The 57,538-nt window shown below is 62.5% G+C and carries 53 protein-coding genes (1 of these 53 cut by a window edge); 17 read left to right on the top strand and 36 right to left on the bottom strand.

Annotated elements, in window-relative coordinates; all coding sequences use genetic code 11:
- The 5 genes from HYH07_RS07075 to HYH07_RS07055 all read left to right on the top strand — a co-directional run.
- Positions 1 to 54, top strand: partial view of an NAD(P)-dependent oxidoreductase gene (locus HYH07_RS07075; protein WP_312016653.1) — the 3' end only. 879 nt of this gene lie to the left of the window's left edge; only the last 54 of its 933 coding nucleotides appear in the window; the start codon falls outside the window, past its left edge; it ends in the stop codon at positions 52 to 54.
- A 12-nt stretch (positions 55 to 66) separates the two neighbouring features.
- Positions 67 to 1,344, top strand: coding sequence for a sodium:proton antiporter NhaD (nhaD, locus tag HYH07_RS07070; protein WP_220001823.1), 1,278 nt, complete (start codon positions 67 to 69; stop codon positions 1,342 to 1,344).
- 129 nt (positions 1,345 to 1,473) lie between these two features.
- On the top strand, positions 1,474 to 3,069 hold the full coding sequence (locus tag HYH07_RS07065) for a HAMP domain-containing sensor histidine kinase (protein ID WP_220001822.1): 1,596 nt from the start codon (positions 1,474 to 1,476) through the stop codon (positions 3,067 to 3,069).
- Between the two features lie 45 nt (positions 3,070 to 3,114).
- Complete coding sequence (locus HYH07_RS07060; protein ID WP_220001821.1) at positions 3,115 to 3,318, top strand: DUF1289 domain-containing protein; 204 nt, start codon at positions 3,115 to 3,117, stop codon at positions 3,316 to 3,318.
- 28 nt (positions 3,319 to 3,346) lie between these two features.
- Positions 3,347 to 3,901: a TIGR02281 family clan AA aspartic protease gene (locus HYH07_RS07055; protein WP_220001820.1), complete on the top strand. Its 555-nt coding sequence runs from the start codon at positions 3,347 to 3,349 to the stop codon at positions 3,899 to 3,901.
- Between the two features lie 4 nt (positions 3,902 to 3,905).
- Here the strand turns inward: HYH07_RS07055 and dusA are convergent, their stop codons facing one another.
- The 9 genes from dusA to HYH07_RS07010 form a co-directional block, all read right to left on the bottom strand.
- Positions 3,906 to 4,901: a tRNA dihydrouridine(20/20a) synthase DusA gene (gene dusA / locus HYH07_RS07050; protein WP_220001819.1), complete on the bottom strand. Its 996-nt coding sequence runs from the start codon at positions 4,899 to 4,901 to the stop codon at positions 3,906 to 3,908.
- Between the two features lie 145 nt (positions 4,902 to 5,046).
- Positions 5,047 to 6,369 (bottom strand): FAD-binding oxidoreductase, encoded by a 1,323-nt coding sequence (locus HYH07_RS07045; protein ID WP_220001818.1) that lies wholly within the window; start codon positions 6,367 to 6,369, stop codon positions 5,047 to 5,049.
- 228 nt (positions 6,370 to 6,597) lie between these two features.
- The gene (locus HYH07_RS07040) at positions 6,598 to 8,055 is read right to left on the bottom strand and encodes an aldehyde dehydrogenase family protein (RefSeq protein ID WP_220001817.1); all 1,458 of its coding nucleotides are present in this window, start codon (positions 8,053 to 8,055) and stop codon (positions 6,598 to 6,600) included.
- Between the two features lie 22 nt (positions 8,056 to 8,077).
- Positions 8,078 to 9,256, bottom strand: coding sequence for an alanine racemase (locus HYH07_RS07035; protein WP_228749301.1), 1,179 nt, complete (start codon positions 9,254 to 9,256; stop codon positions 8,078 to 8,080).
- A 27-nt stretch (positions 9,257 to 9,283) separates the two neighbouring features.
- Positions 9,284 to 10,156 carry a GNAT family N-acetyltransferase gene (locus HYH07_RS07030; RefSeq protein ID WP_220001815.1) on the bottom strand — a complete coding sequence of 291 codons (873 nt, stop codon included), beginning with the start codon at positions 10,154 to 10,156 and terminating at the stop codon, positions 9,284 to 9,286.
- Positions 10,157 to 10,447: 291 nt separating this feature from the next.
- Positions 10,448 to 11,326 carry an ABC transporter permease gene (locus HYH07_RS07025; protein ID WP_220001814.1) on the bottom strand — a complete coding sequence of 293 codons (879 nt, stop codon included), beginning with the start codon at positions 11,324 to 11,326 and terminating at the stop codon, positions 10,448 to 10,450.
- Between the two features lie 38 nt (positions 11,327 to 11,364).
- Positions 11,365 to 12,315: an ABC transporter permease gene (locus tag HYH07_RS07020; protein WP_220001813.1), complete on the bottom strand. Its 951-nt coding sequence runs from the start codon at positions 12,313 to 12,315 to the stop codon at positions 11,365 to 11,367.
- A 73-nt stretch (positions 12,316 to 12,388) separates the two neighbouring features.
- On the bottom strand, positions 12,389 to 14,059 hold the full coding sequence (locus HYH07_RS07015; RefSeq protein ID WP_220001812.1) for a peptide ABC transporter substrate-binding protein: 1,671 nt from the start codon (positions 14,057 to 14,059) through the stop codon (positions 12,389 to 12,391).
- The gene (locus tag HYH07_RS07010; protein WP_220001811.1) at positions 14,056 to 15,747 is read right to left on the bottom strand and encodes an ABC transporter ATP-binding protein; all 1,692 of its coding nucleotides are present in this window, start codon (positions 15,745 to 15,747) and stop codon (positions 14,056 to 14,058) included. Before HYH07_RS07010 ends, HYH07_RS07015 begins: the two co-directional genes overlap by 4 nt.
- Before the next feature lie 655 nt (positions 15,748 to 16,402).
- Between HYH07_RS07010 and HYH07_RS07005 the strand changes: the two genes are divergently transcribed.
- Positions 16,403 to 17,728: an FAD-binding oxidoreductase gene (locus HYH07_RS07005; protein ID WP_220001810.1), complete on the top strand. Its 1,326-nt coding sequence runs from the start codon at positions 16,403 to 16,405 to the stop codon at positions 17,726 to 17,728.
- A 114-nt stretch (positions 17,729 to 17,842) separates the two neighbouring features.
- Positions 17,843 to 18,319 carry an Lrp/AsnC family transcriptional regulator gene (locus tag HYH07_RS07000; RefSeq protein ID WP_220001809.1) on the top strand — a complete coding sequence of 159 codons (477 nt, stop codon included), beginning with the start codon at positions 17,843 to 17,845 and terminating at the stop codon, positions 18,317 to 18,319.
- Positions 18,320 to 18,335: 16 nt separating this feature from the next.
- Here the strand turns inward: HYH07_RS07000 and HYH07_RS06995 are convergent, their stop codons facing one another.
- Positions 18,336 to 19,712, bottom strand: a complete 1,377-nt coding sequence (locus tag HYH07_RS06995; protein WP_220001808.1) for an aspartate aminotransferase family protein — start codon at positions 19,710 to 19,712, stop codon at positions 18,336 to 18,338.
- 344 nt (positions 19,713 to 20,056) lie between these two features.
- Here HYH07_RS06995 and HYH07_RS06990 point away from each other — a divergent pair, with 344 nt between their 5' ends.
- A complete protein-coding gene (locus HYH07_RS06990) occupies positions 20,057 to 20,746 on the top strand; it encodes a haloacid dehalogenase type II (RefSeq protein ID WP_220002020.1) in 690 nt (229 codons plus the stop codon).
- 134 nt (positions 20,747 to 20,880) lie between these two features.
- Here HYH07_RS06990 and HYH07_RS06985 read toward each other — a convergent pair whose 3' ends face one another.
- From HYH07_RS06985 to HYH07_RS06975, 3 genes are all read right to left on the bottom strand, one after another.
- Positions 20,881 to 22,338 carry an NAD-dependent succinate-semialdehyde dehydrogenase gene (locus HYH07_RS06985; RefSeq protein ID WP_220001807.1) on the bottom strand — a complete coding sequence of 486 codons (1,458 nt, stop codon included), beginning with the start codon at positions 22,336 to 22,338 and terminating at the stop codon, positions 20,881 to 20,883.
- A 205-nt stretch (positions 22,339 to 22,543) separates the two neighbouring features.
- On the bottom strand, positions 22,544 to 22,900 hold the full coding sequence (locus HYH07_RS06980) for a cupin domain-containing protein (protein WP_220001806.1): 357 nt from the start codon (positions 22,898 to 22,900) through the stop codon (positions 22,544 to 22,546).
- Positions 22,901 to 22,913: 13 nt separating this feature from the next.
- Positions 22,914 to 23,837, bottom strand: coding sequence for a glyoxylate/hydroxypyruvate reductase A (locus tag HYH07_RS06975; RefSeq protein ID WP_220001805.1), 924 nt, complete (start codon positions 23,835 to 23,837; stop codon positions 22,914 to 22,916).
- A gap of 327 nt (positions 23,838 to 24,164) precedes the next feature.
- On the opposite strand from HYH07_RS06975, the gene HYH07_RS06970 reads away from it, so the two are divergent.
- Positions 24,165 to 25,043 (top strand): GNAT family N-acetyltransferase, encoded by an 879-nt coding sequence (locus HYH07_RS06970; protein WP_220001804.1) that lies wholly within the window; start codon positions 24,165 to 24,167, stop codon positions 25,041 to 25,043.
- A 52-nt stretch (positions 25,044 to 25,095) separates the two neighbouring features.
- Here the strand turns inward: HYH07_RS06970 and HYH07_RS06965 are convergent, their stop codons facing one another.
- The 11 genes from HYH07_RS06965 to dapA form a co-directional block, all read right to left on the bottom strand.
- Positions 25,096 to 26,049, bottom strand: a complete 954-nt coding sequence (locus HYH07_RS06965; RefSeq protein WP_220001803.1) for a dihydrodipicolinate synthase family protein — start codon at positions 26,047 to 26,049, stop codon at positions 25,096 to 25,098.
- The gene (locus HYH07_RS06960) at positions 26,050 to 26,838 is read right to left on the bottom strand and encodes an amino acid ABC transporter ATP-binding protein (RefSeq protein ID WP_409363885.1); all 789 of its coding nucleotides are present in this window, start codon (positions 26,836 to 26,838) and stop codon (positions 26,050 to 26,052) included.
- A complete protein-coding gene (locus HYH07_RS06955) occupies positions 26,835 to 27,566 on the bottom strand; it encodes an amino acid ABC transporter permease (RefSeq protein ID WP_220001802.1) in 732 nt (243 codons plus the stop codon). Before HYH07_RS06955 ends, HYH07_RS06960 begins: the two co-directional genes overlap by 4 nt.
- A gap of 19 nt (positions 27,567 to 27,585) precedes the next feature.
- Positions 27,586 to 28,422, bottom strand: a complete 837-nt coding sequence (locus HYH07_RS06950; RefSeq protein WP_220001801.1) for an ABC transporter substrate-binding protein — start codon at positions 28,420 to 28,422, stop codon at positions 27,586 to 27,588.
- A 120-nt stretch (positions 28,423 to 28,542) separates the two neighbouring features.
- A complete protein-coding gene (locus HYH07_RS06945) occupies positions 28,543 to 28,845 on the bottom strand; it encodes a DUF4286 family protein (protein ID WP_228749300.1) in 303 nt (100 codons plus the stop codon).
- An 11-nt stretch (positions 28,846 to 28,856) separates the two neighbouring features.
- Complete coding sequence (locus HYH07_RS06940; RefSeq protein WP_228749299.1) at positions 28,857 to 29,798, bottom strand: dihydrodipicolinate synthase family protein; 942 nt, start codon at positions 29,796 to 29,798, stop codon at positions 28,857 to 28,859.
- Positions 29,799 to 29,806: 8 nt separating this feature from the next.
- On the bottom strand, positions 29,807 to 30,238 hold the full coding sequence (locus HYH07_RS06935; RefSeq protein WP_220001798.1) for a MaoC/PaaZ C-terminal domain-containing protein: 432 nt from the start codon (positions 30,236 to 30,238) through the stop codon (positions 29,807 to 29,809).
- Between the two features lie 3 nt (positions 30,239 to 30,241).
- Entirely contained in the window at positions 30,242 to 30,649 is a 408-nt protein-coding gene (locus HYH07_RS06930; RefSeq protein WP_220001797.1) for a MaoC/PaaZ C-terminal domain-containing protein, read from the bottom strand.
- Between the two features lie 10 nt (positions 30,650 to 30,659).
- A complete protein-coding gene (locus tag HYH07_RS06925) occupies positions 30,660 to 31,823 on the bottom strand; it encodes an acyl-CoA dehydrogenase family protein (protein ID WP_220001796.1) in 1,164 nt (387 codons plus the stop codon).
- Positions 31,820 to 33,010: a CaiB/BaiF CoA-transferase family protein gene (locus HYH07_RS06920; RefSeq protein ID WP_220001795.1), complete on the bottom strand. Its 1,191-nt coding sequence runs from the start codon at positions 33,008 to 33,010 to the stop codon at positions 31,820 to 31,822. Before HYH07_RS06920 ends, HYH07_RS06925 begins: the two co-directional genes overlap by 4 nt.
- Positions 33,011 to 33,023: 13 nt before the next feature.
- The gene (gene dapA / locus HYH07_RS06915; protein ID WP_220002018.1) at positions 33,024 to 33,932 is read right to left on the bottom strand and encodes a 4-hydroxy-tetrahydrodipicolinate synthase; all 909 of its coding nucleotides are present in this window, start codon (positions 33,930 to 33,932) and stop codon (positions 33,024 to 33,026) included.
- Positions 33,933 to 34,113: 181 nt separating this feature from the next.
- Here dapA and HYH07_RS06910 point away from each other — a divergent pair, with 181 nt between their 5' ends.
- The 6 genes from HYH07_RS06910 (at position 34,114) to HYH07_RS06885 (ending at position 39,710) form a co-directional block, all read left to right on the top strand.
- Positions 34,114 to 35,199, top strand: coding sequence for a LacI family DNA-binding transcriptional regulator (locus HYH07_RS06910; RefSeq protein WP_220001794.1), 1,086 nt, complete (start codon positions 34,114 to 34,116; stop codon positions 35,197 to 35,199).
- A gap of 3 nt (positions 35,200 to 35,202) precedes the next feature.
- Positions 35,203 to 35,571, top strand: coding sequence for a hypothetical protein (locus HYH07_RS06905; protein WP_220001793.1), 369 nt, complete (start codon positions 35,203 to 35,205; stop codon positions 35,569 to 35,571).
- An 11-nt stretch (positions 35,572 to 35,582) separates the two neighbouring features.
- On the top strand, positions 35,583 to 36,725 hold the full coding sequence (locus tag HYH07_RS06900; RefSeq protein WP_220001792.1) for an acyl-CoA dehydrogenase family protein: 1,143 nt from the start codon (positions 35,583 to 35,585) through the stop codon (positions 36,723 to 36,725).
- Positions 36,726 to 36,729: 4 nt separating this feature from the next.
- Entirely contained in the window at positions 36,730 to 38,313 is a 1,584-nt protein-coding gene (locus HYH07_RS06895; RefSeq protein ID WP_220001791.1) for an acyl CoA:acetate/3-ketoacid CoA transferase, read from the top strand.
- An 8-nt stretch (positions 38,314 to 38,321) separates the two neighbouring features.
- Positions 38,322 to 38,810, top strand: coding sequence for a MaoC family dehydratase (locus HYH07_RS06890; RefSeq protein ID WP_220001790.1), 489 nt, complete (start codon positions 38,322 to 38,324; stop codon positions 38,808 to 38,810).
- A 63-nt stretch (positions 38,811 to 38,873) separates the two neighbouring features.
- Entirely contained in the window at positions 38,874 to 39,710 is an 837-nt protein-coding gene (locus HYH07_RS06885; RefSeq protein WP_220001789.1) for a transporter substrate-binding domain-containing protein, read from the top strand.
- Between the two features lie 215 nt (positions 39,711 to 39,925).
- Here HYH07_RS06885 and HYH07_RS06880 read toward each other — a convergent pair whose 3' ends face one another.
- The 10 genes from HYH07_RS06880 to HYH07_RS06835 all read right to left on the bottom strand — a co-directional run bounded on the left by HYH07_RS06880 (position 39,926) and on the right by HYH07_RS06835 (position 51,928).
- Entirely contained in the window at positions 39,926 to 40,555 is a 630-nt protein-coding gene (locus HYH07_RS06880; RefSeq protein WP_220001788.1) for a 2-hydroxychromene-2-carboxylate isomerase, read from the bottom strand.
- Between the two features lie 88 nt (positions 40,556 to 40,643).
- Positions 40,644 to 41,330, bottom strand: coding sequence for a glutathione binding-like protein (locus tag HYH07_RS06875; protein WP_220001787.1), 687 nt, complete (start codon positions 41,328 to 41,330; stop codon positions 40,644 to 40,646).
- A gap of 11 nt (positions 41,331 to 41,341) precedes the next feature.
- Positions 41,342 to 43,678, bottom strand: a complete 2,337-nt coding sequence (locus tag HYH07_RS06870) for a LamG domain-containing protein (protein WP_220001786.1) — start codon at positions 43,676 to 43,678, stop codon at positions 41,342 to 41,344.
- A gap of 59 nt (positions 43,679 to 43,737) precedes the next feature.
- Entirely contained in the window at positions 43,738 to 44,103 is a 366-nt protein-coding gene (locus tag HYH07_RS06865; RefSeq protein WP_220001785.1) for a hypothetical protein, read from the bottom strand.
- A 79-nt stretch (positions 44,104 to 44,182) separates the two neighbouring features.
- A complete protein-coding gene (locus HYH07_RS06860) occupies positions 44,183 to 46,504 on the bottom strand; it encodes a LamG domain-containing protein (RefSeq protein WP_220001784.1) in 2,322 nt (773 codons plus the stop codon).
- A 62-nt stretch (positions 46,505 to 46,566) separates the two neighbouring features.
- A complete protein-coding gene (locus HYH07_RS06855; RefSeq protein ID WP_220001783.1) occupies positions 46,567 to 48,216 on the bottom strand; it encodes a branched-chain amino acid ABC transporter permease in 1,650 nt (549 codons plus the stop codon).
- 3 nt (positions 48,217 to 48,219) lie between these two features.
- Positions 48,220 to 49,101: a branched-chain amino acid ABC transporter permease gene (locus tag HYH07_RS06850; RefSeq protein WP_220001782.1), complete on the bottom strand. Its 882-nt coding sequence runs from the start codon at positions 49,099 to 49,101 to the stop codon at positions 48,220 to 48,222.
- Between the two features lie 3 nt (positions 49,102 to 49,104).
- Complete coding sequence (locus HYH07_RS06845) at positions 49,105 to 49,872, bottom strand: ABC transporter ATP-binding protein (protein WP_220001781.1); 768 nt, start codon at positions 49,870 to 49,872, stop codon at positions 49,105 to 49,107.
- On the bottom strand, positions 49,869 to 50,645 hold the full coding sequence (locus HYH07_RS06840) for an ABC transporter ATP-binding protein (RefSeq protein WP_220001780.1): 777 nt from the start codon (positions 50,643 to 50,645) through the stop codon (positions 49,869 to 49,871). Before HYH07_RS06840 ends, HYH07_RS06845 begins: the two co-directional genes overlap by 4 nt.
- Entirely contained in the window at positions 50,645 to 51,928 is a 1,284-nt protein-coding gene (locus HYH07_RS06835) for an ABC transporter substrate-binding protein (protein ID WP_220001779.1), read from the bottom strand. Before HYH07_RS06835 ends, HYH07_RS06840 begins: the two co-directional genes overlap by 1 nt.
- 650 nt (positions 51,929 to 52,578) lie before the next feature.
- Here HYH07_RS06835 and HYH07_RS36725 point away from each other — a divergent pair.
- A complete protein-coding gene (locus HYH07_RS36725; protein WP_220001778.1) occupies positions 52,579 to 53,616 on the top strand; it encodes a LuxR C-terminal-related transcriptional regulator in 1,038 nt (345 codons plus the stop codon).
- 15 nt (positions 53,617 to 53,631) lie between these two features.
- Here HYH07_RS36725 and HYH07_RS06825 read toward each other — a convergent pair whose 3' ends face one another.
- Together HYH07_RS06825 and HYH07_RS06820 are read right to left on the bottom strand one after the other, a co-directional pair.
- The gene (locus HYH07_RS06825) at positions 53,632 to 54,780 is read right to left on the bottom strand and encodes an MFS transporter (protein ID WP_220001777.1); all 1,149 of its coding nucleotides are present in this window, start codon (positions 54,778 to 54,780) and stop codon (positions 53,632 to 53,634) included.
- A 124-nt stretch (positions 54,781 to 54,904) separates the two neighbouring features.
- The gene (locus tag HYH07_RS06820; protein WP_220001776.1) at positions 54,905 to 56,863 is read right to left on the bottom strand and encodes a primary-amine oxidase; all 1,959 of its coding nucleotides are present in this window, start codon (positions 56,861 to 56,863) and stop codon (positions 54,905 to 54,907) included.
- Between the two features lie 305 nt (positions 56,864 to 57,168).
- On the opposite strand from HYH07_RS06820, the gene HYH07_RS06815 reads away from it, so the two are divergent.
- Positions 57,169 to 57,538 (top strand): AMP-binding protein (locus HYH07_RS06815; RefSeq protein WP_312016651.1); only part of this gene is annotated, 370 nt, incomplete at its 3' end.

The following is a 57,538-nucleotide window of genomic DNA, read 5'->3' as shown; positions in this document are numbered from 1 at the left end:
ATGGGCGGCAAGCGCTGGGATACGTCGAGCCTGCTCGCGCGCCTCAATCGCTGACCTGATACTGCCTTGCTGACCGCGATCGCCGCAATCTTCGTCGTGACCTATGCGGCGATCGCGCTCGAGCATCCCCTCGGGATCAGCAAGACCGCGACCGCGCTTCTCGGCGCGGGTCTGCTCTGGACCATCTACGCGGTCACCATCAGGGATCACGCGCTGGTCAGTCATCAGCTCGACGAGTCCGTCGCGGCTACCGCGCAGATCGTGTTCTTCCTGATCGGAGCGATGACGATCGTCGAGGTAGTCGACGCCCATGACGGCTTCGAGGTCATCACCTCCCGCATCAACACGACGAGCCAGGTCACGCTGCTATGGGTGGTCGGCTTCGTGTCCTTTGTCCTGAGCGCGATCCTGGACAATCTGACGACCACCATCGTCATGATCTCGCTCATCCAGCGCCTGATCGCCCGGCGCGACGACCGCTTGCTATTCGCCTCCCTCATCGTCATCGCGGCGAATGCCGGCGGCGCATGGACCGTGATCGGCGACGTCACCACCACAATGCTGTGGATCGGCGGCCAGATCACGCCGTTGAAGATCATGCGCGCGCTGTTCCTGCCCGCGCTGGTTAATCTGCTCGTGCCGCTCACCTTCATCAGCCTATCGCTCAGGGGCAAGACCATCGCGGCGCCGCAATCGGAGGACGGATTGCTCGCCGTTGACCGGTTCGAACGTAACCTGATGTTCTGTCTCGGGCTCGGCGTGCTGATTGCGGTGCCGGCCTTCAAGACGCTCACGCATCTGCCGCCCTTCATGGGCGTGCTAATCGGCCTCGGTATCGTCTGGCTGGTCGGCGAGGTCCTTCACCGCAACAAGGATGAGCACGTGCGCCAGCCTCTCTCGCTCGGGCATGCGCTGACCCGGATCGACATGGGCTCGATTGTGTTCTTCACCGGCATTCTGCTCGCGGTCGCCTGCCTCGAACATGCCGGCCTCCTGACGATGCTGGCCAGATGGCTGGAGACGACGATAGGCCGCCAGGACGTCATCGTCGTCGTGCTTGGCCTGGTCAGCGCCATCATCGACAACGTGCCGCTGGTCGCGGCGACCATGGGCATGTACGACCTCGGCCACTACCCGACGGACAGCTTCCTCTGGGAGTTCATCGCCTATTGCGCCGGCACCGGTGGCTCGATCCTGATCATCGGCTCGGCGGCGGGCGTTGCCGCGATGGGGCTGGAGCGGATCGAGTTCCTCTGGTACGCCCGACGCATCGCGGGCGCGGCGCTTGCGGGCTATCTGGCTGGCGCCGTGGTCTACGTCGCGCAACATGCGTGGCTGCACTGACCCGATCCAAATTTAACGCCTCGTTAACGTAATTCTTTAGCTCCTTAAGTCACCTCTTAAGGATTTCTTGCCAGAGATAGACAATGCAGAAGGCGCGCGTCCGACGCGGGCAGGAACCGTTGTTGCTTGATGAGTAACCCCGCTGAAAAGCCTGAGGTAGTGCAGCTTCCGGCCGCGCCGGTCAGCGCTCCATCAGTGAGCAGCCGAAGGGCTGCGTCGCAGCGGGTCCGCGAGGCACGCGACAAGTTAACGTCGACCAGCGGAACCCGGCCGGCCTTCGACGCCGAGCTGTTGCGCCAATATGCCCAGACGCGGCTATCGGCATCCTATGTCGTGATGCTGCTGGTGGTCGCGACCGGTGTGCTGTTCGGACTGTGGATGCAGCCGATCCCCGCCGCCGCCTGGACCGCCGGCATGATCTGCCTTCACGCGGCGATGATCCGCAGCTGCCGCCGCTTCCTGGCAGAGCCCGCCTCGCCGGCGGCAACGCGCGCCTGGCGGACACGTTTCGTCGTGCTCGACCTGCTCTATGGCCTGTGCTGGATGGCGATCCTGATCCATCCCGTGCTCGACATGGTCACGGAAACGCTGATGATGTTCCTGATGCTGCTGGTGATCGCAGTGTCGAGCATGCTTGCCGCCAATCTGCCGATCGCAGCCCTCGCCGCCACCGCGCCTGTTGCGGTCGCCATGGCGCTGAGCTTTGCGATGACCGGCTCGCTGGACAATTACATCCTGGCCGCGCTCGCGCTCGCGGCCGAAGGCTATTTCGCGTTGCTGGCGCATCGTCTTCACTCATCGACCTTCGCGACGCTGGAGGCGCGGGCCGAGAAGGACGCGTTGATCGGCGAGCTCGAACAGGCCAAGGCGATCTCGGACGAGGCGCGGCACCGCGCCGAATCCGCCAACGTGGCGAAATCGCGCTTCCTGGCACAGATGAGCCATGAGCTGCGCACGCCGCTCAACGCCATCCTCGGCTTCTCCGAGGTGATGAAAAGCGAGATCTTTGGTGCGCATGCGGTGCCGGTCTACAAGGAATATTCCGCCGACATCCATAATTCGGGCGTGCATCTGCTCAACCTCATCAACGAGATCCTCGATCTGTCGCGGATCGAGGCCGGCCGCTACGAATTGAACGAGGAAGCGGTGTCGCTGGTCGGCATCGTCGCCGACTGCCATCATCTCATGAAACTGCGCGCCTCGAGCCGAGGCATCACCATCCACGAAGTGTTCGAGCAGGCGATGCCGCGGCTCTGGGCCGACGAGCGCGCGATCCGCCAGGTCGTGCTCAATCTGCTTTCGAACTCGATCAAGTTCACCCCGCAGGGCGGCGAGATCTGGCTGAAGGCCGGCTGGACCGCCTCGGGAGGCCAGTACCTCTCGGTCAGGGATTCCGGCTCGGGCATCCCCGAGGACGAGATCCCGATCGTGCTCGCCTCGTTCGGCCAGGGCTCCAACTCGATCAAGTCGGCCGAACAGGGCGCGGGCCTCGGCCTGCCCATCGCCAAAAACCTGATCGACCTGCATGGCGGCACCTTCACGCTGAAATCGAAGCTGCGCATCGGCACCGAAGTGATCGTCACCTTCCCGCCGGAGCGCGTGATGAGCGCGCTGGCGCCGCTATCGGAGGATTCGCCACCACTGCAGCCAGAGAGTTCTATGCTTCTCGATGAAAAGCGCCGGCCGCGCCACAAGCCCATCATGAGTGCAGGCACGGGCTCGTAAAACACATGCTTGCCGACATGCCCGATATTCCTTCAATATCCACGTATGAGCAAAGAAACGCCGTGCGTCGCCGTCTGCATGATCGATCCCAAAACCAAGCTGTGCTTCGGCTGCGGCCGGACCTTGCCGGAGATCGCGCGCTGGCACGCCATGGAGAGCGTCGAACGGCTCGCCGTCATGGCGCTGTTGCCGGCGCGCATGGCGGACGCTGGCCTTTTGCCGATCGCGGGATCGCCGAAACGCGCCTGACCGGCGTCCGGGCCATCGGAGGCGTGCGATGATCCGCCTCCTGCTCGTTCTCATCTTGCTGGCAGGAACCGGGGGCGCCGTCGTCGCCTATGGCGATCCCGGCCAGATCGCGCGCGCAAGCCACACGGTCTCACATATTTTCCGCGCGCAGACCGCGGTGCCGGCCCCCGCCGTGCAGATCCAGCGCGGTCAGGGCGGAGAATTTGCGCTGCGCGCCAAGATCAACGGCGTCGCCGCGCCGATGGTGATTGACACCGGCGCCACCTCCGTGGTGCTGACCTGGGAGACCGCAAAGGCGATCGGCCTGCCACTCGAGATGCTCGAATACGACGTCGACCTCGAAACCGCCGGCGGCCACACCAAGGCAGCCCGGCTGACGCTCGATCGTCTCGCCGTCGGCCATCTCGTCGAGAAATCGGTGCCGGCCCTCGTCGTGCAGCGCGGGCAGATGAAGACCAATTTGCTCGGCATGAGCTTCCTCGATCGCCTCGAGAGCTGGGGTGTGCGCTCCGACACGCTGATGCTCACGGGCTATCCGGAGCTGCAAAGTAGCCATCGCCGCGCCCGCACGGCAGTGGATTGAGGACCTAGGCTGCCGCCTCGGCCGGCGCGCGTGTCCCAACACGCGCGATCGCATCGCGCAGCACATCAACCCCAGCTCCCGGCCTAACGCCCTGTTCGGCAAGATGGCGACGGAAGGCCCGCGCGCCGGGCACTGCGTGGAAGGCGCCGACGAAATGCCGCGTTATGGCGTGCAGGCGCGTACCGCGCGCGAGCTGCGCCTCGATATAAGGCATCATCGCCTCGAACGCGTCCTGCATCGTCGCATGCGGAGGAGCTTCGCCGAAGATGTCGCTATCAAGGGCGAGCAGCCGCCACGGCTCCTGATAGGCGGCCCGGCCGAGCATGACGCCATCGACATGCGCAAGATGCGCTTTCGCCTCCTCGATACCGAGAACGCCGCCATTGATGATGACAGGCACATCCGGCATCGCGCGCTTGAGCCGATAGACACGATCATAATCGAGCGGCGGAATGTCGCGGTTTTCCTTCGGCGAAAGACCGTTCAGCCACGCTTTTCGCGCATGCACGATCAGCGCGTCGCAGCCTGCAGCCACGACGGCGCGCGCCAGCGTATCCAGCGCGACTTCGGGATCCTGGTCATCGATGCCGATGCGGCATTTCACCGTAACGGGAACGGACACCGCGCCCTTCATCGCGTCGACACATCTTGCGACGAGCTCCGGCTCCGCCATCAGGCAGGCACCGAAGCGACCGTCCTTTACCCGGTCGGACGGACAGCCGACATTGAGATTGATCTCGTCATAGCCGAACTGTTCGCCGATCCGCGCAGCTTTCGCGAGCTCACCAGGATTCGATCCGCCAAGCTGAAGCGCTACCGGGTGCTCCACCGCGTCAAAGCCGAGCAGCCGCTCCCGATCGCCATGAATGATCGCGCCGGTGGTCAGCATCTCCGTGTACAGCAGCGCCCGCCGAGTCAGATGGCGGTGGAACACCCGGCAATGCCGGTCGGTCCAATCCATCATCGGCGCGACGGAAAAGCGATAGCTTTGCGATTTCAATAATTTACACCCTACTCCAATCGGCTATGCCAGGAAAAACCGGCATTCGCCGCTGACCATTTGAAGCGCGCATATCCTTTGCCTGAACGCACTTCCGGTTCAACTGGAATAAAGAGGCCGATCTGTTCCATCGACGGCCCTATCGTCAGATGGCGGCGATGTCCAGCTTCGAGCCGTCGACCAAACGCGAGAGCCGGAACGGTGTGGGATCGACACAAGGCGTGTCGTTAACGACAAGCTCTGCGGCCAGATAGCCGAGCCCCGGGCCCAAACCGAAGCCGTGACCCGAGCAGCCCGCCGCGAGGACGAGGCCTTGCACCCCGTCCACCCGCGACACCACAGGAACTGCATCCGGGGTGCAATCGACGAAGCCGCCCCAGGCGCTATTGATCTTGATTTCGCCGAGTTGGGGGAAGGTTTTCCGGACACTCTCCACCACTTGGCTCACCAGCCATTTCAAGGGCGGAGGATCCAGCACGCGATTCTGCTCGAAGATCCGATCGTCGTTGGTCAGCAGCGCCGCCATTGAATCCGGTCCCGAAACGAACGATTGGCCGACGCCGAGCCTGACGTTCTTCAGGCGACGCATGAACTGCGGCATGAATTCCCGGCTATACCGGATAGCCTGAGGCGTGATTTCGAGGTTCGCCTTGCCGCTGATCGCAAGCGTATAGCTGCCGTCCAGTCGGCGCGTGATCGTGCAGTAAGGAGTGGAGACCGCCTCGCCTATGTTGATTGTCGGGGTAGAGCGCAGCGCGGTCTGACGGATGCTCGCTTGAGGGAAACTGATCCCGAGCGGCCGAAGGAGGCGCGAGGACCAGGCGCCGGCCGCGCACAGCACCGCGCTGGTTCTGATATAGCCCTTCTCCGTCTGCACGCCCGCGATCCTGCCATTGGCCAAGTCGAGCGCCCGCGCGGCGCATCCCTGGTGGATTGTGGCGCCCAGAGTTCTGGCCCCCTCGGCGATACCAGGCGCGGCAAGCGCAGGTTCGGCCTTGCCGTCCCGAGCCGAATAGGTCCCGCCGACCCATTTGTCGCGCGCTTCGGGGACGCGCTCGGCCACCTCCGCCCGGCTCAGCACGCGGGTGTCGACGTCGTACTCCCTGGCGACCTCGCGCCACCTTTCCCAGCCGGCGAGCACGGCCTCGTCGTGGGTCGCATAGACGAGACCGCAGCGTCGAAATCCGAGGTCCCGATTGATATCGCGCGTGAGCTCGTCCCACAGCCGCATGGAGATCACCGAGAGCGGCAATTCGCGGCGATCGCGGTTCTGCTGGCGGCACCAACCCCAGTTTCGGCTCGATTGTTCACAGGCGACGTGGCCCTTCTCGAGGAGCGCCACAGAGAGGCCGCGCTTCGCCAGGTAATAGGCGGCCGTAGAGCCGAGGATGCCGCCGCCGACGATGACGACGTCGGCCTCGGCTGGGAGACGCTCATCGCTGTGAATGCGCTCGACGTGGGGCGACATGTTTCAACGAACCTCGGCTGCCGGGGATGCGAAAAGGAAAGTCCCGATCAGCGCCTTCATCGCATCATGCGCGCGATAGAATGTGCTGAAATCATCTCGGACTTCGCAAGATGTAGGGGTGTTTGACCGCCTGATCGGACGATGCTGCTCAAGCCCCAGCCGCGTCCCAATTCGGCGGAGGGCGGCGCGACCTGCTCGTCCGTTGGATTGCTCCGGTATCGCTGGCCTTCATCGATAAAATCCGAGGACGGCCTTGGTCTCCAGATACTCCTCCATGCCCTCAAGACCGTATTCCCGACCGTTGCCGGAGCGCTTGTAGCCGCCGAAAGGTGCGTTGGGGTCCCAGTCGGGATGGTTGAGATGCACTTGCCCCGACTGGATTTGGCGGGCGACTGCGCGCACCGTCTCCATGTCCGTGCCTTGTACATGAGCGCCGAGGCCGTAGACGGTGTCGTTGGCGATCGCGATGGCTTCGTCCACCGAGTCGTAGGGAATGATCGCCAACACCGGGCCGAAGATCTCCTCCTGCGCGATCCTCATGTCTCGATGGACGTTGGAGAAGATCGTTGGCCGCGCATAGAGGCCAATCTGAAGGTCCTCAGGCCGCCCCGGCCCGCCGATGACGAGCTTGGCGCCTTCCTTCAGACCGACATCGATCATGGTCTGCACGCGCTCGAACTGCGGCCGGTTAGCAATCGGACCATGAGTCGTGCTTTCCGCAAGGGGATCGCCGACAACCAGTTCTGAAGCAGCCGCGGCCGCCAAGGTCTCGACCCCTTCCATGTGTGAGCGAGGCACGAGCATGCGGGTCGGTGCGCTGCAGGATTGACCGAGATTGCGGAAGGCGGCGCCGACGCCGAGCGGAACAGCGCGGCTGAGATCGGCGTCCGGCAAGATGATATTCGGCGACTTGCCGCCGAGCTCCTGGGCAACGCGCTTGACGGTGGGCGCTGCCGCTTGCGCAACGAGAACGCCAGCGCGCGTCGAGCCGGTAATCGAGATCATGTCCACCTGCGGATGCGACGCCAGACGAGCGCCCACGATCGGACCTGTTCCATTGACGAGGTTGAAGACGCCGGGCGGACAACCGGCATCGTCCATCACCTCGGCGAATAGCAAGGCGCTCAGGGGCGACAATTCGCTCGGCTTCAACACCACCGTGCAACCGGCCGCGAGCGCGGGGCCGACCTTGGCTGTGATCTGGTAGAGAGGCCAATTCCAGGGGGTGATGAGGCCGCAGACGCCAATCGCCTCTCGCATGATCGCGGTGCTGCCGCGTGGGGTGACGAACGGATAGTTCGCGAGATTGTCGCGTGCGACACGGATATGTTCGGCGGCAAGCGGCACCTGGGCCCGACGCGCATAGGTGATGGCGGCTCCCATCTCGCACGTCAGCGCCTGCGCGAACAACTCCAGCCGCTCGAGCAGCAAACCATGAACCCGGTTGAGCAGCGCCGCTCTGTCAGCAGGCGGTGTCATGGACCAGCTGGCGGAGGCGCTTCTCGCAGCTGCAGCCGCACAGTCCACATCCTCATCATTGCCGAGAGCAATGTCGGCGATCGGCTGCTCGGTCGCCGGATTGACGACGCTCACCGCGGCCGATCCAGCCGGCTTCCGCCATTCTCCATCGATGTAGAATTTGCTGAGGAAGCCGGCTTCCGCCAGGTATCGAACGGGCGAGGTCATTGGAAGCGATCCTTTCGACGGCCTACCAGCCGCGCACCCGGGGCCATCGCGCTTCGATCGCGTCGCTGCCGGCGGAGACGACGTTATACAATTCGTGTTGCGACGCCGTTGCACAGGCGTGATTGGGCAGGATGCGGACCTTCGCGCCGACCGGAAGATTGGGCAAAGCGTGCGCCGACCCGGGCCTGATGGCGAGGATGCCGTGCTCCTGGCTCGCTTGCGAAACGATCAGGTCGGGATAGATCTTGCCGGCGACATCGCAGACCAGACCGTATCCCTGGTCGACCCGCTGCGCCGCGGTGCCGCGGTCGCGCGACAGTGCCATCCACCCCGCATCAACCAAAATCCAGCCCTTCTCGGGCTTCGTGCCGATCACGGTGGCGAGCACCGAGATGGCGATGTCGTCGGTGGTGCAGACGCCGACACCGTGCATGACCAGATCGAAGAACATGTAGACGCCGCAGCGCATTTCCGTGACGCCGGTCAGGTCTTCGGCGAAATGGGCGGTGGGCGTCGAGCCGACGCTCACGACAGGGCATTCATGCCCCGCCGCGCGCAATGTCGTTGCGGCGGCGACGGCCACGGCCCTTTCGTTCTCCGCAGCCGCGACAAGGGCCGCGGGCGTGCTGAGGCCGTAGGATTCGCCGGCATGCGTGAGAATGCCGGCGATCTTGACGCCTGCCTCGGCGAGCGCCGCCGCGACGGCGATGAGCTTGGAATCGGTCGCCGTCAGCCCGCCGCGGTGACCGTCGCAATCGATCTCGATGAAGGCGGATGGTGTCACACCGGCTGCGCGACCGGTCGCGCCAAGCATGGCCGCCTGCTCAGGCGAATCCAGCAGCACCTTGAGGTCGACGCCTGCTTTCCGCAGGCGCATTGCTCTGTCGGCGGTGTGAGGAGAAAGTCCCACGGCATAGGTGATATCCCGGAATCCATGCTGCGCGAAATACTCCGCTTCCGCCAAGGTGGAGACGGTGATCGGTCCCGCTCCCGATGGATAGACGCGTTGGGCGACGTCAATGGATTTCGCCGTCTTCATATGGGGACGCAGCACGACGCGTTGCCCTGCCATACGAGAGGACAGGCGCACGAGATTGCGGTCCAGGCGGTCCTTGTCGAGCAGGAGAGCCGGTGTTGCCAACGCACCGACCGTTGCGACCGTCTCGCCCGGACCGGCATCTGGGATATCAGTTCTGTCCATCTCCCCGCGCAGCATCCCGATGTCCCCTTATCCGAATGACTGGTTGGCGAGGCCGAACATGCGGGCCGGTCCAGTCCATGGAGCCGGTGTCCCCAGCACCATGGTGGTGGCATCACTGACCCGTTGCAGCCCGATGCTTTCGAGCCATTCCCCGAGTTGCGAGGAGGCCGGAGTATCGATCCGGACGAAGACAGGGCCGAGCCGCGCGATCGCGAATTCGATCAGCGCGCGTGCATCGGTCGGGCTTTCGGCCACCACGGGGCCGATGACGTGCCCGCGGCCGAAAAGACGAGAGATGGCGTAGCCGCAAAGCATGCCGTCACGCAGCAGGACATAACAGTCACCGCTATCGAACAGCCGATTCAGCAACTGCCGCCGCTCCAACCCCGTAGCAATGCGGTCGAGCCGCGCGATCGCTCCGAACTCCGATGCGGCCATCGGCCTGAGGAGGCCAGGTCGCGGCGTCTCGTGGCTTGGGCGTGGAATTCCCTGATGCTGATGGATGATCCCGGTCGGCACAAAGCCGCGGCGGCGATAAAGCGTGACGCCTTCGGCGGTCGAGTTCAGCGAGATGATCCGCGGGCGCGCGGACGTCAGCAACGCATCCATCAGCCGCGCCCCATAGCCGCGGCCCTGAGCGGCCTTCGCGACGATGATCATGCCGGCGGACGCATGCGTCTCGCCGTACGGCCACCACGCCGCGGTGCCGATCACCGTCCCACCGCGCTGCAGAACAAAGCCATAGCCCAACTGCAGCGCAACGTCCCAATCCTCGATCCGGTAGGGCCAGGACATCTCCTGCGAGAGCTTCAGGGCGCCTTCCAGATGCGATCTGGAGAAAGGAAGCAGGGCCACGTCTGCATTGTCACGATCTTCGGCCTGGTAAGCTGCGGTTGTCATATTGAGTAGACGTCTCTTGCGGGGTTTGCCGGCCTGATCGCCAATGCCTGATAGCGTGAGGCCACCTCATGATCCCCGCGCAGTTCGCAGCGTAACTTGGGTGCGACGGCATTACGCCGCCGGGCTGGCGCAAAGTTCGGCATAGAATTTCATTGATGATGCGGCAACAGGATCAATCTGCTGCCATCGGCGGTGAGGCGTCCCATCAATAGGGCGTCGCCTTCTCGTCAACTCTCGGGGCGTGCATGGCGTTTGCGTCTCGTATGATCAGCCGTGGCTCGGCTCGACGTATCAAATGTGGTCGTCTCGAACGTCGAGGGCATCTCGCAGACCGTCGCCGATGAAGTTGAAGCTCGTCACCGCAATCGTAATTGCGGCACCGGGAATGATCGCGAGCCATGGAGCGCTCGCCAGATATTGCTGGGCGCCGTTGAGCATATTGCCCCAGCTCGGCAGCGGCGGCTGGATGCCGTAGCCGAGGAAGCTGATATAGGCTTCCAGCAGAATCGCGCGGGCGACCGCCAGGCTTGCGGCCACGATGATCGGACCCATGGCATTGGGCAAGATCTCGCGGAACATGATATGCTTCCCGCTGAGCCCCACCATGCGTGCAGCCTGGACAAACTCGCGCTCGCGCAGCGAACGGACTTCGGCCTCGACGATCCTGGCAGTTTCCATCCAGCTCGTGACGGCAATGATGACGGTGATCATGACGGGACTCGGCCGCAGCGTCGCGGCCAGCGCCAGGACGAGGAAGATCGAGGGATAGGACAGGAAGCCGTCCACGGTACGCATCAGCGCCACCCCGACCCAGCCACCGCGATAGCCGGCCGTCACGCCGACCAAGGTGCCGATCAGCGTTGACAGCAACATCGCGGAGAAACCCACCAGCAGCGAGATGCGCCCGGCCATCAAGAGCCGTGCGGCCAGGTCACGTCCCAAGGGGTCGGTGCCCAAATAGTGCTGACCGCTGAGAGGTGGAGCAAAGCGCGCGCGCAGGTCGATCTGGAGGGTATCGTAAGGCAAGGCATAGGGACCGAGGACGCACGCCAGCACGAGCAGGCTGATCATCGCGATCCCAACGAGCGCCAGATGATGACGCGTGAAGCGGGACACCGCACGGCTGTGCCACCAGCGAGTCGGAGTAGCGGGCGCGGCGATGACGGTCATATCTGCTGCCTCCTGTTATCAGGCGTTACTCCGCGGGCTCAGCCCAGGCGAATGCGCGGGTCGACGGTGGCGATGATGATGTCTGCGATCAGGTTGCCCAACACGACCAGGATCGCCGAGAATATCAACAGCCCCATCACGACGGGATAGTCGCTGTAACCGAGACTATCGAGAAACAGCCGACCCATTCCCGGCCACGTAAAGACCGTCTCGGTGACCAACGCGCCGGTCAGGATGCTGGGCAGCTGCATCCCTGCCAGCGTGATCATCGGCAGCAACGCATTGCCGACGACATGCTTCAGCAGGATGCGGCGCTCGCTGACGCCCTTGGCGCGCGCCGTCTTGACGAAATCCTGACTCAGCGCATCGAGTGTCGCCGTGCGCATGTAGCGGCTCCAGATCGCGACATGAACGAGCGACAGCACAAGGCTCGGCAAGATCAGGTGATGCAGATAGTCCAGCACGGAGCCGTCGCCGATCGTGTACATGTTACCTGCAGGAACCCACCCGAGCTTCAGGGTGAAGATGTAGATGCCGATGAGGCCGAACCAGAAAGTCGGGACCGACAGCGCGACCATGGCGCCGACGGTCGCGCAGTAGTCAAACAGGGAATAGCGGTGGGTCGCCCCGCGGATTCCGATCCAGGCACCGACGGCGATCGCAAATGCGGTGGACGTGCCCATGAGCAGCAGCGTCGCCAGCAGGTGCCGACCAATCACCGCCAGCACCGAAGAGCCGTCGCGGAATGAGTGTCCCCAATCGCCCTGGAGCAGCCGCCAGGCCCAATCGAGATACTGAATCCATAGCGGCCGGTTTAGCCCGAGCTGCGCCGCGAGCCGCTCCACATCCTTCTGCGTCATGCCCGGATCGAGCCCGAACTGCGCGAGAGGACCGCCGGGCATGAGGTTGAGAACCGTGAAGCCGATGATCGAGACGATCACCAGCAGCACGATGCTCTGCGAGAGACGATTGAGCAGGAACCCGGACATTCGAGTCACCATGTTGGCGTTGCAGCATCACTCCAGCGCCGATCTCGGCCACAGGGCCTCGGCCGGCAGCACATCAGCTCGCCCAATACCAAGCCAGCGCGTTCCACGATTCCGTGCGCGTATTGCCGTTCGGCACGAAACCGTTGATCCCTTTCTTGAGGCCTTCGACCGCATTGCTCTGGTACAACGGAAGGAAGGGCAGGTCGCGACGGACCAGTTCCTGGACGCGAGCGTAGATCGCGCGCCGGGCTTCCGGATCGAAGGTGCGCGCGCCCTTGTCGAGCAGCGCATCGACCTCCGGATTCGCATACTGCGCATTATTCGAGCCGCGGCCGCCCTTCGCGGCGATCGACCGCGAGTGCAAGCGATTGGTTACGTCTGGGTCTGCGCCGATCAAGTAGGTGCTGCCGACGATGACGGAATCGAATTTTGATTGCCCCCAGAACTCGCCCCACATCACGGCGGCGGGCAGGTTCGATATCTTCATCTCGACCCCCAGCTGAGCAAACGTCTGCTGCAGGTACTGCTGCACCTGTTCGCGCAAGGGATCGCCGGACGTGGTCGAATTGGTAAAGGACAGACGAACGCCGTTCTTGGTGCGAATGCCGTCGCCTCCCGGCGCCCAGCCGGCTTGATCGAGGATCTTGCGCGCGCGATTGAGATCGAACTGGTGCAGCGGCAGATTGGCGTTGAAGAAGAAGGACTGCCGCGGCATGAAGGTCTCTGTCGGAGCCGGCACTCCATAATAGAGCCCCTGGATGATCGCCTCCTTGTCGATCGCCGCGTAAAGCGCCTCGCGAACCGCAAGCTCCTTGAACTGCGGCCGCTCGAGGTTCAGGTAGAAGGACTCGAATGAGGTCCTCGGGACGAGGGTCACGACGCGGTTCGGCAGCGTTTTGGCTTCCCCGTAGTGATCAGGGGTGATGTAGGGCTGCCCCACCAGATCGATGTCGCCGCTCTTGAATTGGGTGTAGAGGACGGTGAGATCGGGAATGTATTTGAAGACCAGCCTCTCGATGTGAGGGCCTTCACCGAAATAGTCGGGGTTAGCCACAAGCTCGAGATGATCGCCGGCGACGCGCTGTCCCCACTTGAACGGACCGGTGCCGACCGGCGCCTGGTTAAAGGCGGCGTTGTTCGGATTGGCCTCCGTCCCCAGAATGTGCTTGGGGACGATGAAGGTTTCGGTCAGGAACGACAAATACGGCGCAAAGGCCTCTTCCATTCGCCACGAGATCTCCGTCGGTGAGATCACGGTGATGTCGCGCACGAGAGCATGTCCGGCGGTGCGCCAAGCCCGGAAGTCGGGATTCGTGATCAGCTCGAGCGTGAACTTCACGTCCTCGGCACCGAAGGGCCTGCCATCGTGCCAGCGAACGTCGTCACGCAGACGAATGCGCCACTGGAGACCGTCCTGCGAGATCCCCCCATTCTTCTGGTCCGGCACTTCCACCGCAAGGTTGGGCTGAATGGCGCCTTGAGGATCGATGCGGAAGAGCGCGTCGAAAACCGAGAAATGCACGCCGTCATCGACTTCGATGTGGGCCATCAGCGGATTGAATACGGTCGGCTCTTGTCCGAGCCCGACGATCACGCGGCCGCTCGGCTTAGCCGCAGAGCTACGAGCGAAGGCGGGCTCGCCAAGCAGGTTCGGCGTTATGAAGGCAGCAGCTCCGCCGAACGCCACCATTCGCAGGGCATCGCGCCGCGAGTAGTTCGATGTATCCGCAGACCGCTTGATCATAACGACTCTCCTTGCTTGGGGTTCTCGACGTAGCCTTCATGTTGAGGCATGCTTCCGGGCTGCTCGCCCGGGATCGCCGCCACCAGCTCTCGCGTGTAACTGGATTTCGGGGCGAGAAAGATCTGGGACGGCGGACCGCGTTCCACGATTTGTCCTCGATGCATGACGGCGATTTCGTCGCAGATCTGGCTGGCGACGCGCAGATCATGCGTGATGAAGATCATCGAGACGCCCGTCTCGCGCTGAATCTGGTCCAGCAGTTTCAGGATCTGGGCCTGGATCGATACGTCGAGCGCAGAGACCGCTTCGTCGGCAATCAGCAGCTTTGGCTTGAACATCAGCGCCCGGGCGATGCCGATGCGTTGGCGCTGCCCGCCGGAGAACTCGTGTGGATAGCGGTCGAAGGCTCCTGAATCGAGGCCGACATGGGCCAGAAGCTCCCGCGCCCGCTCGTCGGCTTCACTGTAGCGCATCCCATGCGCGACGGGACCAACTGTCAAAATTTGCCCGACCGTCGATCGCGGATTGAGCGAAGCAAAAGGATCCTGGAAGATCATCTGGATTTTTGGCCGCAACGGCCGAAACTTGGCTTCAGAAAGCCCAGCCAGGTCGCGGCCCTCGAACAGAATCGAGCCGCTGTCGCTCTCCATAAGCTTGATCAGCAGCCGGCCGAGCGACGATTTCCCCGAGCCGCTTTCGCCGACGACGCCCAGCGTGCGCCCCGACGAGAGATCGAAGGTGACGCCATTGACCGCGGGCACGATGCGCTGCGTACGGAAAAGTGCGCTGCCGCTACGATAGGTCTTTACGAGGCTTTCAACCTTCAGGATGGGTTCCCTGTCGGCGGCGTCCAAGGCAACACGGTCCTTACCGGTCAGGTGCGGCACGGCCGCGATCAGCCGCCGCGTATAGAGGTGGCTGGGCGACTTCAGGACTTGCGCGGCACCGCCCTGCTCCACGCAATGGCCTTTCTCCATCACCACAACGTAATCGGCGATCTCGGCCACGACGCCGAAATCGTGGGTGATGAACATGACGCTCATCCCCTTGCGGCGCTGTATGTCGCGGATCAATTGCAGGATCTGCGCCTGGGTCGTGACATCAAGTGCGGTGGTCGGCTCGTCCGCAATCAGGATCGCAGGCTCGAGGGCCAGAGCCATGGCGATCATGACCCGTTGCCGCTGTCCGCCCGAAAGCCGGAAGGGATATTGGTGATACATGAGTTGCGGGTCGGGCAAACCCACTTCAATCAACAGGTCGATGGCCCGGCTGCGACGGGAGGCCGGCGTGCCGACATCGTGCGCGGCCATCACCTCCTCGATCTGCGCGCCCACGGTCATCAGCGGGTTGAGCGCCGAGAGAGGGTCTTGAAAGATCATCGACACGACGCGGCCGCGCAGGCTGCGAAGCTTGTCGGCCGAGAGGCCTACGATATTCGTCCCATCCAGGTGGATCTCACCCGAGGAGACCCGGATCGCCTTCGGCAGAAGACCCATGATCGCGTTGGCGGTGACCGACTTGCCCGATCCGGATTCCCCGATGATACAGAGAATCTGTCCGCGCTTCAGATCGAAGCAGATGTTCTCGACGGCGTAGGCCCGCTCCATTCCTTCCGGCAGACTCACGGTCAGCTCGCGCACCGACAGTGCAACATCGACGGGGCTTGCCGCCTGGATGCCAGAGGCCATGCGAGCATCCTCCTCTTTCAAGCCAGCGCCGTCATCTTGCTGCGGCCGGCGCCTTCGGCTCCTTGCGCCTCCACGCTCCTGGGACAAGTCAATAATTCGCCGCTCAACTTGCCATTCCTTCGTTGGAGGCTGCGACATGATTCAGGCCTCTTCGTGCAAGACGCAAGAGCTGTTGCTCGGAGCACAGTGCCTACCTGACCGGCCACCTCGATCGAAGTGAACCTCAGATGGCATCCACGTCATGGCTTGATCGCTCCCGCGAAGGCCTGCTCCTGGACACGGCTCATGCAAGTTGCCTTTATGGACTTCGGTCGATTGATCGGTTGGTTCTGCCGATCTTGACGATTTCGATCGCCCCGGAGTCGCCGAAAGCCGGCGACGAAGCAGCAGGAACTTCTGAAAACGAAGTCTGATTTGGCATTTCAGTCTGCGAGGCCAGGTCCGCTGTGGCGCCCTGCCAAGAGAGCGCGCGACGGATTGCAGGGCACCTGCATCGGCCTCGCCCTGCAAACTGCGGCGCATGCAAAGAATTGTCGCAATAATTGCCTGTGTCAAAGGCAGCAAACCGCAGGATATTCGGTCCCATGACCAAAGTCCGCCGGGCCTGCCGCAACTCCTCGGTTACGCTACGGCAACCACCGGAGATCACCGTCCGATGAGCGCACCGCTCCTGCATATCGAATCCAGTCCGTCCTTGCCTCGTGAGGCAGACGTCGTGGTCATCGGCGGCGGGGTGGTGGGCGTGTTCACGAGCTACTATCTCGCCCGTCGCGGCCTCAAGGTCGCACTGCTTGAAAAAGGCCGCGTCGCCGCCGAACAGTCAAGCCGCAACTGGGGATGGTGCCGCCAGCAGAACCGCGACGCCCGCGAGCTGCCGCTTGCGACCAAGAGCCTCGCGCTCTGGGAGCGAGTTGCCGAGGAGACGGGTGAGGATACCGGTTTTCGCCGTTGCGGTCTGCTGTACTTGTCGAACGACGAAAATGAGCTGGCCGGCTGGGCCAAGTGGCGCGACTTCGCCAGGACCGTCGGCGTTACGACGCACATGTTGAGCGCCGAGGAGGCGAACGCGAGAGGCAAGATGACCGATCGCAAGTGGAAAGGCGGCGTCTTCTCGCCAACCGATGGGACGGCTGATACCTCAAAGGCCGTGCCCATCGCGGCGCGTGCGATCATGGCGGCGGGCGGCACCGTGCACCAGCATTGCGCGGCGCGCGGCATAGAGCTCACTGCCGGCCGGGTCAGCGGAGTGGTGACCGAAGCCGGCACGATCCGGTCGAAAACGGTGGTCATGGCAGGAGGCGCGTGGGCGTCTTCGTTTTGCAACCAGCTTGGTATTCGCTTTCCGCAGGCATCCGTGCGCTCTTCCATTCTCGCCCTGGCTCCCGGCGCGGCCGGGCTGCCTGATGCCCTGTACGCCGGGCTCGTATCGGCCACGCGACGCGGCAACGGCGGATACACGCTGGCAATCAGCGGGCGTGCGCGGGTCGATCCGACGCCGCAGCAGTTCAGGTTCGGCCGCGAATTCCTGCCCATGTTCGCGCGCCGGTGGCGAAGTCTCAGCCCTGGGGCTTTCGAGGGCCTGAGGCAGGGCCATGAATCCTTGGCGAAATGGCGTCTCGACGCGGTGACCCCGATGGAGCTGAACCGGACGCTCGATCCGCGCCCTGACATGAGGCAGATTCGGCTGACGCACCGAAGAGCCTGCAAGCTCGTGCCGGAACTCCGGCACGTCGCGATCTCGAACGTCTGGGCCGGCTACATCGACAGCACGCCGGACGGCATTCCCGCAATCGGTGAAGTTGAATCGATTCCAGGTTTCATTCTTGCGGCGGGATTCAGCGGCCACGGTTTTGGAATTGGCCCAGGCGCGGGGCATATGATCGCCGACATCATCACGGGCAGTCCGCCCATTGTCGATCCGCGGCCTTACAGGCCGGAGCGGCTGAAAATGAGCGCCTGGGGCAAGGTCAGCGAGTTCTAAAGGCAATTTCCACGGTCCGGTGGGAAAACATGCTGGTTGATGTTATGACGATGTGTATGACGCAGAAGTCTCAGATCCTTGACGCCGTTGTCGCCCCCATCTCATGGCATTGCGATGAAGCTTGATAAGATCGACATCAGGATTTTATGCGAACTACAGAAGAACGGGCGGATTTCCAACGTCGAGCTCGCAGAGCTGATCAACCTTTCTCCGAGCCCGTGCCTGATGCGGGTGAAGAGGCTCCAGACGGAAGGTTTCATCACCGGCTATTCCGCCCGGATTGACGTTTCCAAGCTCGGCCAAACTCTCACTGTCTTCGCCGAAATCACCCTCAAGAATCATCGTCAGATCGATTTCGCGCGCTTTCTCACGACGATCGAAAAGATCGATTCCGTCGTCGAGTGCCATCTCGTTTCGGGCGGATACGACTATCTCGTCAAATTCATCACGGCCGGGATCAGCGAGTACCAGGCGGTCATGGAACGCCTGGTCGAGATGGATATCGGCATCGACAAATATTTCAGTTTCGTCGTGCTAAAATCGCCGATCGTGAAGTCCCATTTGCCGCTCGAAAGCATCTTCAATAGCTGACAAGCAGGCGCAGCGATCAACCGTTCATCGCTGCGCGGACGTCCTTGTCTTCGAGCGTCTGGTCGAGCGTGACCCTTGTCCGCTCGATGATGCCGTCGATATCCGCATCCGTGCAGCAAAGCGGCGGCGCATAGCCCAGCACGCCCTGAGCGAAGGCGCGGATGACGAGGCCGTTATCCCATGCGCGATCGAAGATACGGCGCGCCGCGTCGGCTTCGGCCGGCAGCGGCGTCTTGCGCTGCTTGTCGGTGACAAGCTCGATTGCGCCCAGCATACCACGCCCCCTGACATCGCCGACGAGCGGATGATCGGCAAGCCCGCGAAGCCCTTCCATCAGACGATGCCCGGCCTTACGGCCGTTCTCCAGCAGGCCGTTTTCGTAAAGATCCAGGCACGCGAGCCCGACGGCTGCGCTGACGGGGTGTGCGGAATAGGTGTAGCCGTGGCCGACGGCCGTCTTGCCGGCGCCGTCTGCAATGGTGTTGTAGACGCGGTCGGACATCAGAACGGCCCCCATCGGCACATAGCCCGACGTCAGGCCCTTGGCCATGGTCATGAGATCCGGCACGACATCGTCCTCTTCACAAGCGAACAGCGGACCGACACGGCCGAAGCCGGTGATGACCTCATCGGCAACGAACAGAACATCGTGCTCCCTGCAAACAGCATGCATCGCCTTCAGCCAAGACGGCGGCGGAACGAGGACGCCTCCTGACCCCTGTATCGGCTCGACATAGAAGGCGGCAACGCGTTCGGCGCCGAGTTCGGCGATCTTGGCTCGCAACGCCGCGACCGAGGCCGCAATGATGGCCTGTGGATGGGGACCGACAGGATTGCGATAGGCGTAGTGCGACGGAATCTTGTGCTGCCAGTTGTATGGCACTCCAAATCCCGCATGAAAGGCCGGCAGAGCAGTCAGGCCGGATCCGGCGGTCGACGATCCATGGTAGCCCTGCTCGAGCGAAATGAACTGGTCCTTCTGCGGCCTACCCTTGGCGTGATAATAGTACCGGATGAACCGGATCGTGCTGTCGACGGCATCTGAGCCGCCCAAGGTGAAATAGACATGATTCAGATCGCCAGGCGCCAATTCGGCCAGCCTGGCGGCCAGCCGGATCGCCGGGTCGGAGCCCAACCCGAAATAGCCCGTCGCATAAGGCAGCTCGCGGAGCTGCCTCAAGGCCGCCTCGACGATGCTGTCCTGTCCGTAGCCGGCATTGACGCACCACAGGCCCGCAAAACCGTCCAGCAATTGACGTCCCGAGACGTCTGTCAGCGTCGCGCCCTTCCCCGACTTCAGCACACGGACGCCTGTCGCCTCGTGGCTGCGATAGGATGAGACCGGGTGAATCAGATGCGCGCGATCGAGCTCAATCAGCGAGTTGCTCAACATGTCGTCCTCCAGATCAGCCGCAATGCTCGTGCGGCCCGCTCCGATGTCTTCGGAGCTCAACGTAAGACGCCCAGGACAGCACTTGCTCCCAGGCTGGACATCGACGAAGGGCATTCTGACTGTCATTGACGATCTGCGCCGCATCTTATGCCGGCATCGGCCTGCGCCAGGTATTGGTGCTCAAGTCGAAATCACCTGTTCGCACAACTCTCTGCCATGCCTGCGATCCGATACGACACAATCTGCTTCCGGCCGCCGCGACAGCGGTGCTTTATCCGTTCGGCTGCCCGCTATGATCCCTGTCGTACCGGAGCGCGGTGCGTGAGGACGAAAAGGATCGAGCCATGGCAACGTTTAGACCCAAGTACATCACCTTCGACTGTTACGGCACGCTGACCAATTTCGACATGGCCGGCGCAGCAAGGAGAGTCTATGGCTCTCAACTTTCTGCCACGACGATGGCAAGTTTCATCAAGGATTTCGCTGCCTATCGCCTGGACGAGGTTCTTGGCGCATGGAAGCCGTACTTCGAAGTCGTGCACAATGCGCTGGAGCGCGCGTGCAAGCGCAACGGCATCGCATTTCGTCCGGAGCATGCCCAGCGCATCAATGAAGAGATCCACACATGGGGTCCACATCCCGACGTCCCAGCGGGTCTGGCCAAAGTTGCCAGGGAGATTCCGCTGGTCATCCTGTCGAACTCCATGAAGAACCTCATCATGTCGAACGTGGAGAAGCTCGGTGCCCCCTTCCACATGGTCATCACGGCCGAGGAAACCGGCGCCTACAAGCCGCACATGAAGGGCTTTGAGTACATGTTTGACAAGCTGGGCTGCGGGCCGGAAGACATTACCCACGTCTCCTCCTCCTTCCGCTACGACCTGATGACGGCCTACGATCTCGGAATCAAGAGCAAGGTCTGGGTGAACCGCGGTCACGAGCCCGCGAACCCCTACTATGAATACACCGAGGTCGCTGACATCGGAGGGCTTGCTGCGGCAGTCGGCCTGGAGCCCCTGCGCAAAAGCGCCTGAGCGCAGTTCCCTCGGGTTCTCTCGTTGCGCTTCAGTTCTTCAAAAGCTTCAATCGAGATCGGTACGCAGTGAAGGAAAAAGGGGGCGGTTCGACCGCCCCCTTTTCTTGTTTCAGCTGCTCATTCGATGGCCGCTCAGTCCAAACCGCCGACATGGAGCGCCTTGGTCTCGAGATATTCTTCCATCCCAAGCTGGGATCCCTCGCGTCCGAGGCCCGACTGCTTGACGCCGCCGAACGGCGCCACCTCGGTCGAGATCAGGCCGGTGTTCAGGCCGACCATGCCGAACTCGAGCGCCTCGGCAACACGCCATGAGCGCTTGAGGTTTTCAGTATAGAAATAGGCGGCAAGGCCGAATGGCGTGCCATTTGCGATCGCAATCGCCTCGTCCTCGGTCTCGAAGCGGAAAAGTGGTGCGACCGGCCCGAACGTCTCCTCTGAAGCCAGCAGCATCTCGGTGGTTGCGCCGCCGAGCACGACGGGGCGGGCATATTGCCGACCTTCCGGCACCGCCCCACTCTCCGCGATGATCTTTGCGCCCTTGTTCAGGGCGTCCGTGATGTGCCGCTTGATCTTCTCGATCGCCGCGCCATTGATCATCGGCCCAATCGCAACGTCGTCTTCCGTGCCGGGACCGACCTTCATTTTTGCGACCTGACTGGCAAGCTTCCGGGCGAAGGCGTCGTAAATGCCGGATTGAACGAGAATGCGATTGCAGCAGACGCACGTTTGCCCGCCATTGCGGAATTTTGACGCAATCGCCCCCTCGACCGCCCGGTCGATATCGGCATCGTCAAAAACGATGAACGGCGCGTTGCCACCGAGCTCAAGGCTCAGTCTCTTGATGTTGTCAGCGGCGCCTTTCATCAGCAAAGCGCCGACGCGGGTCGATCCGGTGAACGAGATCTTGCGGACGGTTTCGTTGGCCATCAGCTCCGCGCCAATGTCTGCCGGCATGCCCGTCACGATGTTGATCACGCCCGCCGGGATTCCGGCCCGTTCAGCCAGAACAGCAATGGCGAGAGCGGAAAAAGGCGTAAACTCGGAAGGTTTGATGACGACTGTGCAGCCCGCGGCAAGCGCTGGTGCCACCTTCCGCGTTATCATCGCGTTGGGGAAATTCCAGGGCGTGATGATCCCGCAGACGCCGACGGGCTCTTTCAGCACCAGAATGCGGCGATCGGCTGTGGGCGCCGGGATAGTCGATCCGTTGATGCGGCGGGCCTCTTCGGCAAACCATTTGACGAAGGATGCGCCATAACGGATTTCTCCGAGCGATTCCGCAAGCGGCTTGCCCTGTTCCAGCGTGAGCAGAAGCGCCAAATCCTGCTCATGGCCTCGCATGAGCTCATACCAACGCTCCAGTAGTGCGGCACGCTCTGCATGAGCCTTTGCCTTCCAGTGCTTGAACGCAGCGGCCGCAGCCTCGATTGCTGCCCTGGTCTCGTCTCGGCCCATGTCGGGGATGGTGCCAAGGACTTTCTGGCTGGCAGGATCGATGACATCAACGGTGGCTTTCGTGCTCGCATCCCGCCAAATGCCGCCGATCAGCGCTTGCTGGCGAAACAGATTCTTGTCCTTCAACGCAATCATGGGCTTGCTCCTTGGCTTCAGGCCCGGCCTCACCATCACCTTCTGATTTGCGCGTGGCGAGACGAAGCCGTCTCATGCGAGCAGTACAGGACGGCACGCCGCATTTTTCATCAAGAATGAAGTGTCTTGCCGCGTTGAATTTGGCTAGGCGCGGTCCGGGAGGTCGAACATTCCGAGGGCTGCTAGTGCCGCCCTCAACGTTGTCTCAATCATAATGGCAGACGTAGATCTTTCGCACGGTCTCGATCGTCCGCCAGACCCCGACGAAGCCGGGCTTCATCACAAAGCTGTCGCCGGCGCGGTACCTCCTGGTCTCACCCCCTTTTTCCTCGATTTCGATGACGCCCGAGAGAATGTGGCAGAACTCGAAGGTGGTGCCCTTGATGGAATGGGTCTCGCCCGGCGTTGCTTCCCAGACGCCGGTCAGCACCTTCTCGCCTTTCGAGGCGTCCTGAGCCCAGGTCTTGAACGACGGATTGCCGGAAATGAGCCGTTCCGGGGCAGGCGATGCGTTCTTCGGTGCGAAGTCCGGATTGGTGTCGATGGTGACCAGAAGTGACATGGCGCTTTTCCTGTTAGTAGCCGAGTGCTCGATCGACAAGGCCGATCGGATTTTGTCCAGCACGGTGCCGCCGGATATTCTCTATGACGGCTTGTGCTGCCGAATGCGGTTGCGTCACGGACGCGATATGCGGCGTGATGATCACCTTCGGATGAGACCAGAGTGGATGGCTTTCCGGCAGCGGCTCGGGATCGGTGACGTCAAGCATCGCGGCTGCCAAATGCCCGCTGTCGAGCGCCTCGATCAGTGCGCCCTGGTCCAGCTGCGGGCCGCGGCCGACGTGTAGCAGCCTCGCTCCCGCTGGCAAAAGCGAGAAGAGCCTTGCGCTCAGGATGCCGCTTGTTTGCTCCGTCAGGGGAAGAAGACAGACGAGGATATCTGTTCCTCGCAGGAAATCGCCAAGCTGGTCGTCCCCGTGAAAGCAGGCGACTCCCTCGACCACCTTCTTGCTGCGGCTCCACGTGGCAAGGGAAAATCGAAACGGTTTCAAGCGGTCGATCGCGGCTTGCGCCAGCATGCCAAGGCCGAGGAAGCCAATACGCCGATCGGTCGCCTGGGGCGTCGCTAGCGCTTGCCAAACGCCCCTGCTCTGCTGCTCCCGGTAGGCCAGCATTTCGCGATGCAGGGTCAGCACACCAAGGACGACGTATTCCTGCATCATGCGAACGATGCCATCGTCGACCATGCGCACGAGCTTTACGTGACCAGGTATGGTCTCCGGCTTGAACTGGTCGACTCCAGCCCCTATGGAAAAGAGCAACTCCAGATTACAAAAGCGCGAGAGATCATCGGGCGCGCTCCAGGTCAGCAGGTAGCGCACCTTTTCCGGGTCGAAACTTTCGCTGCAATGGTAAAATTCCAGATCGGGGAGGTCGCACGCAAAAGCCTTCCGGAAGATCGCCCCCCTGGCAGCATCAGAATTGAAAAGAAATGCCATCGATGCACGCCCCTGCCCCGCCCGGCATGTCGACGACGCCGGGAAAAGCGATTAGCCTTGCAAGACTCTCTTGGGGATTCACGGCGATCCGCTCTGCCTGCACAGTTCTTGCCGAACACCGAGAGGGTAGCTGCAAGCCGGAGCTTTCCCTGCCGAATTAGGTTGCAAGACAGGCCGAAGATTTCGAAAAGAAGGCCCAAACAGGCGAAACCTGCTGGCTTTCCGTGCGATAGTGCTGCGAAAATGCGCCCGCTGTCCATTTTAGCGGGAGAGAAAAGGCGCGATGTGCGAGAAATTGGCATCCCGCGAAGGAATGGACGAGTCGAGATGGGACGAACGGTACGCGTGAAGTCCTTTGAACTGGCCGCGAAAGACGTCAACGACGTTGATGTGAAGCTGCTCCACGCGCTCTCGGCTGGGGTTGGCTGGCCGCATCGGCCCAAGGATTGGGATTTCTTGCGCCGCGCAGGCCACGGGATCGTAGCCGTTGATGGCATAGGACGCGTCTTCGGCAGCGCGATGTGGTTTCCATATGGCCGTGAATTCGCGACCATTGGCCTCGTGATCACATCGCCTCGAACCCAGGCTCAGGGTACTGGCCGTTGGCTCATGGAGCAGGTGTTCGAGCGGTGTGGCAAACGGAATTTGAGCCTCAACTCGACCGATGCCGCGTATCATCTATATCTTTCGCTGGGCTTCACGAAGGAGGCCATGGTGTATCAGTGGCAAGGTGAGGTCGTGTCACCACCTCCGCCAGTGCCGGCGCTGGATGGTGCATTGAGCCCGTTGTCCACCGACGATATCGAAGCGATCGCGGCACTGGACGAACGCGCGTTCGGAGCCAACCGTCACAAGCTGCTTGCACTGCTTTCCGAAGGCGCGTCAATCTGCGTTCTGCGCCGCGGCGGTGAGACCGTCGGTTATTCCATGAAGCGCGAATTCGGGCGCGGTCATGTGATCGGCCCCATCGTCGCCAGCAATGATGGTGACGCGATCCATCTTACGGCCGTCCATCTCAAGGATCTCGCCGGAAGGTTCGCCCGCGTGGATACGCGGGAGCAAACGGGCCTGTTTGCGGACTTCCTTCAACAGAGCCGTCTCGGGATGCACGACACCGTCACGACCATGTCCAAGGGACGGCGATTCCTGAACCGAAAGGACAACGAGCCGTGGGTCTACGGATTGGCCGGTCACGCCTTGAGCTGAAGCTGGGAAGCGCTTCGTCAATTGAAGGCTGGCGCGCATCGTTCTTCGTTTCCTAGAGTACGCCGGTGATCCGCAGCGCCTGTTCGAGTGCTCGCAACTCGTTCGGTGTGGCCGAGGGCTGCGGCGGTCGTACTGCGTCACACGAAAGACGTCCAAGCATTTTCAGGCACGCCTTGAGCCGCGCCGTCGCGCGCCCTCCGGGCGCATTGCGATAGATCGCGACAGCAAGGGGATAGAGCTTCTCGTGCGCGGCGCGCGCCCGCGCCCAGTCGCCTGCCTCGGCCGCATCCCAGAGGCTGACGACAAGCTCCGGCACCACGCAGGCGAGGCTGACCTGGCTGCCGGCCGAGCCGACGAGATAGCTCGTCAGCAGATGTTCGTCGCCGGAGCCGAGCACGACGAAGTCCGGACGCAGCTGGCGGATCAGCCGCAAGTTCTGCTCGTACGTCGCAACCTCCCAGCTGCCCTCCTTGATCGCAACGAAGCGAGGATCTGCGACGAGCCGTTCCAGCAGCGACGGGACGTAGGCCATCGCGCCCGCGCCGACGGGCGCGGCATAGAGCATCAGCGCTGCGGCCGTCGCATCGCGGATCCGGCGGTGATGCTCAATCACGCAGTCATCGGCATGGCCGAGCGCCCAGCTGTTGGGAGGAAACACCAGCAGCCCATCCGCGCCGGCCCTCTCCAGCGCAGCCGCCTCGCGCGCGGCCTCGAGGCTCGATTCATGATTGACCCCCGAGACAATCAAGCAGTCCTCCGGCGCGTGTCGGCGCGCCAGCTCCACTACCCGCAGTTTCTCGGCCAGCGACAGAACGAAATTCTCGCCGGCATGACCGTTGACGAGGAGCCCATTTATGCCGGGCGTGCACGCGACTGCGGCGAGGTGGGCTGAGAGTTGCGCCTCATCCACGGCGAAATCGGCCGTCATCGGCACGATCGTGGCGGCGTGGATGCCGCGCAGGCGCGCGCCAAATGTTTGCGTCATGTCGCTGGATACGGCCGCCATCTAGTGAATGATCTGGTCGAGGAACGTCCGCGCCCGCTCCGACTTCGGATGCTTGAAGAATTCCTCCGGCGCGGCCTGCTCGACCACCTTGCCCTCGTTCATGAACACGATGCGGTCGGCAACCTCGCGGGCAAAGCCCATCTCATGGGTCACGCACAGCATGGTCATGCCCTCTTCGGCGAGCTTCTTCATCGTCTCCAGCACCTCCTTGACCATCTCAGGATCGAGCGCCGAGGTCGGCTCGTCGAACAGCATGATCTTGGGACGCATGCAGAGTGCCCGCGCGATGGCGACGCGCTGCTGCTGGCCGCCCGAGAGCTGCCCAGGATATTTCTCGGCCTGGTCCGGAATCCGGACTTTCGTCAGGAAATGCATGGCGAGGTCCTTGGCCTCCGCCTCGCTCATGCCGTTCGCGGTCATTGGCGCCAGAGTGCAATTCTCCAGCACCGTCATGTGCGGGAACAGATTGAAGCTCTGGAATACCATGCCGGTGTCGCGTCTGACCGCATCGATGTTCTTGCGCTGGTGGTCGAGTTCGACGCCGTTGACGTAGATCAGCCCCTCGTCGTGCTTCTCGATGTGGTTGATGCAGCGGATGAGCGTCGACTTGCCCGAGCCGGAGGGACCACAGACAACGATCTTTTCGCCCTTGGCGACCTTGAGATCGACCTCATTCAACGCCGTGAAGTCACCATAGTGCTTGTAGACCGCCTCCATGCGCACCGCAGGTACCTCACGGAGCTGCGGCTGCACTGTTGCACGTTCCGTCATCATCGGTGTCTGGCTCATGCCCGGGCCTCCGCGCTCGCCCGCGCGACCGGCGCCGCCCTCGCGACCTTCCTGGATTTCGCAACGCTCGACCGTCCGAAATGCTTCTCGAGCCGGCGCTGCACCGCATCCCAGACTGATGTGAGGATCAGGTAATAGGCGGTCGCGGCCGCATAGACTTCGAGGATCTGGAAATGCTCCTGCATCAGCATGTCACTGCGGCGCATCAGCTCCTCGACCGAGATCACCGAAGCAAGCGAGGTCGCCTTCAACAGCGAGTTGATGGAGTTGCCGAGCGGCGGGATCATCAGCCGGAACGCCTGCGGCAGGGTGACGCGACGGAACGTCACCCATGGCGACAGGCTGAGTGCCCAGGCCGCTTCGCGTTGCCCCGCCGAGACGGCCATGAAGCCGCTGCGCACGATCTCGGCGAGATAGGCCGCCTCGTTGAGGATCAGGCCAACGAGTGCGCAGGTGATCACGGAGAACTTGATCCCGAGCTGCGGCAGCCCGCTGTAGATCACGACCAGCTGGATCAAGAGCGGCGTGCCGCGGAAGAACCAGATGTAGAGGCGCGCGGCACCCGCGAGCACCGGATTGGACGACATGCGCAGCAACGCGATGCCCATGCCGAGGATCAATCCGCCGACGACCGCCGCCACCGTCAAGCCGATGGTGACGAGCACTCCCTTCATCAGGAAGTAGTTGAAGAAGTAATTGACGGCGGCCGTCGGACTGAAATGGCTCATCGGCTCGTCTCCGTTGATATCAGGCCGGACCGGGGCCGGCGATCGCAAGCGGCTGGTCGGCCGGCATGGCAGTCAGGCCGAACTTGTCGAACAGTGCTTGATAAAAGCCGTCAGCCCGCATCGCGTTGAGCGCCTTGACGACTGCGTCAACCACCACCTTGTTGCGGAAGCCGAGCGTCGTACGCGCAGTGCCTAGGCCGCTCAGCACTTCCTTGACGCGGCCCCGGCTGGTGAGATCGCGCGCGACACTATCGACCAGCAGCGCGTTATCCACTTGGCCCGCAAGCAGCGCGCTGACGACGTTGGTCGCGGTGGGGAACGTCCGCATCTCGACGGCGGCTCCACCTTTCGCAACGCTGGCGTCGCTGAGTTTCTTGAGCCAGTTCATCTGGTAGCTGCTGACCTCGACCGCGGATGATTTTCCGATCAGATCGTTTTCGGTAGCAATTTTTGTGCCGCTCTCGGGCGCAACCACGACCGAAATCGCCTGAATGGCGTAGGGCACCATGTACATCAGCTTGGAGCGTTCCTCGGTCCAGAACATGCCGGTGTCGATGCCGTCGATGCGGGCGGCGTTGAGCGCGGGAATCATCGCCGGAAAATCCATCCGGACGAGTTCGACCGGAAGGCACAACCGCTTGCCGAGCTCGGCGGCGAGTTCCACGTTGAGCCCCTGCAACTGCCCGTCCTTGTCGACGAATTGCTGCGGCGGATTGGTCGGGTTGATGGAGAGCTGCAGTTTACCGGGCGCGATCAGATTGTCATCGGTGATCGCGGGCGTACACGCGGCATGCGCGGACGCGGATGCGAGAACGAGTACGGCAGCAGCACCCAAGCGAAGCAGTGTCGAGATCATGAATACCTCCAGTAAGACGCCAATAACCGATGCAGTCCCTCGTCCGGAATTCCCTCAACGTTTCTTGGATTCGGCCGGCCGGATCTTGCGATCCAACAGGCAGCATCGTCTTCGATCTGCTCAGGCGGGTCCCGACATCGGCCTCAGCTGGATGCGCATGAAATTCTTCACCAGAGATTCAAACGGGCCAAAACCTTTCACCTCCAGGAACTCCGGTGTCTCGAATGCCCATCGTCCCGCGACTTCGTACATCGCGGCGTATTTCGGCCCGTCGCCGACAGAGACGAAGCGCCTTGCCGAGAGCCAGCCGGGACAGGCGAGCAGATCGGGAAAGTGCTTCTGCTCGTACCAAGTGTTGAACGCAGCCTCGTGCTCCGGATCGATGTCGACCCGCACGATATGGATGAAGGCTTCGTCCGGCATGCACCCGTCCCTCATGCCAGTCGAATGTCGCCGGCCGCGCGCGCGGCACCGACAGTGGTTGCGATGGCGTCGCACAGTGCAGGCAGAACCGGCAGCAGCGGCGGCCGCGGATCGGCGTTGCGGATCAGGCCGAGCGCCTTCAGCCCGACCTTCATGCGCGTGTGCATGTCCATGATCGGCGCAGGCCCATAGATCGACCGCACAATCGGATAGAGCCGCTCGTTGACGGCGCGCATCGCCTTGAGGTCGTCGGCGAGCGCAGCCTGCCAGAGCTCTGCGAACAAACGCGGCGCGAGGCTGACCAGGCCGGAGAGAACGCCGTCGCCACCGACGGCGAGTTGCGGCAGGAACCAGTTGAAGTTCGACGGCAGGATGGCGACAGTAGCGTCGGCCTGCTTCACCGCCCGCCGGTTCTCGTCATAGGCCAGCATGGTATCGCTGCCTTCCTTGACGGCGATGACGCTGTCGAGCGCTGCGATCTTCGCCAGCGTCTCCGGCGAATAGCCGAAGCCGGACGCCAACGGATACTGGAAGATGGAGACCGGAATTCCGATCGCGGAGCTCACCGCCTGCACGAAAGCCAGCGGCGCGCGTGAGGTCGCCGATGCTCCGCCGCCCAGCGGCGCCGGTGGGAACAGCACGGCGCAATCGGCGCCGGCAGCTTCCGCGAGTTGCGCCTGATGGATCGCCTCCGCCGTGGAATGCGCGATGATGCCCGAAAGCAGCGGCTTGCCGCCGATCTGCCGGCGCGTCCGCGCGATCACCGCCTGCCGTTCGTCATCCGAAAGCGACCCGCCCTCGCCCGCATGTCCATTGACGAACACTGCCGCGATTCCGTCTGGACAGGCGCAATAGTCGAGCAGGCGGGCATAACCGTCCCAGTCGATGGACAGATTATCCTTAAAGGGCAGCACGGTTGCGACCGTGACGCCACGTAGGTCGGGTTTCTTCATCGGTTTGCTCATGACGGTTTGCGCCGCGGGAATTTCAGGCTCGCCCGCGCCCTCAGCACTTCCAGGCCATTCTCGTTGCGCGCGCTCGCCTCCCAGATGATGGTGCGGGTCTCATCGAGCTGCTCGGCGATCCAGACGTCGAAGGTCAGCGTGTCGCCGTAGAACACGGGGCCGGTGAACCAGAAGCGGTCCTCTACCGAGACCCCGATGGTGCCAACCAGCTCAGAGGTGAGGATGCTGGTGCAGAGGCCCGCGACCATGATCCCTGGCGCCAGCCGGCGACCGAAGCGCGTCGCGCCGGCATAGACCTCATCGACGTGAACCGGGCCAAAATCGCCGGTGGCGGCGATATAGAGCGCGCCGTCGGCCTCGGTGATGGTCTTGCTCAGGCTGACCCTGTCATTCACCTTGAGATCATCAAAGGATTTTGGCTCGTACATAGCTCAGCCCTTGGCAAAGGGAACCAGTGTCGCGGTGCCGTCCACCACGGTCGCGCCCGAGGGTGACAGCGTGCAGGTAACGCGACAGACCGCATCATCGCCATCAACTGAGACGATCTCGGCCCTGGCCTCGACCGACTCGCCGACGATCACCGGCGCGGCAAAGTTCAGCGCGATGCTGCCGATCCGCCGTGTCGGTCCGCCGAGCTGGCTGAGACAGGTGGTAGCGAGACCGCCGACGGCGAGCTCGAAGGCAACCATGTTGGCGGCGCCGACCTTCCTGGCGCGAACGGCATCGACGTAGAGACCGCCGAGATTGCCGCTGATTCCCGTGAACATCGCCTGTTCGGCAACGGTCATAGTCTTGCGGAACGCGAACGCAGCGCCGGGCTTGAGAGGTGCGTGAGACATGAAACGCTTCCTAGAGCTGCAAGCCGTTCTTGATGGTGCTGCGCGCAACCAGCATGCGGTGGATTTCGGAGGTGCCGTCATAGATGCGGGTGACGCGGGCGTCGCGATACATGCGCTCCAAAGGCAGATCCTTGCTGAATCCCATGCCGCCGAACACCTGGATGGCGCGGTCGACCACGCGGCCTTGCATCTCGGAGGCCGCGACCTTGATCATCGAGACCTTGTCGCGCGCATCCCGGCCCTGGTCGATGTCCCAGGCGGCGTTCAGCACCATCATCTTGACGCCAAAGATCTCGGTGGCGGAATCGGCAATCAGCTTCTGCACCATCTGGAAGTCGCCGATGAGCTGGCCGAACTGGCGGCGCTCGCCGGCGTGCTTGCGCATCATCTCCAGCGCGCGCTGCGCCATGCCGACGGCGCGGGCGCCGATATGGGCGAGCCGGATCTGCAGCACGCTCTGCATGATCAGCTTGAAACCGCCGCCGATCTCGCCGAGCACGGCCGCCTTGGGAATGCGGCAGTTCTCGAAGCTCAGCTCGGCATGGCCATAGCCCCGATGGCCCATCATCGGCTGGGTGCGCGCGACCTTGAAGCCGGCCGTAGCTCGATCGACCAGGAACAGCGTGATGCCGCCTCGCGCCCGCTTCTCCTTGTCGGTCAGCGCCATCAGGATCACGTAGTCGGCAATGTCGCCGTCGCTGATGAAATGCTTGGTGCCGCTCAGGACCCACTGATCGCCGTCGAGCTGAGCGGTCGTGCTGATCGACGCCGCGTCTGAGCCGGCGCCCGGCTCGGTGATCGCCATGGCGCAGATCTTGTCGCCCTTCACCGTCGGCAGCAGATAGCGCTCGACCTGATCGCCCTTGCACGCCATCAGCATCGGATAGACCTGGCCGAACACCCGGCGGATCAGCGCGTCCGAGGTCTTGCCGAATTCCTCCTCGACCAGGCAATGCTCCACGCAAGATAGCCCGCCGCCGCCGACATCGGCCGGCATGTTCATGGCGTAAAGGCCGAGCTTCTGTGCCTTGGCCTTGGTCACCGCCAGCACGTCGGCCGGCACCGTGGCCGTCTGCTCCACGACGTCCTCGAGCGGCTGCACTTCCGTCTCGACGAAACGGCGGACGGTGTCGACCAGCAGGCGCGTCTCCTCGGGAACAGAAAAATCGATCATTGCCCCACTCCGACAGCCTTGCCGGCGATCATCGCGTCAATGTCGGCCGCGCCGTAACCGATCTCGCCGAGCACCTCCCGCGTCTGGGCACCTAACCGCTGCGGCACCAGCCGAATCTCCGGCGTCTGCCCGTCATAGCGCGCGGGATGCGCGACCATGCGGATCGGCGCGCCCCCTGCACTCTCGGCGCTCTTGAACGCGCCGAGATAGTTGAGCTGGGGATCGGAGACGAGGTCGCGATAATCCTGCACGGGGGCGTGCCAAACCCGCGCGGCTTCCAGCGCGGGCAGCCATTCCGCGGTCGGCTTCCGCTTCAACCGCGCGGCAACCATCCGCGTGATCTCCTCGCGCTTCGAGAAACTGTCACTCTCCCCGAACTGCTTCAGCTCTTCGCTGTCGAGCGCGACCGCGAGCGCCTTGGGCGACGCCATGGAGATTGCCATATGGCCGTCTGCCGTCGCGTGAATGCCATAGGGACCGGGGCTGAACCACGCCGCGATGCCGGCCGGCCCGCGGGGCGTCGGCGACGGTGCGCCATTCAGCCAGGCGGTCAGCGGCTCGACCTGGAGATCGAGCGCGGCCTGATAGAGGTTGACCTCGACGAGCTGCCCCTTGCCAGTCTTCGTCCGCGCGAACAGCGCCGCGAGAATACTCATCGCATAGAGCGAGGCGGCATGCTGATCGACAATGACGGCACCGACCGCCGTCGGTTCGCCATCGGCACGCCCCGTCCGCATTGCAAGGCCCGACATCGCCTGAAGCAGCAGGTCCTGACCGGGACGATCCTTGTACGGCCCCTCCGATCCGAAGCCGGTGGCGACAGCATAGATCAAACCGGCGTTGATCGCCTTGAGTGTGTCGTAGCCGAGGCCGAGCTTGGCCATCGTGCCTGGCCGGAAATTCTCCATCACGACATCGGCGGTCGCGACCAGCTTCTTCACCGCGGCTATGCCATCCGGATGCTTGAGATCGACGGCGAGGCTGCGCTTGTTACGCCCCGTGGCCAGATGATTGACGCTGTCGCCCGCGACGAAGTGGTTGGCGACCGCCCAGTTGCGCTGGAACGCGCCCTCGATCGGCTCGACTGCGATGACGTCGGCGCCAAGATCGGCCAGCGTCTGCGCCGCCAGTGGGCCTGCGAGATAGTGATTGAAGCTGAGGATCTTGACGCCGTCGAGCAGGTTCATCCGTTCACCTCATTCAAGCGGCCGCAACCGGCGCGCCGCGCCACGCGAGATCGAACGTCTTGACCAGGGCGCGCGCGGTCGCATCCTGTGCTGCCGGCAGCGGCAGACGCGGCGGGCGCGGGTGGCCGGCTGCAAAACCCATGTGGTTGAGCAGCGCCTTGCTGCCGGCGACGTAGGCCTGGCCGCCGACGAATTCGATTACCGGCAGGTATTTGAGATAGAGCTCGTGCGCTTCCTTAATCGCGCCGTGGTCGGCGACGAGGCTGAAGATGCGGGCCATTTCCGTCGGGACCACGTTGGAGGCCACGGCCACCCAGCCCTGCGCGCCCTCGACGAAGGATTCGAAGCCGAGGATGCCGCCGAACACGGTCATCCTGTCACCGCAGAGGCGGATGATGTCGCGCACGCGCGTTACCTCCAGCGTCGACTCCTTGATATAGAGACAGTTGTCGATCTCGGCGATGCGCGCCACCAGCTGCGGCTTAAGATCGACATTGGCGGTCGCCGGATTGTTGTAGACCATGATCGGCAGCGAGATCGCATCCGCCACCGTCTTGTAGTGGTGCACGAGCTCGTCATCGGTCGGTGTCGAATAGAACGGCGGAATGATCATCACGCCGTCGGCGCCCAGTCTTTCAGCACGGCGGCTCAGGCGCACCACTTCGCGAGTATCTTCTGCGCCGGTGCCGATCAGTACCGGCACCCGGCCCGCGGCCTGGCGAATGACGACCTCCGCAACCAGCACCTTCTCGTCATCGTCCATGGACAGGAACTCGCCGGTCGAGCCGAGCGGGATCAACCCATGAATGCCTTCCGCAATCTGCCAGTCGACGAAGGCGCGCAATGCCATCACATCGACCTCGCCCGCCGCGTTGAACGGCGTGATCATAACGGTGTAGGTGCCGCGGAACGTCTTCATCAGGGAGCCGGGTGCTCGAGTGGATTCAGAGGATGGGCGCCGCCTGCTGAATATCCGCATGATCTATGCAATCGTTTGCATAACTGGCTCTGCATTGGGCAACACCATCCATTTTTTGAGCTTGATCGGCAGAGAATAAGCTCATAGCGTTTCTGCAATCGTTTGCAGTCTATCGGCAGGTTTGATGAGCGTCACGCTCAAAGATGTGGCACTGGCGGCCCGCGTTTCGGTCAGCACTGCTTCCCGAGCGCTGACGGGAACCGGCCTGACCAGCGAACGCACGCAGCAGCGCCTGGCGCGCATCGCGCGCGAGCTCGGCTACCGGCCGAACCCGATTGCGCGCGGCCTCAAGACCGGACAGTCGCGGCTCGTGGCGCTGCTGGTCCACAATCTCACCAACGCCTCGTTCCAGGTGATGGCCGAAGTGGTGCAGGCACGCCTGAAGGCGCTGGGTTATCAGATGCTTCTGTGTATCGGCGGCGACGATCCGCAAGCCGAGAGCGACACCCTCGCCACGCTGGTCGATCACCGCGTCGACGGGCTGATCGTGGTGCCCACGGGCAAGAACGGCGCGCAGCTCAAGACGCTCTCCAAGGACGTGCCCATCGTCTGCCTCGTGCGGCGCGATGACGCGACCGATCTCGAGACCGTGCTCGCCGACGATCCGCAAGGCGCTTATCTCGGCACGCGCCACCTGATCGAGCTCGGGCACAAGCGGATCGGGCTGATCGTCGGCCGCCAGGACACGACGTCGGGCCGAGAGCGATTGTCCGGCTATGTCCGCGCCCTGCGTGAGGCCGGCATCGCCAGGGACGACACCTTGATTCATGCCGGCCACTACGTCCCCGAGACTGGCGCGAGCTACGCCCGCCAGCTGCTCGATCTCCCCCGGCCGCCCAGCGCGATCTTCGTTGCCAATCATGAGGCCACGCTCGGCGTGCTGCGGGTGACGGCGGAACGAAACATCGCTATTCCCGACGATCTCTCGCTGCTCTGTTATGAAGACATGCCGTGGTTCGAATGGCATCGCCCGGCGATCAGCATTGTCGACAACGGCGCGCGGGATCTTGCCAATCTCGCCGTCGACCGGCTGCTGCATCGCATGGACGTCAAGGGCAACGGCAATGAGGGGGTGCGCGAATATCGCGTCGGCGCCCGACTGATCAAGCGCGATTCCTGCCGCCAGATCGACGCCCCCGCCCCTGCTAAATCCGGCAAGTCCAAATCCTCTTCATCCAAACCGTCTGCGGCCAAATCCGCCAAGGTCTGACCGATGCCCTATGTCGAAGTACTCGCCCCGCAAGTTCCAAACCAGCGCAAGGCCGCGCTGGCGCGGTCGGTGACGGACGGCCTGATGTCGACGTTCGGCGTCACCGCGGATACGGTCACGCTCTATTTCCTGAACATTGCGCCCGACGACTACGCTCATGCCGGCACGTTCGGCGCTCCCGCCACCGGCCAGCGCATCTTGCTCAAGGTCCACGCCTTCCGCCGCAGCGAGGCCGAGCGGCGCGCCGCCGCCATCGCGCTGACCCGCGCCGTGTGCAGCGCCTATGGCGTGCCCGGCGACGACGTCGCGGTCTATTTCATCGACCGAGACCGCAGCGAAGTGTCCCACGATTCCAAACTGGCCAGCGACTGACGGAGCACGCCATGGACCGCTTCTACAGCCAGGACCAGAAAGCACTCCGCGACACCGCCCGCCGCTTCGCGGAGGCGGAGATCCTGCCGCGCGCTGCTGCGATCGACCGCGAGGACCGTTTCGACCGCGCACTCTACAAAAGCATGGCCGATCTCGGCCTGTTCGGCATCTGCCTGCGTGAAGGCGCCGGCGGCGCCGGGCTCGATGCGGTCGCGGCCTGCATCGCTATGGAAGAACTGGCACGCTGCTCCGGTGCGGTGGCCAACGCCTTCGCGATCCCGGTCGAGGCCGTGCTGTTCTTCGACCATCACGGCACCGAGGCGCACAAGGCGCTGATCCCGAAGATCCTGAGCGGCGACATCATTCCCGCCACCGCCGTCTCAGAGCCCGACCACGGCTCCGACGTAGCTAGCATTCGCACCAACGCGGTGCGCGAGGGCAATGGATGGCGGCTCAACGGTACCAAGGCCTGGGTCACGCTCGGCGGCGTCGCTGACCGCATCATGGTGTTCGCGCGCACCGGCAGCGAGGCAGGCCACCGTTCCATCTCCTGCCTCCTCGTCGACGGCGCCCTGCCCGGCATCGCCCGCGGCAAGAACGAGGAGCTGCTCGGCATGCACGGCCTCGACGATTGCCAGATCACGTTCTCCGATGTGCGCCTACCCTCGGACAGCGTGATGGGGCCGGAGAACCAGGCCTTCAAAATGGCCATGAGCAATTTCAACTTCAGCCGGCTGATGATGGCCTCGATGGCGCTTGGCATGGCACAGGCCGCGTTCGAGGACGCCACCGCCTATGCCAAGGACCGCAAGCAGTTCGGCCAGGCCATCATCGGCTTCCAGGCGGTGCAGTTCATGCTCGCGGACATGTCGACCGACATCGCCGCCGCGCGTCTCCTGATCCACCACGCCGCCCGCTTGCACGATGCCGGCGAGCCGATCGCCAAGGAGGCAGCGCAGGCAAAACTGTTTACGACAGATATGGCGATGAAACACGTCTCCAACGCACTGCAGATTCACGGCGGCAACGGCTATTCGCGCGAGTACCGCATTGAGCGGCTGTTCCGCGACGTGCGTCTCGCCCAGATCTACGAAGGCACCAACCAGATCCAGCGGCTGATCATCGCGCGGCAGGTCGAGAAGGAGGCTGCGTGAGGGCATGCTGAGCATCATCACCGCGAAAGAAGCCGCCAGTTTGATTCGCGACGCCGATACGTTAATTGTCGGCGGCAATGGCGGCACCGGGGCAGCCGAAGCCATCCTCGACGCGCTGGAGCAGCGCTTCCTTGGTGGCCAGGGCCCGCATGGGCTCACGCTGATCAACATCACCGGCGTCGGCGCCGTGACCGAGAAGGGCCTCTGCCATCTCGCCCACGAAGGCCTGATCGCGCGCGTGATCGGCGGCAATTTCGGTCTTCAGGTGCCGTTCATGCGGCTCGTCCGCGACGAATTGATCGACGCCTACAATTTCCCGCAAGGCGTGATGAGCCAACTTTGCCGCGCCATGGCGGCGAAACACCCCGGCGTGCTCACCCATGTCGGCCTCAACACCTATATGGACCCGCGCCAGGACGGCGGACGCATGAACAAGCGCACCACCGCGGCGCTGGTCGACCTGCTCGAGCTGCACGGCCAGTCCTGGCTGCTCTACCGCGTTCCCGCCCCTCCCAACGTCGCCATCATCCGCGGCACCTCGGCCGACGAGGACGGCTATATCAGCATGGAGCACGAGGGCACGACGCGCGAGGATCTCTCGATCGCGCAGGCCGTGCACAATGCCGGCGGCACCGTGATCTGCCAGGTCAAGCGCATCGTGAAGCGCGGCTCGATTCATCCGCAGATGGTGAAGATCCCCGGCTTCCTGATCGACCACGTCGTGCTCGAGCCCGAGCAGATGCAGACCTACGGCACCGTCTACGATCCGGCGCGCTGCGGCGAGACGCGCGTCCCGGTGGCGATGATCACGCCCGATCCGCTCACCGAGCGGCGTGTGATCGCGCGCCGCGCCGCCTTCGAGCTACGGCCGCGCGACGTCGTCAATCTCGGCGTCGGCATCTCCGCCATGATCCCCAATGTCGCAGCCGAGGAAGGTATTTCGGATCTGATCACGCTGACGGTGGAATCGGGCGTGGTCGGCGGCGTACCCGGCCATGCGCGAGAATTCGGCACCGCGATCAATCCGCGCGTCATTCTCGACCAGGCCTATCAGTTCGACTTCTACGACGGCGGCGGATTGTCCTGCGCCTTCCTGTCCTTCGCTGAGGTGGATGAAGCCGGCAACGTCAACGTCACCCGCTTCGGCGAGCGACGCGACGGCTCCGGTGGCTTCATCGACATCACCCAGAATGCGAAGCGGCTGATCTTCAGCGGCACCATGACCGGCGGCAAGTTCGACATCAGGGTCGAGAACGGTCGCCTCGCGATCCGGCGCGATGGCGCCTTCCGCAAATTCGTCCCGCAGGTCGGCCAGATCAGCTTCAGCGCCTCGCTCGCCGCGCAACGCGGCCAGCACGTCAGCTACGTCACGGAGCGCGCCGTGTTCGAGCTGGAGAACGGCCACGTGACGTTGACCGAGATCGCGCCGGGCGTGCGTCTGGAGGAGGACGTCCTCGCTCATATGGGCTTTCGCCCACGCATCAGCCTGCAATTGAAGGACATGGACCCGCGCATCTTCCGCTCCGGGCCGATGGGAATCGCGCAAGCCTTCAACGCCCTGCCAGCGCGGCCAGGCAAGGTCGCCTGAGGATCACCATGGACACGAGCGCCCCGATCAATCTCCGTTACGAGGACATCGCGCTCGGCGCGGAGTTCGAGACCGCCGTGCACACCGTGACCGAGGCTGACATCGCAGTCTTCGCCGACGTCACGCGCGATCACCACCCGCTCCATATCGACGGCGCCTATGCGCGTTCGCGCGGGTTTCCTGCCGTGATCGGCCACGGCCTGTTCGGCCTGTCGCTTATGGAGGGGCTGAAGTCGGAGCTGAAGCTGTACGAGGAGACCTCGGTGGCCTCGCTTGGCTGGGACGAGGTGAAATTCAAGGGGCCAATCGTTGCCGGCGACAGCTTGCGCGTTCGTTTCCGCTTCGTCGAAAAGCGGCCGACCAAAAATCCTGAACGAGGAATCGTCGTGGAGGCGCTCGACCTGCTCAACCAGCGCGACGAGGTCGTGACTGCGGGGCGCCACATCTCGCTGATCCTGACCCGGCAGGCCGATCGCGGCGTGCCGGCTGCCACGTAACAACGACGAAGCCTCGGACCGGAGACGGCTCAACTGCCACCCACGATTGACAGGAGTACCTTGATGCGACTTCCAGAAACCTTCTCCGCCCTCGCTCTTCTGGTCGGCCTGACCCAGGCCGTCGGTGCCCAGACCTGCACGCCGAAAGTGCCGGCGTCGAGCCTGATCGAAGCGCCCAAATGGCAGATGTCGATCAACCCGACCTTGCCGCCGCAACAATTCGTCGACGACAAGGGCGAGTTGCAGGGCCTCAACGTCGAGCTCGCCCGCGAGATCGCCAAGCGCATCTGCGTCGAGCCGGTGTTCCTGCGCATGGACTTCCCGCCCATGATCCCGGCGCTGCGCTCGGGCCGCTTCGACGCCATCAACACCGGCCTGTTCTGGACCGAGGAGCGTTCGAAGATGCTCTACCTCGTGCCTTACGCGCAGCAGGCGATCAGCATCTACACCGACCCCTCCTCCAGCCTGAAGCTCGAGAAATTCGAGGATCTCGCCGGCCGCGTGGTCGGGGTGGAATCGGCGACTTACACCGAGCGCAAGGCGCGTGAGTTCAGCACGGCCATGGAGGCCAAGGGTCTCAAGCCGATCGATCTGCGCACCTTCACCACGGTAACCGCGACCTCGGCAGCGCTGCGCGCTGGCCAGCTCGAGGCCGCGCTGAATATCAACGAGACCGCAAACTCGCTGGAGCAGAAGGGCATTGCCAAGATCTGGGTTCGCGACATCGCCGGCACCGACATCACCTTTGCCTTCCGTGACAAGCTGCTCGCGCAGGCCGCCGCAGATGCGCTCACCGCGATCCGGGCCGACGGCACCTACGACAAGCTGTTTGATAAATTCGGCATGACCAAGCTGAAGGCGACGACGTTCGCCATTCGCGGCGACGGGCCGACGAATTGACAGGCCTGCGCCACCTCATATGTGGCCGCGCACATACGAGCGACCGAATTGGGGAGTGCGCGCGGCCTTGCGGAAACCTGCGCGGCCAGGTCCGCCGGAAGAATATGTCAGTGACCTTCGTCGTCGTAAGGACAGTGAGATTGGCGCTCGACATGGAGCGCAACATTGACCGCCGCGGATCACCGAAACCAAGGGCTGCTGCGCAGGTCTCCGGCTCAGGGAGCACTCTTGCGGGCCGAATGGCCCTGTGCCATCCGGCGCTCCAGCAACTCACGGACCAACGGCAGGCGATCGTTGCCAAAATACATATCGGTCTTGTCAACGAAAATTGTCGGCGATCCGAAGCCGCCGCGAGCGATCACCTCGTCAGTGTTGGCCCGGAGTTGGTTCTTGACCGCTTCTTCGCTGATCCCCCGAAAAAACTCCGCAGGATCGACGTCTACCTTCTTGCAAATGTTCGTTAGCACCGCATCCTGGGAGATGTCCCTATCCTCGCCCCAATAGGCTTCGAACACCGCGGTAGCGAACGGAACCATCCCGCCTCCGAGCCAGATGCAGCCGCGCATCGCCTTTACGCTGTTCACCGGAAAAACCGTCGGTGGCATCTTGATCGCAAGCCCGGCGGAGCGCGCCCAGTCTGCAAGATCCTTCAACATGTACTGCGCTTTCGGCACGATCGGACTTTCGCGCGAGGCATAAACGCTCGGATTAACCGCGTTGAAGATGCCGCCAGCCAGCACTGGCCGCCACGAGAGCGGCTCGCCAAACTCCTTTGCCAGCCGCTGGATGTTGTGGAAAGCGAGATAAGTCCATGGACTTGAGCAGTCGAAGAAGAACTCTATCATCGATCAGACACTCTCTTCTTGACTGAAATGCAATGCGGCATACCCGCCTTTTGATTTTCGCTCGCCGGAGGTCGCGCAATTTCTTTGGTTACGACTTCGGTGCGCCGAACATGTTTTTTCTTGCTTCGTCAGAGAACGGCTCCTTCACAAATTTGCCGACCGAAAGGCCGGCCTGGACTTGCGGCCGGCCGCGGACCTCCGCATACCAGCGCTTGACGTTCGGATAGTCGTCGAGTGTGAAGCCTTGCGCCTTATGGGTCATCGTCCACGGGAAACAAGCGATGTCGGCTATCGTGTATTCGTTGCCGGCGACGAAGCGTCCGGTCTTGCCCAATTGGGCGTCAAGCACACCATATAATCGTGTCGCCTCCCGCTGATAGCGATCGATCGCATAGGGGATCTTTTCCGGCGCATAGAGACGGAAATGACCGTGCTGACCGAGCATCGGTCCAAGACCGGCCATCTGCCACATTAGCCATTGTAAGACCCGGGTACGACCACGCACGTCCACTGGCAGAAATCGTCCGGTCTTCTCGGCCAGGTAGATCAGGATCGCACCCGTCTCGAACACGGAGATGGGCTCGCCATCGTCGGCAGGCGCGCGATCAACAATCGCTGGAATACGATTGTTCGGGCTGATGGCGAGAAACTCGGGAGTGAACTGTTCACCAGCGCGAATATCGATCGGCACGACGGTATATGGCAGCCCCAGTTCCTCGAGCAGAATCGAGATCTTCCAGCCGTTGGGGGTCGGCGCATAGTGCAGGTCAATCATTCCGGTCGTTCCTAGGGGGCGACTCGTTCGAGCCCTGTTGTGCTCTTCCTAGGTCTGTTCGAGCCGGGCAACGGACCCGGCCTGACGAACGCGTCCACCACGTTGCTCAGAAGCTGCGAGACGTTGTTCTCGAAGCCGTTGATAGGAAGGGCACTTCCGAACGCGATGGATCCGGTTGCAAACACCGCGCCATTATTCGGCGCCTCGAAATATACCATGTCGGCCCGCAGGATGTAGTTGTGCGTCCCGCTGAATCCCTGGTGGGCGTGGGCTCCCTCCTCGTCGTGGGCGATGTAGTTGTCGGGGTGCCCCCCCGAGGATGCGATGATCTTGGTGTTAGGCGGCGTGCCGAATCCCAGCTTGTAGCAGTCGATCTCAATGCCCGCGGCTCCGCCGTTGCCCAGGCCGAAATCACCGATGATCTCGCCTTCGATCCCCTCCGTGATCCAAGCGAGCGCAGGATCGTAGCTGTCGGGCATCCGCCGATAAGGCTGGCTATGGGCGAAGCCCTCGCCGGCAAATGTATTGCCGACCAGCTTCTGCCCCCAGCGCTGAAAGCCGGTCCAGATTCCACCCATCTGACCCGTCGTGGCGAGGTAGTATTCGCCCGGCCGTGCCGCCCAGGCAATCCAGTGCCCACCTGTCTTGCGGCACTCCATGATCCAAGGTTCGTCATCGCGAAACGCCACATTGCAGCAGAAGCTGTTCGCGCCCATGCAGATAAAGCGCCCGCCGCCGGCGATGTAATCCTCATGGGCGTCGAGCATGCGCTCAGAATGATATTCCGGATGCGTGGAATTCAAAATGCATGCGTAGGGCGCCATCGCTGCGACACCCTCCAGATGGACATCTTCGTCGGTCAATACGTCGTAGTCGTATCCCTTGTGCTCAAGCCATGCCAGGATCGAGAGGTCTGCCGGAAAATTCCATGGCAAGTCGAATGCGGCGATCCGGTATTTCGGCCGCATGTTCACCATCGGGCGACGGTAGCTCGTGTAGCAGACGCCAGCGCCATCCGCATGCGTGTCGTAGCAGCCCGCACCGAACTCCGGATTTTCGTAGATTTCAATATCGACCTCGGAGATCGTCGGTGGCTGGCCGGCCATTGGCTGCACGATCTGGCCGTCTGTCGCGAAGCGCTCGTTGGCATAGGCCAGGTAGGTCGCGGTGGAAAACAACAGAGCAATTCGCGCTGTAGGCATGCGGGGCCGAACGAAGAAAACGATGTACTCTTCGGCCAGGCCCTCGCCGTCGCCGCCGCGTACTCTCATCGCGTAGGCTCCGCTGCGCAGCGTTTCGGGCAGTTCGAGCGTCTTTGTGGCTTTCCAATTGCTGTCGATCATCGCGTCGGCATGAAACTCGATGCCACCGTATTGATCCGGAGCGAGCCGGAAGCAGTCGTTGCGGCCGTTCCAGTTGTAGCCGGTCTGGGCGCGCACCGGCCTGTTGTAGCCCTTCGCATCGAGCCGGTTTGGTCCGATGTCCACTACGACATCGCCGATCCCACGATCGGTATACCCCTTCGTGGTGTCCCAATATGCGACCATGCCGTCAAATGGGGGCTGCCCGCCTGAGCGAATCGCATCGAGCTCCTCGCGATCCAAAGGACGATCGAACACACCACAACGATCGATCTTGCCGCAGTACAGTTGCGAGACGAAATGCCCGCGCAACGCGTGCCAATCGCGTGATCCCGCCACGAGGAACGGCGTATCAGGCAGGTTGTTCTGCCTGAACCGAAACATCTCCGACACATGAGAGCGGTATTCGACCGGCGCGACTTTGCTGAGCAGGCTGTTGTAGCGGTTCACGACCCCTTCCTGGTACAACGTGGCGCGACCGCTTCGCGCATCGAATGTGGCAGCGACGAAATACCAGGACTGCTTCTGCAGGGGCAGTTCAGCCTGGAGATAGTCGATCTCGTTTCCGCAGCCGACCCAGAACTCAAGCCTGCCGCTTGGATTGATGCCAAGGCCGTAGCCGTGATTCCTGTCGTTGTCCCAGCGGCCCAGCAAGCATTGCCGATGCCCGACATCGGGCCAGGTCGGCCAGATGAATGCACAGAGCGTGATGCTGCCGTCGAGCGCGAGCTTGCGATTGGGGTCGCTCACCTCGAGGAAGGCACCGACCTGCGTGAACTGCTTCTCGACCTGCCAGGTGCCGTTGGCCACGCAATCGATTTCTTCCTCGATGAATCCCGGACCATGCGGATGCTCGTCGCCATGAATCAGACGCACGAGATGGGCTTCAGCGGTCGACGTGCCATCGGCGCTGACATGAAATTGTATGGTGTCGCCGGGCTTCACCGAGATCTTATCTGCGTAGCCGAATATCTTGATCTGCGCCATGGTGCGGAGTTTCCCATCGAAAAGCCGGACCAGGTGCCCTGCCCGGCAGGCGTGTTGCACTAGGTTTCGAGAAGATCGCGGATGCAGCGCAGGAACAGGCCGTGACGGGCATCGTTCGCCGACGTGTAAACGGCATCATCGACCAAACGCGGGGGGACTCCCCGACGTCCAGAGAGCCTGACGACCTGATACCGCCGGAACGGCTCGACGGCCCGGACCGCATATCTTTGCTCGAGCGGGCGTTGACGAAAATAGATCAACAGTCGCTCGAGCCTTTCGCTGTGCTGTCCCAAAGGCGATCGCCGGTGCTCCTCGATGACCTCGGGGTTCACCAGCGTCCGCAGAAAGTCGCGGCGGAAGCCGTCGAAGCGATCCCGGACGATGATGTCGCGGTCCTCGGACCTGTCGTATTCGAGAGGCAGCATCCTCAGCTCTCCACCTGCAAATATTCGACCTGACCCACGGCCGCGGAACGTGCCGACGCGGCTTCCCCTACCGGATGCATCAAGCCCACTGCTTTTCCTCATTGACCCAGGCGAACCCGGGCAACCTGCCGTCCCTGGCGAATGCCTCCACGACATTCGCCAGCACGCGGGATGCGCTGTTCCTGAAATTGTTGATCGGCAGCGATTGCGCGAATGCGACCGAGCCACATGCAAACACGGCACCGCCATGGGGGGCCGTGAAGTAGGTCATGTCGGCATGAACCCGCCAGTCGTACGACCCATAGAGCCCAAGGTAGGAATAGAGGACGAGCTGCTGGTTCACGACAAAGCTGTCCGTGTGGCCCCCCGACGAGGCGATGATCTTGGTGTGCGGCGGCGTGCCCAGAGCGCGGTCATAATAGTCGAGCGCCAGCCCCGCGGCGCCGTCATTGGCAAGACCGGCGTCACCGATGATCTCGCCATCGACACCTTTGGTGATCCAGGACACTGTGCGGTGATAGCTGTCCGGCATCCTCCGGTACGGTTCGCTTCGTCCACCGCCAGAGCTGCTGAGGCCTATGCCAACCAGCTTCTGGGTCGCCCGTCCGAGCACCTTCCAGGGACCACCACGCATCCCGTCGGTTGCCATGTAGTGCTCGCCGTAGCGCGACACCCACGGCTTGTACCCATCATCGCGACGTCGACACTCCATGATCCATGGTTCGCCCTCGCGAATGCCGGCCGTGGCGTTGAACCCGTTGCCGCCTGCATAGATGTAACGACCGCCGCCGGCGATATAATCCTCGGTCGCATCCAACATTCGCTCGGTGTAATATTCCGGGCGCGAGCCGCTGATAACGCATGCGTACGGCGACAACGCCTGCGACCCGTCGCGATGGAGGTCCTCGTCGGTCAGGACCTCGTACTCGAAGCCGCTCTGGTCCAGCCATGCGATGATCGATAGGTCCGCAGCCAATCCCGAAGCCACATCGAGGCTCGGCATCCTGTACCTCGGCCGCATGTTCATGACCGGACGATGATAGGAGCTGTAGCACACGCCATTGCCATCGGCGTGCATGTCGTATGTCGACAGCCCGAAATCGTCTCGCCTATGCATCTCGATATCGATATCGGACAGCACAGCCGACTGTCCCGTCAAAGCTTCGCGCTCCGGGTGATCGAAGCTCAGGCGCTCGTTCGCAAAGGCAAGGTAGGTGAGTGTCGGAAACAGGAATGCAATACGCGCCCGCGGCCTTCCCGGCCGCACGAAGAAGACGACATGCTCCTCGCTGACGCTCTTTCCCCAGCCAGATCGCAGCCTCATGGCATAACAGCCGCTTTTGAGACCGTGCGGCAGGGCGACGGCCTTGGTCGCCTTCCAATTGCAATCCGTCAGCGCGTCGGCATGAAACTCGATCCCCCCGAACTCTTGCGGAGCCAGACGGAAACAATCGGTGAAGCCGTCCCAGTTCCAGCCGGTCTGGCCGCGAACGGGCCGATTGTATCCTCGGGCATTCAGCTTGTGCCGGCCGACGTCGACCACGAGGTCACCGATGCCGCGGTCGGTGTAGCCGGCGCTCGTATCCCAGTAGGCGACCAGGCTGTCCATCGCAGGGACGAGCCCGCTCCTGATCGTGTCGAGCTCGGCGGGCTGCAAGACCTGATCAAATGCACCGCACCGGTCGATCTTGCCCCAATAGAGCTCAGCCACGCAGACCCGCCTCTCCGCGTTGCGGCTAGCCGAACCTGCCATCAGAAACGGAGTCGAGTCCAGGCTACCGGGCTTGCTCCGGAAAACCGCAGATTTGCGGGATTCGTAGTCCACCAGGGCGACCTTGCCTAACAGGCCGTTGTACCTGTTGCCGACACCGACCTGGTGCAAGGTCGCACGCCGGGTCTCGGCGTCGAAGGTCGCGGCCACGAAATACCACATCTGTACCTGCAGCGGCACGTTAGCGGTCAGGCGCTCGACCTCTTCGCCGCGTCCGATCCAGAACTGCAGATAACCTTTCTCGTCGATGCCGATCCCGTAACCCCGCTTTTGATCGCCGGCCCATCGACCAATTATGGTCTGCCGCTTTCCGGATGCTGGCCAAGTCGGGTGAACGAAGGCGAACAGAGTGAAGCTATTTGCGAATGCCAGCCGGCCCTCTGGATCATCGACCTCGAGAAACGATCCTACCTGGGTGAACTGCGGCTCGACCCGCCACCTGCCGTTCGAAGTACACGCCACCTCTTCCTCGACGAAGCCTGGCCCTGCTGGGTTCTGATCGCCATGGATCAGGCGCACCAGTTGCGCCTCGGCGGTATCCGTCCCCTCGGCGCTGACGTGAAACTGGAGGGTCTCGCCCGGCTTGACCGAGATCCTGTCCGTGTAACCAAAAAGTCTGACCGGTGTCACCGCCAACTCCTTCCTTTATAGGCCCAGCGTCCGCCGCGCAGATCGGAACGCTTCCTCCGCGATCAGGACTCCAGTAGATCCTGAACGCGCCGCATGAAGACGCCATGGCAGGCCTCATCCGGCGTCGCGTAGATTCGGTCCTCCACCACACGCGGCGCTACGCCACGATGTCCGGATAGAGCGACGATGCGATATCCTTCGAAGCGTTCCACGGCCATGATGGCGTACTTCTCCACCTGGGGGCGGGTGCGGAAGTAGATCAGCAGCCGTTCGAGCGCCTCACTGTGCTGCCCGTTGAGGGAGTGGCGATGCTCCTCGATGATCTCCGGAGACACCAGAGTCTTGAGATGGTCGCGGGTCATCTTGTCGTGGCGCCGCTGGTAGATGACGCTCTTGTCCTCGGTCTCGGTCGCTTCCTCGGGTAGCATCTCGCCGCCCTTTTCCGCTCGCGTCGATCGCCGCTCGCTCTTCTTCTTGTCGCGCCAGGCACGGAACTGCGCCTTGATGCAGAACAGTCCGTTACGCAGGTAGAGCACGACCAGGAGCATGATGAGCCCGATGATCATGAAGCGGGCCGGTCCCCACGTATTCAGCACCTGGTCGAAGAACACGACGATGAGCGTTCCGACCACCGCGCCTTCGGCACGTCCAACGCCGCCGATTACCAACATGGCGAGGCCGAGTAGCACGGTATCGAAGTTGAAGATCGAGAACGCCACGCCACCGAAATTCGAGGTGTAGAATCCGCCGATGAAGCCCAGCGCCGCCGACGAAACGAGGAACACCCAGACGCGCGCCTGGCGAAAGTTGACCCCTGTCGCCTCAGCGAAAGCCTCGCGCTTTTCGGGTGCCATGCGCAGGATCCGCCCGAGCCGGCGGCCGTTGACGAACCGGTAAAGCAGCAAAGCCAGCAGCATCAGGCCGAAGCAGGCGTAATACGCCAAGAGCAACTGACCTAGCTGCGACCAGTCTTCCGGTATGTAGGTCGTGGCACCGTACAGGCCGCCATTCGCGGACCCGAACTCCTTCGAAGTCACGAAGTAGACCCGGCAGAGCTCGTTGAGACCAAGGGTGAGAAGCGCATAGTAGAATCCGTCGAGCCGCGTGGCCGGCAGCGCGATGATCCCACCGAAGACCAGCCCCACCAGAGCCCCGAGCGGCGGCAACAACCACCAGGGCAATGCGAACTTGACGGCAAGCAATGCCGTGACGAACGCTGCCGTCCCGACGACTGCATAGGTCGCGAGCGAAAAAACGCCCGCAGTTCCCATGATGAGCATCCAGCACAGACTGATAGCAGCATAGATGCCGAACGTGGCTCCCGCCGTCAGCAGCGTGTTCTGCAGATCGCCTGGCGTGAACAGGGGAGCGATCGCCAGCGCAAGAAGCCCCAACATCCACCAGATGGGCCGCTTGTCGACGATCGTCTTCTCCGCGCGCAAGGTCTTTGGGTTATACTCACCGCGGAGGCGAAGCACGCGGCGGCGTGTCGGCCAGTAGCGAAGACGATTCCACATCGTTCCGCCGTGGCCTGGCCATTTGTAGTAGTAGCGCAGGCGGCCGACCGCATTCAGCTTCGTCGCCGATCGACGAGTTCTTTGCCAGACCTCCTGGTGGCTGTGGAACGGAATGGTCGGGAGCTCCTCGACGTCACGTTTGCCGCCCCAGACGAAGAGCGGATTGCGCCACTTGATGCCGCTATTAATTGACATTGCTCAGGCCTCCCTCGCCTTGTCGAGCAGCCCTGCGATGCCGCGCGGACGGACCAAGAGGATGACGATAATCACGACGAACTGGGTGATGAGAACGTAGCGGCCGCCGATCGATATGCCCGTCAGCGCCTCGTTGAGGCCGAGCACGATAGCGGCGATGACGGCGCCGCGCACGCTGCCGAGGCCGCCGCAAAGCGCAATGCTGACGCCCTTGATCATCGGCATCAGTCCGCCGAACGGCGAGATATAGTACGTCTGGGAGAGAAGAACGGCCGCGAGGCCCGCCAAACCGCCCGTGATGCCCATGACGTAGAACGATGTTCGCCGAACGCCGATTCCGACGATGGATGCCGCATGAGGATTCATCATCATAGCGCGGATTTCGAGGCCACGGCGACTCGACTGCATCCACCTCAGAACGACCGCCAATATCAGGACGGATGTCACCACGTTCCCGACCTTGTCCGCCGTTAAGACCACGCCCGGCAAGGACACCGACCAGTTGCCGAAGATCTCCGGCAGACTCTTCGATCGCGGGCCGAACCACCAGAGCAGGAATTGCGTGCCGATCAGATTTATCGCGAGCGTCGCAATCAGCCCCCGAATGGTGAAGTTTGGTTTGTCGTGGATCGGTATGAACCCGACCGCACAGATGATCACTCCCCCGAGCGCGCCTGCGAGGATACCCGCGGCCAGCACTGCAGGCCCCGATGTGGAGACATGCTGCGCAAAGAGCCAGGAGCCATAGCCCGCGAATGCAAATATGAAGCCGTAGGCAAGGTTGAGCAGGCCTAGGCTCGACCACGTGATCGAAATTCCGATCGCAAGCGTGCCGTAAATGCACGCAAGGACGATGGTGTTGCTGACGATGAACCAGATATCCACGTTTTACGCCTTTCGATAAACGTTCAACGCGAGGGCCGCCGAGGCCTCACCCTTGAGCTTTCCCACATGCATGCCGATGACGCGGTCCACCCGTCCCTCGAGCAGCGCAACGTTCTGCTCCGCGATGATCATCGCGGCATTCCCGAGCTTGACGGCCATCAGGGCGTTGATCACGCTCTTGCCGATCTTGGGTGCTAGCCCGAGCGATGGCTCGTCGACGAGGAAGAGAGACGCATCCGTCATCAGGCCGCGGCCAATCGACACCATCCGCCGTTCGCCGCCCGACAGGCGCCCCACGGGTACGCCCATCAGTTTCCGCAACGGTGGAAATATCTCCAGGATGCGGAGCTTGCGCGCAGCGCGATCGCGCCAGGCCGCCGCGGTGTAGGCACCGGAATCGAGATGCTCCTCGACGGTCAGGCCATGGAAGATCTCGTCGCCTTGAGGAATCAACGCCAATCCTGCGCGCACGATCTCGTGGGTGTAGCGCCCCGGCCCTTGGCTTCGCGTGCGGCCGACCTCCCTGCCGTTGAGCTTTATCGAGCCGCGCTGCCAGCCGGTAAGTCCGGCGATTGCATAGAACAGGGTCGACTTGCCATGGCCGTTCAAGCCGACGATGCCGATCCGCTCCCCACACTGAACGACGAGGTCGAGATCGTGGATGACGCGAACCGGCCCATAGCCTGCGGACAGTCCCTTGACGTTCAGGACCTCGCGCTGCGGCTGACGCGCCGGAGCGCCCGGCAAATGGTTGCTCACGGAGATATTCATGTATCGGCCTCTTCGCTGAAATCCTCGAAGTAGGCCGCGTGGACCTTCGGATCAGCCATGACGTCGTGCATCAGTCCCTCGGAAATGACCTCCCCGGCATCCATCACCAGAATGCGGTCGGCGATCGTCCCGAGGAGCTCGATGCGGTGCTCGACGATGAGGATCGCAATGTTCATTTCCTTGGCAAGGATCCGCAGCAGGGTATCGATCTCGTCGACCTCCGAATTGATCAGGCCGGCGGCCGGCTCATCCAGCAGCAGCAACGAGGGCCGGCGCATCAGCAGGCAGGCCAGCAGCAATTTGCGCCGGTTGAAGGTCTCGAGCTGCGTCGCCGGGGTGTCATCATTGATCTTCAGACCGACGAGATCGGCGCCATATTCAGCATCGAACCTCGTGAGAAACGGACGATGAGCCTGACGCGCCGCCTTGAACGTCTCGCCGACGGTCAGCTCGTCAGGAACGACCGGCGTCTGGAACGTGCGACCGATCCCCAGGCGCGAGCGAGAATACAACGGCAAGCCCGTAACATTCTCGCCCTTGAACCACACTGAGCCGCTCTTTGGCGGCATACGGCCAGACAGGATTTCAAACAGACTGGTCTTGCCCGCGCCGTTCGGTCCGATGATGCCCAGCACTTCCCCGGCCTCAACATGCAGGTTGATATCGCGGAGGATCTCGCGACCGCCGAGATCGAGCGAGATGCCACTGCAGGAGAACAGGGCGGTCTTCCCGTCCTGTTCAGCCGCACCGTTTCGGGAGATCTGTCTGAGCATCAGCTCCACCACGGCGCAGAGATCAGCTTCGTTTCCGAGACCGGACCGGGATAGACGATCTTGTGCTCACCGCCCTGGATCTGGACATAGAGCTGCGCGACGCCGGCCTCGAGCTTGCGCGCCTGCAATTCGTCGCCGCCATTGTCTGGGAAATGGCGCGCTTCCTGATATGGGTTGCCCATATCGACGTAGCCGCAGACGCCGCGCTGCGGGTTGGCCCGGATCCAGTCGCAGACCTCCCTGAACTTCCGGGGATCGCCGACCGCTTCCCAGGCTTTCTTGAGGTAGTAGGTCTGATCGTAGGCAATGCCGGTATAGGCAAGCCCGGCAATGCCAGGGAAGCGCTTCTTGTACTTCTGCCTGTAGGCGAGCCCCCTTTCGTCGCCATAGATGCCCATGGTCGTGCCCCAGGCAAAGCCGTTCGCCGCCGAACCGGCAAGCTCGAGGAATTCCGGCTGCGAGGGGCCGTATTGGAGATAGACGAGCGAATCGCGCACCGGGCTTGCCACAAACTGCTTGCAGAACGCGGCGTATTCAGCAGCCACCCAATGGTCCACCATGATCGCGGCGGCATCGACCTCCTTCATCTCGCGAATGACCGGTGCCCAGTCCTGCACGGGATACTGAATATCCGTAATGCGGGCGACTTCGAACTTGCCGCGCCGCTTGATCGCTTCCTGCGCCGCACGTGATATCGTTTGGCAGTAGCCGATCTGCTCCTGAATGATATGAACCTTGCGGTTCTTTGGCTTCCAGACGCCGCCCTGCTCCTGGTCTTCCAGCCAGAGAGCATAGCTCCATCCGTAGTTCACCTCAGACGGACAAAACTGGAAGATGTGGCTGTATTTGTCCGGCTGGTCCTTGACGGCAGAGGTGCCGGCGCGTTGCGCGTTGCCGTTGATGTAGGGACATTTGTACTTCACCGTCGCGTCCATCGCCGGCAGCGGGACAAGCGTGAAGGCAAAGGAGATCGCGTCAACCTTGGCATCAACGCAGGCGGCCAGCGCCTGCTTGGAGGATTCCGGCGAGAGAACGTTCATATCCGTTGTGAACAGCTTCAGCGGTCTGCCGAGGATGCCGCCTGCGGCATTGATCTCCTCCGTCGCGAGCGTCGTCCCGTTCAGGAAGTCCTGATGATCCGCGACACCCGCCGCGGCCGTCTGGCAGTAGGGAACTCCGAGAACGATCGGCTGGGCGGCAAGCGCCGTCCGTCCAACGAACGGTGCGGCCATGGCGGCGCCGATGCCCGCGGTCACTGAACGCCTGGTGAGTTTGAGAACCATCCGAGCAACCTCTCCTGCAATCGCGCGCGGGTCTTCGGCATCGCGACCGAGACCAGGCCGGATTTCTGTTAGGGCTAAGACGATGCGGTCAGGCACCGTCCGGTGATAGCGGCCTCGATCCGTATCGCCACGGACTGACATGGAGGTTTCGGCCGAACCGCATGGATCAGAGCCTCGGTTTTCTGCCGATTTTCAGCAATACGTCAGCTGACCGATTTTGAAGCTGACCTGGAGGGCCCCGGTGTGATCCAGAACTACGCTGCGGGTGCGAACTGAACTCAGGGTGACGACTTGCGCAGCAAGCCACGCCCAGATTTTCATCAGCCGGCGGCGCTAAGAGTCATCTTACGTCAGAGTTGTTGGCCCTGAATGAGGTGGAGTGTGACACTGCTTTGACTAAAGGAGTAACCGCCTCTAACATGCAATTGCAGCTTTAAGCTCGCCGTCTCGGCTCGATCCGGGACGGTCGAGATCAGCCGAGCGAATGGCCAAATGGTCATGTGGCAGTTCGCAATGGTTGGCGCGGTCCTTGCTCTGCTGAGGACGCGAAGCACTACGCAGTGCCGCCGGTTCTAACGGATCGTTAGCGGCCAAAAAGAAGATTCGATCACGAACCGTCGGCAAGATCTTTCACGAGCTGGAGGCTCACCGTGAAATCGGCAGCGATCGACCATATGATGTCAGCGACGGTGCGGCTCGATACACCGGCGGCGGCCCTGAATGATCAGATCATCGATCAGGCCACGCAGGTGACCCGCCTTTTACGCGAGTTCGTTAGGAGCGAGGCGATCGCCCTGATCGCGATGGACCCGATATCCCGAACCCATCGCTCTCTTGCCGCCGACGGGTATACGGACAGAACGATGTCCTACGTGCTCGACGGATTCCCTAACTCCTGCCCCGCCTACGCGATCGCTCGCGAGAAAGACACGCATTCGCTGCGCTGGCGGGACTACAAGCGTGACTGGAATCTCTATTTGCCGGATACATTCACCGCTCAAGAATACCTGATGCCGGATGGCTTCAGAGAAGGCTCGACGATGTGTCTGCGCGTCGCGGATGGCCGCTACATTGGGGCCATCCACATGAGCTGGTCCAAGGAGGCGCACGCCAAGGACGAGCACCGTGAGATGACGGAGCGATTCCGCCCGATTCTGCTGAACATCTGCGATCAGCTCAGGACACCACAGCTGCTGGCCGATGAGCTCGCGCCAGGCGCCTATGCCATCGCCGTCTCGCCGAACGGTTTTGCGTTTCATCTCCCCAACCGTAGTCCGGGCCCGCATCTCGGCGAGGGCGGAGAGCTTCGGCGGCTCGTGCTGGAGAAGGCGAAATCCCCCAGCGCTCAACGCTTCGTTTGGCCGGACGAGGCAGGCCGCTGTCACCAGGTTACGATCACGCCCTGCCGCGGAAACATCCTCCTGATCACAGAACAATGCATTCGCTGGCCGTACAATCTCTCCCTCCGGGAGATACAGATCCTGCATCTCGTGACCAGCGGCGCGTCAAATCCCAACATCGCCGAGCAACTCTTCGTGTCGCCGCGCACGGTCTCCACACACATCGAGCACATCCTCGCAAAGATGGGCTGCGACTCGCGCACGCGACTCGCGGCTCTCGCGGTGTCCGAAGGACTGCTGCTTGCGGAGTCCCCCTCCCGACGGTCTCGGAACTTCGCTGGCCATTGATCGACCGCAACCATTTCAGCCGGATGGCGCGCCTTGCGCACGCGCATCCTTCAGAAGCACCACGAGACCCGCAGCCACGAGGCAGGCGAGGCCGAGGCCGGCGAATCCGACCGCGTAGGCTGCGGGGCCGAGGGCGCCGATCCCGGCCGAACCGATAGCGCCTCCTCCCAGGTGCATCACCGTCATCCAGCCCATCGCTCTGCCGACGTGGCGCGCGCCTAGATTTCCGGACATCAGCCTGACCAGTGCAGGGAACGTCAGTGCCGCATCAAGACCATAGAGTGCGCCAAACCGGGCCAATTCGACCAAGCTGAAGCCGGTGAACGGAAGCCAGAGCAAGAGGAGCGCGCGGACGACGAAGTAGAGCGCCAGCACCGTTCGCGCGGGGCACCGGTCCGCGAGATGCCCGCTCACCACACTCCCTATCGCACCGCCGAACACGACAATCGCCATGACATCGGCGCTCGATGTGAGGTCGAGGCCCGTGCCCATGCAGATCATACCGAGTTGGCCATCGATCAAGCCGGATGTCGACGCGCCGCAGACGCAGAAGATCGTGGCAAGGACGCAGAAGCGCCAGTTCTTCTCCTTTGGAGGCGCTGCCCCATGCCGCTTGAACTTGCGCTCTCGCAGCAAGGCTCCTCGACCGGATATAGGGGCAAGGACAACGGCAATCGCCGTGGCGAGCACGCCAACGGCAGCGGCCTGGAACACGAAGCACCAATCCAGCGCGTTGGCCGCTCGCGATGCCAGCAGCAGTCCCGCCGCCGATCCCAGCGGCTGCATTGACGCCAGGAGACCGTAGCGTGTCCCACAATGCGTCGCGCCGCCACGACTCCCGATCATCGCGCCGAGAAGGGCGGCGCTCAAAGAGCCACTGAAACCAACACCCAACCCCCAGGCCACAGTGAGATGCCATGGTGACGCCGCCTGCGTCGTCGCTGCAAGCGATAACGCAAGGAGGGCCAGACTGCCGATCAACGGCGCTCGAACGCCCCAGCGTTCGAGGCTGTACGCCGCGAACGGCGATGCGCTCGCGGAGACTGCAATGCCGAGCGTGATCGGCAAGGACACGTCGGGGGGCTGGAAGCCCCGATCTTGCTGGATCGTGATGGCCAGCAACGCAGGGAGGACGCGTGCGGCCGCGCTTGCAAAGATCGCCAAAGCGACGATCGCGGAGGCGATCGACCACCTGAAGCACGCTGCCCTTGCAAAGGACGAGGCACGACCGGCCCGCGATGCCGGTCGGGCGAGCTGGAACGCGACGGGTCGGATGACGAGCCGCGCCCTACTCGGCGGCGTGCGCATGACAACTCGCGGCGTTCGTGTCGGGCGCGAGATCGATGCCAGGATTGCGATCGAAGAAGCCGCTGGGCATCAGCTTGAAGCCGGTGAAGATGCAGGGTTGAACGGGAAAGTCCTCAGGGCGGACCTGGTGGTGAAGACCGAAGACGTGCCAGAGCACGATATCCGTGTTCTCGATATTCCGGTTTTTCTTGACAAAGTCGGAGACACCTCCCGTTCCATCCGAGTGGTTCATGTGGTCGCCGGCCGGATATCGCTCTTCGGGATCGAAGGCCGTCACCCAGAGCTGGTTCTTGATAAAAGTCGATCGCCTGCCCGACGGCGATTCCGGATGGATGAATGGTGTCACGGGGTGACTGGCCTCGAGCTTGTACCCGGTCGGCGTTCCAACCCAGTTCTTGCGATTGGGGTTGATAATCTTCCAGGCCCGATGCGTCGCCGGGTTCACCTGGCGGCACGCGCCGAGTTCGGTCTTGAGAACCGTCTCCTCCTCGTAGAAGCCGTTGCCATAGGCATTATCCGGCCCCCAGGGATCGGCCTTCGTGTTGAGCTCGACGACACTGTTTTCGTCACCGTCGATATTCATGTCGAGGCGCGCGCAGAAAATGTGCTGGTGAATGTGACCGACGACGCCGGGGGCGACTTCCCTGCCGTATTTGCCGGGGTGGCCCGGCTCGCACGCGGCCGTATTGATGATGCCAGTCGCCTTGAGCTCGAACTGGATCGAGCCGTCCGTGTGGAAGTACCAGAACAGCCCATATTCGTAGTTGGCGACCGTCGCGATGCAGGAAACCACCAGCCTCCGGGCACGCCGCGACTCAACATTGTTAGAGCGGAAGTCCCAATGCTTCCACAGCAGGCCGGCATCCTCCTCATGGATGCAGATCGCGTTTTCGATGGTGACCACTTTGCCGTCCATCGTTGCGAGATGTGCATCGAGATAGGCTATGGCACCGAGGCAATCACAGCCGAGCTTCAGCGAATTGGCGAGCTTGCCTATGCCGTACTCGCCGATGTCGAAGACGTTCTTCCGGAAATGCCCCTTCTCTGTAGTTCCGTATGGGACGACCATTTCCACCAGCGACGCGCGGTGCGCGATCGGCCGTCCATCGTAGCTGATATCATGCAGAGTTAGGCCCTCGCGTGAATTGAAACCGACAAGCACGGACCACCGGTCCCATTCCAGCCGATGCCCATCGAGCTTGAACGAAACGCCCTCGGGCTGAACGATATTGAGCGGCTTATAGGGCGTACGCGGATTTTTGATGAATTCGGCCTCGTAGTTCACCTCCGCCTTCGGAAGCGGGATGATCTCGTGGTCATCAACGCGGATAATCTCGTAGGTCTTGATGTCAACCACGGCGTTCAAGCCGCCGATGGGGTGGGCGTAGAGATTGTCGTTCTGTCGTAGACGCACCCATGCGAAGACGTGGGCGAGATAGCGCCCGTCCTCGCCCGGAATGTCAAAATTTCCCGCCGACCACGGATCGATGCAGACGAGCGACATGTCCTCGATGCCGCGCTTCTTGCAGGCGGCAATGAACTCGGGAGCCGCGCGGACGGCGTCTTCGATGGCCGTGAACTGCTCGAGCTGGATCATCGGCTTGGCCGACGGGAGATAGCTGGAGGTGAGGATCTTCTGCTCGGTCAGCGAGACGGTTAGCCGCCAGATACCGTCCTGCCTGATTTGAAACAGATTAACACGTGCAGTTCTGTTGATCTGCTCTCCGGACCTGTAGCGACGAACGATGGCCTTTGCCGGTTCGAGAAGCTCGATCGTCTCAAAGAGAAAGTCGGCACCATATTGTGGATCTTTGCGAACGATCTCAATGACGGCTCGAATTTCGGCAGCGGTCAGGGGATCAAGAGGATGCTTCACTTCATCCGCACGTTGGTCGTCCGACGAGCAGCTGCAGGACGATGGAGCAACGACCGTATCCATTATCTTCCTCCTTCTTGGCGCTATCCAGCGCAAGCCTAATCCGAGAATTGCAGACCAGCCTTCATCTGCAACATCCAACCACCTCAGCAACGCCTTTGCTGGATCCAACCATGCTCGCTCGTATCCAAGCGATGGACGGCGTGCGGTTCGTAACCAGCTGGTCGCAGAGCTTCCGCTGCGCGTCATTCTCCGACAATACGTCAGTCGACCGATTCTGCAGGCTCGGGCGTGCTGCTATCAGATGGACGATTGATTTGCGCTCAGGCGGCGGCGTAATCGACTGGTGCCCAGGGAGGGAGCGACTGGTGAGTGAAAAGCACAATCCCTATGACGTGGGTTTGGATAAGTGTCCGGCCAATTTCTTGCCTTTGACGCCGTTGAGCTTTCTATCGCGCACAGCAGCCGTCTATCCAGATCTCACAAGCACCATTTACGGAGACCGCAGCTTCACATGGGCGCAGGTTCATGCGCGCTGCAAACGGTTTGCATCGTACCTCCGGCGGTGCGGCGTTGGTGCAGGTGATACGGTAGCAGCCATGCTCCCGAACGTTCCAGCCATGAACGAGCTTCACTTCTCGGTGCCGATGGTCGGCGCGGTGCTCAACGCGCTCAACGTCCGTCTCGATGCGCCCTCGATCGCCTTCCAGCTCGACCATGGCGGCGCCAAGATCATCT

Source organism: Bradyrhizobium sp. BR 10261 (genome assembly GCF_019455395.1).
In the GTDB taxonomy this organism is placed as follows: Bacteria; Pseudomonadota; Alphaproteobacteria; order Rhizobiales; family Xanthobacteraceae; genus Bradyrhizobium; species Bradyrhizobium manausense.
Note: the sequence above shows the minus strand (reverse complement) of the source record. Positions and strands in the feature narration are given on the sequence as shown.

Coding starts and splice junctions, on each gene's coding strand:
- HYH07_RS07065 (WP_220001822.1), top strand. CDS start 1,474: ATGAGTAACCCCGCTGAAAAGCCTGAGGTAGTGCAGCTTCCGGCCGCG.
- HYH07_RS07060 (WP_220001821.1), top strand. CDS start 3,115: ATGAGCAAAGAAACGCCGTGCGTCGCCGTCTGCATGATCGATCCCAAA.
- HYH07_RS07055 (WP_220001820.1), top strand. CDS start 3,347: ATGATCCGCCTCCTGCTCGTTCTCATCTTGCTGGCAGGAACCGGGGGC.
- HYH07_RS07045 (WP_220001818.1), bottom strand. CDS start 6,369: ATGTCGCCCCACGTCGAGCGCATTCACAGCGATGAGCGTCTCCCAGCC.
- HYH07_RS07040 (WP_220001817.1), bottom strand. CDS start 8,055: ATGACCTCGCCCGTTCGATACCTGGCGGAAGCCGGCTTCCTCAGCAAA.
- HYH07_RS07035 (WP_228749301.1), bottom strand. CDS start 9,256: ATGGACAGAACTGATATCCCAGATGCCGGTCCGGGCGAGACGGTCGCA.
- HYH07_RS07030 (WP_220001815.1), bottom strand. CDS start 10,156: ATGACAACCGCAGCTTACCAGGCCGAAGATCGTGACAATGCAGACGTG.
- HYH07_RS07025 (WP_220001814.1), bottom strand. CDS start 11,326: ATGACCGTCATCGCCGCGCCCGCTACTCCGACTCGCTGGTGGCACAGC.
- HYH07_RS07020 (WP_220001813.1), bottom strand. CDS start 12,315: ATGTCCGGGTTCCTGCTCAATCGTCTCTCGCAGAGCATCGTGCTGCTG.
- HYH07_RS07015 (WP_220001812.1), bottom strand. CDS start 14,059: ATGATCAAGCGGTCTGCGGATACATCGAACTACTCGCGGCGCGATGCC.
- HYH07_RS07010 (WP_220001811.1), bottom strand. CDS start 15,747: ATGGCCTCTGGCATCCAGGCGGCAAGCCCCGTCGATGTTGCACTGTCG.
- HYH07_RS07005 (WP_220001810.1), top strand. CDS start 16,403: ATGAGCGCACCGCTCCTGCATATCGAATCCAGTCCGTCCTTGCCTCGT.
- HYH07_RS07000 (WP_220001809.1), top strand. CDS start 17,843: ATGAAGCTTGATAAGATCGACATCAGGATTTTATGCGAACTACAGAAG.
- HYH07_RS06995 (WP_220001808.1), bottom strand. CDS start 19,712: ATGTTGAGCAACTCGCTGATTGAGCTCGATCGCGCGCATCTGATTCAC.
- HYH07_RS06990 (WP_220002020.1), top strand. CDS start 20,057: ATGGCAACGTTTAGACCCAAGTACATCACCTTCGACTGTTACGGCACG.
- HYH07_RS06985 (WP_220001807.1), bottom strand. CDS start 22,338: ATGATTGCGTTGAAGGACAAGAATCTGTTTCGCCAGCAAGCGCTGATC.
- HYH07_RS06980 (WP_220001806.1), bottom strand. CDS start 22,900: ATGTCACTTCTGGTCACCATCGACACCAATCCGGACTTCGCACCGAAG.
- HYH07_RS06975 (WP_220001805.1), bottom strand. CDS start 23,837: ATGGCATTTCTTTTCAATTCTGATGCTGCCAGGGGGGCGATCTTCCGG.
- HYH07_RS06970 (WP_220001804.1), top strand. CDS start 24,165: ATGGGACGAACGGTACGCGTGAAGTCCTTTGAACTGGCCGCGAAAGAC.
- HYH07_RS06965 (WP_220001803.1), bottom strand. CDS start 26,049: ATGGCGGCCGTATCCAGCGACATGACGCAAACATTTGGCGCGCGCCTG.
- HYH07_RS06960 (WP_409363885.1), bottom strand. CDS start 26,838: ATGAGCCAGACACCGATGATGACGGAACGTGCAACAGTGCAGCCGCAG.
- HYH07_RS06955 (WP_220001802.1), bottom strand. CDS start 27,566: ATGAGCCATTTCAGTCCGACGGCCGCCGTCAATTACTTCTTCAACTAC.
- HYH07_RS06950 (WP_220001801.1), bottom strand. CDS start 28,422: ATGATCTCGACACTGCTTCGCTTGGGTGCTGCTGCCGTACTCGTTCTC.
- HYH07_RS06945 (WP_228749300.1), bottom strand. CDS start 28,845: ATGCCGGACGAAGCCTTCATCCATATCGTGCGGGTCGACATCGATCCG.
- HYH07_RS06940 (WP_228749299.1), bottom strand. CDS start 29,798: ATGAAGAAACCCGACCTACGTGGCGTCACGGTCGCAACCGTGCTGCCC.
- HYH07_RS06935 (WP_220001798.1), bottom strand. CDS start 30,238: ATGTACGAGCCAAAATCCTTTGATGATCTCAAGGTGAATGACAGGGTC.
- HYH07_RS06930 (WP_220001797.1), bottom strand. CDS start 30,649: ATGTCTCACGCACCTCTCAAGCCCGGCGCTGCGTTCGCGTTCCGCAAG.
- HYH07_RS06925 (WP_220001796.1), bottom strand. CDS start 31,823: ATGATCGATTTTTCTGTTCCCGAGGAGACGCGCCTGCTGGTCGACACC.
- HYH07_RS06920 (WP_220001795.1), bottom strand. CDS start 33,010: ATGAACCTGCTCGACGGCGTCAAGATCCTCAGCTTCAATCACTATCTC.
- HYH07_RS06910 (WP_220001794.1), top strand. CDS start 34,114: ATGAGCGTCACGCTCAAAGATGTGGCACTGGCGGCCCGCGTTTCGGTC.
- HYH07_RS06905 (WP_220001793.1), top strand. CDS start 35,203: ATGCCCTATGTCGAAGTACTCGCCCCGCAAGTTCCAAACCAGCGCAAG.
- HYH07_RS06900 (WP_220001792.1), top strand. CDS start 35,583: ATGGACCGCTTCTACAGCCAGGACCAGAAAGCACTCCGCGACACCGCC.
- HYH07_RS06895 (WP_220001791.1), top strand. CDS start 36,730: ATGCTGAGCATCATCACCGCGAAAGAAGCCGCCAGTTTGATTCGCGAC.
- HYH07_RS06890 (WP_220001790.1), top strand. CDS start 38,322: ATGGACACGAGCGCCCCGATCAATCTCCGTTACGAGGACATCGCGCTC.
- HYH07_RS06885 (WP_220001789.1), top strand. CDS start 38,874: ATGCGACTTCCAGAAACCTTCTCCGCCCTCGCTCTTCTGGTCGGCCTG.
- HYH07_RS06880 (WP_220001788.1), bottom strand. CDS start 40,555: ATGATAGAGTTCTTCTTCGACTGCTCAAGTCCATGGACTTATCTCGCT.
- HYH07_RS06875 (WP_220001787.1), bottom strand. CDS start 41,330: ATGATTGACCTGCACTATGCGCCGACCCCCAACGGCTGGAAGATCTCG.
- HYH07_RS06870 (WP_220001786.1), bottom strand. CDS start 43,678: ATGGCGCAGATCAAGATATTCGGCTACGCAGATAAGATCTCGGTGAAG.
- HYH07_RS06865 (WP_220001785.1), bottom strand. CDS start 44,103: ATGCTGCCTCTCGAATACGACAGGTCCGAGGACCGCGACATCATCGTC.
- HYH07_RS06855 (WP_220001783.1), bottom strand. CDS start 48,216: ATGTCAATTAATAGCGGCATCAAGTGGCGCAATCCGCTCTTCGTCTGG.
- HYH07_RS06845 (WP_220001781.1), bottom strand. CDS start 49,872: ATGAATATCTCCGTGAGCAACCATTTGCCGGGCGCTCCGGCGCGTCAG.
- HYH07_RS06840 (WP_220001780.1), bottom strand. CDS start 50,645: ATGCTCAGACAGATCTCCCGAAACGGTGCGGCTGAACAGGACGGGAAG.
- HYH07_RS06835 (WP_220001779.1), bottom strand. CDS start 51,928: ATGGTTCTCAAACTCACCAGGCGTTCAGTGACCGCGGGCATCGGCGCC.
- HYH07_RS06820 (WP_220001776.1), bottom strand. CDS start 56,863: ATGGATACGGTCGTTGCTCCATCGTCCTGCAGCTGCTCGTCGGACGAC.